Source organism: Isoptericola sp. NPDC058082 (genome assembly GCF_042885055.1).
In the GTDB taxonomy this organism is placed as follows: Bacteria; Actinomycetota; Actinomycetes; order Actinomycetales; family Cellulomonadaceae; genus Isoptericola.
Genome location: NZ_JBHVSQ010000020.1, coordinates 1 through 54,298 on the forward strand (window position 1 = coordinate 1; position 54,298 = coordinate 54,298).

Sequence of the window (54,298 nt, forward strand, 5' to 3'; positions counted from 1 at the left end):
GGGGGGGGGGGGGCTTGGGGCCGCGGGGGGGGGGCGGTTTCCGCGGGGCCTCCGGCTCCTCGCGTTCCGACCGGGATCGCGCCCGCACGCCCTCGATGTGCCGGCGCATGAGCTCCTGGGCCCGCTCGGGCACCCCCGACCGCATGGCGTCGAGGATCGCGCGGTGCTCCTCGACCGCCACCGCCTTGTCGGTGACGCCCTTGCCCGAGAACTGCCGGAACCGCTGCGCCAGGCCGCCGAGGGCGGCGAAGGCGGCCTGCAGGTAGGAGTTGTCCGCGGCCTGTGCGACCAGCGCGTGGAAGCGCTCGTCGGCCTCCCAGTAGTCGCGGAACTCCTGGTAGGTGGGGCCGTTGGACGAGTTCTCGAGCTCGTCGACGGCCTCCTCGAGCCCGGTCAGGAACGCCTCGTCCCCGCGCTCGCACGCGAAGTACGCGTTCGCCGGCTCGACGGCGAGCCGGGCGTCCATGAGGTCCATCAGCTCCTTGGTGGTCGGCGCCGGCGTGACGAAGTAGCCGCGCAGGGCCACCCGTCGCACCATGCCGGTCGCCTCGAGCCGGGCGAGCGCCTCGCGCACGGGCGTGGGCGAGACGTCGAGCTCGCGGGCGATGCCGTCGATGTTGAGGCTGCTGCCCGCCGTCAGGGTGCCGTCCATGAGCCACGAGAGCAGCTCGTCGAACACGTGGTCGGCGAGCGCCCGCCGCGGGACGGCGCGCGCGGTCGAGTTGCTGGTCCTGGGCACGAGCCGATTCTATCGGTGCGGGCCTCGCCGGACCTGCGGCGCCGCGGGTCGGACGAGCGTCTCGGTCGGGCTCGCGGGCACGGTCGGAAGACGTTTTCCGGGCGCCGATAGGCTGTGCACCGGCGAGCACGTCCGGAGTGCCCGCGCGTCGGGCGGGTACCGACCGCCCCGGAGATGGAGGTGTGCTCGTGGCCCGAGCAAGGCTGCAGGACGTCGCCGACCGTGCAGGGGTCTCCCTCGCCACGGCGTCGCGGGTGCTCAACGGGTCGGCGCGGCAGCCGGGGGCCGAGCTGGTCGCGCGGGTCAAGGCCGCGGCAGCGGACCTGGGCTACGTCGTGAACGCGCAGGCGCAGGCCCTGGCGCGCGCCCGGTCGGGGCTGCTCGGGCTCGTCGTGCAGGACATCTCCGACCCGTACTTCTCGTCGATCGCCGCCGGCGCGCAGGCCGCGGCCCGGGCCAGCGGGCGACTCGTGCTGCTCGCGTCGACCGGCCGGGACCCCGTGGCCGAGCGCGAGGCCGTGGCCGCGTTCGCCGCCCAGCGCGTGGACGCCGTCGTCGTCGCCGGCACCCGGTGGACTCCTGACGACGACGCCGCCCTCGCCGCCGAGCTCGACGCGTTCGTCGCCGCGGGGGGCCGGTCCGTCATCGTCGGCCAGCCGGTGGGCGACGGCTCCGTGGTGCGGCCGCCGAACGCGACCGGCGCCCGCGCCCTCGCCGAGGCGCTGCTGGCGCAGGGGCAGCGGCGGTTCGTCGTGCTCGGCGGCCCGGCCCGCGTCGTGACGTCCCGGGAGCGGACCGACTCGTTCACCGCCGCCGTGCGCGCCGCGGGAGGCGAGGTCACGGAGGTGCTGGTCACCGAGTTCTCCCGCGACGGCGGCTACGCGGCCGGCGACGACGTCGCCGAGCTGGTGCGCGAGCGTGCGGCCGAGGAGCCGCTGACGGTCTTCGCCGTCACCGACGTCATGGCGATCGGACTCATCGCCCGCCTGCGCGAGCTGGGGGTCGAGGTGCCGCGCGACGTGCGCGTCGCCGGGTTCGACGACGTCCCCACGCTGCGCGACCACGCGCCCGCCCTGTCCACCGTGCGCATCCCGCTCGAGGAGATGGGCAGCCTCGCCGTGCAGGCCGCCGTCGGCGACGCCGTGCCCGGTGCCGTCACCGAGGTCGGCTACGAGGTGCAGCTGCGCGACTCGACCCGCTGACGGGCCGGCTCAGGCGCGCGCGAGCGTCAGCCCCAGCCCGCGGTGCGCGCGCTCGATCGTGGCCCCGTAGGCGGACAGCATCCGCACGTGGCTGAACCGTGGCCGCGCCGCGACGAGCGCCCCGGTGAGGGCGTCCCGGCGCGCGGCGGCCTCGCGCCACGCCGCGGCGATCTCCGCCGGGTCGAAGCCCGTGACGAGCCCGATGCCGTCCACCAGCCGTGCGCTGTCGCCCACGGGCGTCGTCACCGGCACCGCGCCGCACATGGCGCCCTCGATGAGGCACAGCGGCGCGGCCTCGCCGAACGCCGACGTCAGCGCGACGACGTCCGAGGCCGCGAGCACCTGCTCCATGTCGTGGCGCACGCCGAGCAGGTGGACGCGACCCAGGAGGTCGGGCCGGTCGGCGAAGGCGTCGCGCAGGTCGGCCGCGAGGTCCGGGTTGGCGGGGCTCATGCCCGAGCCGCACATCACGACGTGCGCGTCGGCGTCGCTCGCCAGCAGCTCGCGGGCCGCGGCGAGGAACAGCCGGGGGTTCTTCATCGCGTCGTAGCGGGCGGCGTACGTGACGACCGTCCCGTCGGCCGGGAGCCGGTGCGCCCCGCGGACCGCGAGGCGTCGTGCGGGGCGGGCAGGGCGGAAGCGCGTGAGGTCGACGCCGTTGGGGATCACGCGGAGCAGGTGCGCGGGCACTCCGGCGGCCTCGTAGGCGTCCCGGGTGGACTCGGCGCAGCAGACCACGGCGGCGAGCCGGCCGTCGTCGGCGGCGCGCAGCAGGTGCCCCAGCCCCGACCCCTGGTGCTCCGGGTCGGACCGGTGCAGGCAGGCGACGACCGGCCGGTCGGGAAGCAGGTCGGGCCGGGCGAGGAGGCGCAGCGGCTGCTCCTTGAGCGACAGCACCACGTCGGCATCGCGCAGCGCGCGGGCCAGGACCTCGGCCTCGGCGTCCGTGAGGACCTCCGGGTCGTGCGGTACCTCCGACGACCGGCCCAGCGACGTCACGCGGACGCCCGCGGCCGTCAGCTGCCGGTACCGGCGGTCGTCGACCATCCGCTGCAGGGCGGCGTCGCGCCGCACCTCGTCGTGGACGCTCAGCGCCGTGTGCCGCTGGCGGCCCTGCGCGTGCAGGCCCGCGACGACCGACGAGTGCAGCACCCGTGCACCGCCGCTGAAGAAGCCCTCGTAGAGGGAGAGCACGCGGACCGCTCCGTGCTCGACGTACCTCTCGATCGTGCGCTCGACGTGCTGCTGGGCCATGGGGACCACCTCCTGCCCCCAGCGTGAGTGGTGATGGTGTGAGGCTGATGACCGGCGTGTGACATTCTCATGACACGTCGTGGGCCGCCCATGGACAGCACTTGGCGTCCTGCGGTACGGACCGGGGCGTCGAGGTCCGGGGCGCGTGCCATCGTGGGCTCATGGTCACGGATCCGCGGCTGCCGACGTCGGTCGCCCTGCTGCGTGGCATCAACGTCGGCGGACGGCACGCCGTCCCGATGGCGGAGCTCGCCGCGTGCCTGCGCGACGCCGGGCACGGCGCGGTGCGGACGTTCCTGCAGAGCGGCAACGTGCTGCTGGCGGCGCGGCCGGCGAGCGGCGCGGGGCTGGAGGGCGCGCTGGAGGAAGCCCTCGCGGAGCGGTTCGGGTTCGCGGTCCCGACGCTGGTCCGGTCGCGCGCGGAGCTGGCCGCCACCGTCGCGGCGGCGCCGCCCGACCACGGCTCGGACGCATTGCGCAGCGACGTCCTCTTCCTCAAGGCGCCCCTCACGGCGGGGGAGGTGCTCGACCAGCTGCCCGAGCTGCGCGAGGGCGTCGACGCCGTCGCGGCCGGACCGGGCGTCGTCTACTTCTCGCGGGTCGCGGCCGAGGCGCGGCGCACGCGGATCACCCGGCTCATGGCGATGCCGGTCTTCGGACGGATGACCGTGCGGACCTGGCGGACCACCACCCGCCTGCTCGCCCTGCTCGACGAGCCGCTGCCCGCCTAGCGCCGGCGGATCAGTCGATGCAGAACTCGTTGCCCTCGACGTCCTGCATGGTGATGCAGGACTCCTCCTCGCCGTCGGCGTACTGCGTGTACAGGTAGACGGCGCCCAGCGGCTCGAGCCGTTCCTGCTCGGCGCGCAGCGCGGCCAGCCGCTCGTCCCCCACCAGCCCGGTGCCGACGCGGACGTCGAGGTGCACGCGGTTCTTCACGACCTTGCCCTCGGGGACGCGCTGGAAGTACAGCCGCGGGCCCTCGCCCGTGGGGTCCTGCGCGACGCAGTCCACGCCCTCGGGCACGACGTACCCCAGCACCTCGCACCAGAACCGGGCGACCCGCTCCGGGTCCGCGCAGTCGAAGGTCACCTGGAACTTCCGCACCGTCGCCATGCGCCCACCGTAGGCGCCGCGCCGGCGTGCCCGAAGCGAATTCGAGGCGGTCAGGGTGCGAGCAGCGCGCGGATGTCCCGCTCGGCCTGCGCGGGCGTGACGAGGCGGCAGCCGAGGTCCGTCCACCGGCGCACCAGCGCGGGTTCGGCGCGCAGCAGCCCCCAGCCACGGCGGACCAGCGTGGGCAACGGCTTGCGCGACTCGGCGACGTCGCGCAGGAACCGGAACCAGAAGTTCACGACGCGCGGCTGGCTGAGGCAGATCGCGTCCGCGAGGATCCCGTCCGCCCGGCATGCCGCCACGAGCTCCGCGGCGAAGATCCCCTCGGCGACGACGACGGGCGCGTCGCCCGCCTCGAGCACCGCGCCTCCGGTGCGCCGCGACGTGGGGATGTCGTACACGGGCACCTCCACGCGGCCGGTGCGGACCACCGCGCGCAGCGCGTCGAGGGCGGCGGCGGAGTCCCAGCTGCGGGGGTCGTCCCAGTCGACGATGCCGTACCGCATCGGCATCCCGGGGAAGTCGATGTCGTGGTAGAAGTCGTCGAGGTTCATCACCGGCAGGCCCAGGCGCCGCGTGAGCGCCGTCTTGCCCGACCCCGACGGGCCCGTGAGGAGCACGATCCTGCGCGCCGGGCGCCGGGCGCCCGGCGGCACCTCGAAGAGTGCGTCCGACACCTGTTCCCGGCCGCCGTCGGGCGCGCTTCCGCTGTCACTCACGGGGACCCATTGTGGGGCCCGCCGCGCCCGGGCGTGAACTTTTCCGGGGACGAGGGGAGATACCAGGGGACAGTGACGGTGCACGGCGGCGAGGAGGCAGGGATGGCCCAGCGGTGCGACACGAGACCTGGCGCGACATGACGGCGGTCGCCAGCAGCGAGCCGGTCGCCGGCGACGCCGCGATCATCTCGGCGTCGATCGACGAGCCCGAGCACTTCGCGGCGCTCTACGGGCGGTACGCGAACCAGCTCTACCGCTACGCCTACCGGCGGGTGGGGCCCGAGCACGCCGAGGACGTCGTGGCGGACACGTTCGTCGCGGCGTTCCGGCGTCGCGACTCCTACGACACGGCCCGGACCGACGCCCGGCCGTGGCTCTTCGGGATCGCCACGAAGGAGATCGCCCGCTGGCACCGGGCGGAGGCCGCACGGTACCGGGCGTTCGCGAGGTCGGGGGCGGCGCCGGCCGACGACGGCATGGCGGACGCCGTCGCCGACGCCGTCAGCGCGCGGGCCGCCGGCCCGGCGCTGACCGAGGCGCTGGCGTCCCTGGCCCCCGGCGACCGGGACGTGCTCCTGCTCGCCGCCTGGGGCGAGCTCACCTACGAGCAGATCGCCGGCACGCTCGAGATCAAGGTCGGCACGGTGCGATCGCGCCTGCACCGGGCACGCCGGATCCTGCGCGCGCGGCTGCGGTCGCAGGGATGGACGGAGCAGGGACGGACGGAGGAGAGCTGATGGACGAGATGACGATGCTCCGGCAGGCGGGGACCTTGCTCGACCCGCCGACGGAGGGGCCCCCGGTCGCGCTGCGCCGCCGGGTCCTGGAGGAGCTGGAGGCCGCGACCCCGGCCCACCCGGTGCCGACGCTCCAGCTGGTCGGCTCCGGCGGTGACGCCCACCCGTCCGAGGGGCGTGGGACGGGTCGGGGACGCCGGCCGGGCCGCGACCGGTCGGACCGGCACCGGTTCGGCAGCAAGGTGGCGATCGCGGCGGGGATCGCCGCCGTCACGGCGGGGGCGCTCGCGATCGTGCCGACGCTCGGCGACGAGCCGGCGGCGAGCGCCGAGGCGGTGGAGATCCTCGAGGCAGCGGCCGCGAAGGCCGCCCAGGAGACGCCCTGGGACCCGGGCCCGGACCAGTTCGTCTACTCCCGCGGCGTCCAGCGGGCCAGCAGCGAGGGAGCGGGGCCCGACGGCGAGTACGTCACCGCCATGGTGACCCAGACCTTGGAGTCGTGGAAGTCCGTCGACGCCCGGCACCCGGGCCTCGTCCGCGGCGTGACGGAGCCGGATCAGGACCCGTGGGACCCCGAGGGAGGTCCGTGGGAGTCGGCGCTGGAGCCCTGCGACGGGACCTGGAAGGCCTGCGGCGACATCCCCGCGTTCCCTCCGGGCATGCCGACCGACGGCGACGCGGGGGCCATGCTCGCGTTCCTGCGGGACACCGTCGAGCCGTACGAGGAGACGGAGGGCCTCCCTGCGGACCGTCCTGACCAGGCGGTGTTCGACGAGATCGTCCGGCTGCTCGAGAACGGCGGGATGCCGCCCGAGATCGAGGCGGGCCTGCTCGGCGCCGTCGCGAAGATCCCCGGGGTCACCGGTGCGGGCGAGCTCACGGACGTCGCCGGCCGCACCGGCGTGGGGGTGGGTCTGACCAGCGCCAGGGGCGCGCGGACGGACCTCATCATCGACCCGCGGACGAACGAGGTCCTCGGGACGCGCTCCGACCACCCCGGCGCCGCCGAGCCTTCCGGGTGGGCGCTCCTCGGGTCAGGGGTTGTCGATGTCGTGGGCGACACGCCCTGACGACATCCCGGACGCGACCAGGAGCACGTGGAGGGTGCGCGGGCCGTGCACGCCCTCCACGCGGTCCAGCTCGATGTCCGACGTCGCGCTGGGGCCGGAGATCCAGGTCAGGGGGCGGTCCGGGTGCTCGCCGAGCAGCCGGACGGCCTCCGGCACCGTCTGCACGGCCTGGTCGGCGCGCACGACGCACAGGTGCACGTCGGGCACCAGCGAGATCGCGCGCCGGCCCTGGTCGGGCTCGCCGTCGAGCACGATGGTGCCCGTCTCGGAGATCGCGACCCGCGCGGCGGTGACGACGGCGGCCACGGCGTCGAGCTCCGTCGCGGCGAGCGGGTGCTCGCGCGAGTCGCGCACGACGTCGACGCCCTCGGGCAGCGCGGCCAGCCACGCGTCGTCGAGCCCGGCGGGGACCACCACCCGCACCCCGCGCGAGCCGTCAGGGCCAGGTCCGTCAGAACCTGCGTGTGGTCCTGACAGCTCGGCGACGAGGGAGGCGACGGTGGCGGGGAGGGCGTCGGCGGCGACCTCGTGCACGTGGGCCTTGTAGTCCACCAGCCGGTCGACGAGCTGCTCCAGCACCTCGGGCGAACCGACGGCGTGCTCGCCGGCCGCGCGGTAGTCGCGCGGCACGGGCTCCGGGTGCGGCGCGGTGCCGACCTTGCCCGACGGCGTCGTGCCGGAGCCGGTCTGCCCCAGCGCCGCGCGCACCCGTGCCAGGACCTCGGTGCGTGCCGTGCTCATTCGTCCTCCTCGGTCGTGACGGACGTGGTCCCGGCGGGTCGGTCGTCCTCACGGTTCTTCCACCACTGCCGGAACGTCTGCCGGGGCGGGGCGGGCAGGTCGCGCGACCTCGTCCAGGCCGACGCGGGCGGCGGCGCGACCGAGACGGCGTGGTCCCGCCCGCCGAGCCCGCTGCCCAGCGTGGCGGCGCGACCGGCGAGGGCGAACCGGTCGCCGTCCGCCATGACCCACGAGGCGGCCTTCATGGCCGTCTTCCACGGGTCGACGGCGCGCGACGACCGGTCGGCGTCCACCTCGCGGGCGCGCAGGTCCACGAGGATCGACGGGATGTCGATCTTCACGGGGCAGACCTCGTAGCAGGCGCCGCACAGCGTGGAGGCGTACGGCAGGGACGCGTTGGGGTCGTGGTGCCCGGACACGCCGCCCGTCGCCGCCGTGAGCTGCGGGGTGAGGATGGCGCCGATCGGCCCGGGGTACACGGAGCCGTAGGCGTGGCCGCCCACCCGCTCGTACACCGGGCACACGTTGAGGCACGCGGAGCAGCGGATGCAGTGCAGCGCCGACCGCCCGACCTCGTCGGCGAGCACGTCGGTGCGGCCGTTGTCGAGCAGCACCAGGTGGAACTCCTGCGGCCCGTCGCCCGGCGTCACGCCCGTCCACAGGGACGTGTACGGGTTCATCCGCTCGCCGGTGGAGGAGCGGGGGAGCAGCTGCAGGAACACCTCGAGGTCGTCGAACGTGGGCACGAGCTTCTCGATGCCCATCACCGTCACGAGCGTCTCGGGCAGCGTGAGGCACATGCGCCCGTTGCCCTCGGACTCGACGACGGCGAGCGTGCCCGTGTCCGCGACGGCGAAGTTGGCGCCGCTCACCGCGACCTTGGCCGACAGGAACTTGCGGCGCAGGTGCGCGCGGGCGGCCATGGCCAGCTCGCGCGGCACGTCGGACAGGTCGGGCGGGGCATCGCCCATGCGGGCGAGGAAGATGTCGCGGATCTCCGACCGGTTGCGGTGGATCGCGGGGACCAGGATGTGCGACGGCATGTCGTCGGCGAGCTGCACGATGAGCTCGGCGAGGTCGGTCTCGATCGCGGCGATGCCCTCGTCGGCCAGCGCCTCGTTGAGCCCGATCTCCTGGGTGGCCATCGACTTGACCTTGACCACCTCGTCGGCGCCCTTGGCCTTCGCGATGTCGGCGACGATCCGGTTCGCCTCCGCCGCGTCGCGCGCCCAGTGCACCACGCCGCCGCGCGCCGTGACGTTCTCCTCGAGCTGTTGCAGCAGGTCCGGCAGGTGCGCCATCACCTGCTGCTTGACGGCGGACCCGGCGTCGCGCAGCGCCTCCCAGTCGGGCACCTCGCCGACGACGGCGGCCCGCTTGGTGCGGATGACCTGCGTGGCGTGGCCGAGGTTGCGGCGCAGCTGGTCGTTCTTGAGGGTCTGCTTCGCGGCGGCGGGGAAGTCGTCGCCCCAGCGCAGGGGCTCCTGCGGGTGAGGGACCGGGCCGAACGGCTCGCCCGCGGGGTCCGCGGCGCGGCGGCGGGTGGGCAGGCCGAGGAAGGTCTGGCTCATCGGGCGGCCTCCGTCCGTGCCGGGCGCTCGCGCTCGGGGCGGGTGAACGTCGTCTCGGGCAGGGGCGTGGGCTCCTCCCGGGTGGAGGCGAGCACCTCCGCCAGGTGCAGGGCGTGGATCCCGGTGCCCTGGCGGGACAGCCCGCCGCCGATGTGCATCAGGCACGACATGTCGCCCGCGGTCAGCACCTCGGCGCCGGTGCCGCGCACGTTCGCCGTCTTGTCCTCGAGCATCGCCGCCGACGTGTCCGCGTTCTTCAGCGCGAACGTGCCGCCGAAGCCGCAGCACGAGTCCGCGGCGGGCAGCTCGACCAGGTCGATGGCGTCGACGGCGCGCAGCAGCCGCAGCGGCTTGTCGCCGACGTGCAGCATGCGCAGGGAGTGGCAGGTGGGGTGGTAGGTGACGCGGTGCGGGAACCAGGCGCCGACGTCGGTGAGGCCGAGCACGTCGACGAGCAGCTCGGACAGCTCGTACGTCCTGGCGGACACGGCCTCCGCCGTGGCGGCGAGGTCCTCGAGGCCCGCGCGGCGGCAGACCATCGCCTGCTGGTGGCGCACCGACCCCGTGCACGACCCCGACGGCATGACGACGGCGTCCCACTCGCCGTCCGCCACGGGCGCGAACGTCTCCACGTGGTTGCGGATGACGGGCACCGCCTCGCGGAAGTAGCCCGTGTTGACGTGCATCTGCCCGCAGCACGCCTGGTCGGCGGGGAAGACGACCTCGTGGCCGAGGCGTTCCAGCAGCCGGACCGTCGCGCGCGGCGCCCCGGGGAACAGGGTGTCGGCGAGACAGGTGGCGGCGAGGGCGATGCGCATACGACTCCTCTGTGCTTCGTGCGGTCGTGCTCTTGCGGTGCCGGCACCGGGCCGCTGCGGTGCGGCTGTGGTCAGCCACCGGTCGGCTCGGTCCAGCATGACCCGGGCGGGTCGGGGGCGCCACGGCGGCGGCGCCGAGCGGCCACTGTAGCGGATGTGGTCTGACCACTGTGCCGCAGGGTCGTTACGCTGAGCCCGTGCGCACCCACGAACGAGTCCTCGCCCACCTCGAGGAGGGCATCGCCGCCGGCCGCTGGGGCCTCGGCGAGCGGCTGCCCGGCGAGCGGGCGCTCGCGGAGGACCTCGGCGTGTCCCGGCCCTCCGTCCGCGAGGCGATCCGGGTGCTCGACGCGCTCGGCATCGTCCGCCCGGGCGTCGGCTCCGGCCCGACCGCGGGCGCCGTCGTCATCGATCGTCCCGCCGCCGGCCTGGGCGCCGCGGTGCGCCTGCACGTGGCCACCGGCACGCTGCCGGTGCGGGACGTCGTCGCGACCCGGGTGCTGCTCGAGTCGTGGGCCGTGGCCCAGGCGGCCGAGCGGGTGGTCGACCACGCCCCCGGCACCGCCGCGCACCTCGAGGAGGCGCGCCGGCTCCTGGGGCGGATGGAGGACGACGACGTCCCGGCGGCGGAGTTCCTCGAGCTCGACCAGGCGTTCCACCTGGAGTTCGTGCGGATGGCGGGCAACGTGCTCGTCGAGGCCGTGATGACCGGGCTGCGGGGCGCCATCGGCGGGTACGTCGCCGTCGGGATCGAGCGGCTGCCGTCGTGGCCGCGCACCGCCACCCGGCTGCGCGTCGAGCACCGTGCCGTGCTCGACGCCGTCGCCGCCGGGGACGCCGCGGCCGCCTCCGCCGCGGTCAAGGCGCACATCGAGGGCTTCTCCCGGGAGGCCGGCGTCTGACGCCCGTCCGGCGGGCTGCACGGGGCCTGTGGACGGCCGGCGCGGAGGTGTCCGCGGGGGCGGCTAGCGTCCTGCCGGTGGTCGCGGTTCGGCGGCCGGACGCGACGGGCCCGACGGGCGGGGGTGAGGCATGGAGCGGGAGGACGCCGCCCGGCTCGCGCGCGGCCTGATGGCCGAGCACGGGCTGTCGGGGTGGACGTTCCGGTTCGACCGGGCGCGACGGCGTGCGGGCCTGTGCCGGTACGACCGCCGCGAGATCAGCCTGTCGGGGCCGCTGACCGCGCTGTACGACGAGGCGGACGTGCGCGAGGTGGTGCTGCACGAGATCGCCCACGCGCTGGCCGGCGCGCGGCACGGGCACGACGCCGTCTGGCGCGCGACGGCGCGGGCCATCGGTTCCACGGGCCGCCGGGTGGTGCGCGAGGGGAGCCCGGAGGTGGAGGGCGACTGGGTCGGGGAGTGCCCGGCGGGGCACCGAGTGACGCGCTTCCGCCGCCCCCAGCGCCCGCAGGCGTGCGCACGTTGCTCGCCGGACTTCGACCGGCGCTTCCTCCTGTCGTGGACGTACCGCGGACGACCGGTCCCCGAGCTCGGTGCGGCGGACGGTGGGGGGCCGGCGGACCCGATCACGGCCGGGCCGCGGGTGGACCCGGCCGCCGTCCGGCCGGGGGAGCGGCTGCGGGTGGTCGCCCCGGGGCGGTACGACGGCGTCGTCGGCACGCTCGTGAAGCGGGGGCGCACACGGTTCCACCTGCGGGTCGGCAGGTCGGTGCTCACGGTGCCGTTCGGCCTCGTCGAGCGCCCGTGACAGGCGCCGGGACGGCGGGACACGCCGAGGACCGGCCACGGAGCCGCCCGCCCCGCGAGCACGGGTGAGAGCAGGGCGGGTGCGGTGGGATGATCGCTCCCATGAGTGAGTCCACCGCACCCGCCCTGACGCTGCCGGCGGGTGCCGCCGGGTCCAGGATCGTCGGCATCGGGCACCATCAGCCCGAGAAGGTCATGACCAACGACGACATCGCGAAGCTCGTCGAGACCAACGACGAGTGGATCCGCTCCCGGACCGGCATCGTCACGCGCCACGTCGCTGCGGACCACGTCACCGTCGCGGACATGGCGACGGAGGCCGCCCGGCACGCGCTCGGCGACGCCGGGGTCGCGGCCGCCGACGTCGACCTCGTGGTCGTCGCGACCACCACGGCGTTCGACCGGTCGCCCAACACGGCGGGCCGCGTCGCCTACGCCCTGCGCACCGGTGTCCAGCCCGGGGCGAGCACCCCCGAGGGCGAGGAGGTGCCCGACCTGCGCAACGTCGTCGGGCCCGCCGTCATCGACCTCAACACGGCGTGCTCCGGCTTCGCGTACGCCGTGGGCGTCGCCGACCAGGCGATCCGCGCCGGGTCCGCGCGCACCGCCGTCGTGGTCGGCTCGGAGAAGCTCACCGCCGTGACCGACTGGTCCGACCGCAGCAGCTGCATCCTCACCGCCGACGGCGCGGGCGCGGTCGTGCTCCAGGCCGCCGACACCCCGGCCGTCGGGCCCGTCGTGTGGGGCTCCGAGCCCGAGCTGACCCCGGCCGTCGTGATCGAGGCGCCGCAGGAGAAGTTCGCGCAGGACGGCCGCGCCGTCTTCAAGTGGGCCATCACCCGCGCCGCGGACCGCGCCCGGCGCGTGGTCGCGGCGTCCGGGCTCTCGCTCGACGACATCGGCGTGCTGGTGGCCCACCAGGCCAACCTGCGGATCATCGAGCCGCTCGCCAAGGGCCTCGGCCTCGAGGACCGCATCGTCGTCACCGACATCACCGAGTCCGGCAACACCTCGGCCGCGTCGATCCCGATGGGGCTGTCCAAGTGGTGGCACTCCGGCAAGATCCCGGCGGGCACGCCGGCGCTGCTCTTCGGCTTCGGCGGCGGCTTCACCTGGGCCGGCCAGGTCGTCATCACCCCGTCGAGGTAGTTCCAGCCGTGCCGAGGTAGCTCGAGATTCGAGCTACCTCGGCAGGGGTGGGGTTGACCGCGCGGCTCGGGTAGGCTGTCGGAAACCGCTTACCCGACGTCGCCGTCGCGGCGACACCCAAGGAGATCGACGATGCCCTCCGTCCCCGCCTCCCGGACCGGCAGCCACCCCGACGCCGAGCGCCGCCGCTACGCCGTCGCGGGCGCCGGCCACCGCGCCGGCATGTACGTGAACGCGCTGATCGGGGACCACGCCGCCGACGGCGAGATCGTCGCGTGGGTGGAGCCCAACCCCGTGCGCGCGGGCGTGCACGAGGCGAAGGTGGCCGCTGCCGTGGGCGGGGAGCGCCCCGTCTACCACCCCGACCACCTGGAGAAGGCCCTCGACGAGCAGCGGGTCGACCGCCTCATCGTGACGTCGGTCGACAACACCCACGCGGACCTCGTCTCCCGCGCGCTGCGCGCGGGCGTCGACGTCGTCGTCGAGAAGCCGATCGCGGCCACGGAGGACGAGGCGCGGCAGATCGCGGACGCCGTCGCCGAGACGGGCCGCGACCTCACGATGACGTTCAACTACCGGTACTCGCCGCGGAACTCGGCGCTGCGCGAGGTCATCGCGTCCGGCGAGATCGGGCAGGTGCTGAGCGTCCACTTCGACTGGGCCCTCGACACCGTGCACGGCGCGGACTACTTCCGCCGCTGGCACCGGGAGAAGGTCAACAACGGCGGCCTGCTGGTGCACAAGTCCAGCCACCACTTCGACCTCGTCAACTGGTGGATCGACGCCGTCCCGCAGCGGGTCTTCGCCAGCGGCGGCCGCCGGTTCTACGGCGACGACGCCGCGCACGAGGTCGGCTACGAGCCGACGGCGGGGGAGCGGGCGCTGAACGAGCAGGGCGTGGACCCGTGGCGCATCGACGTCGACGCGGACCCGTACCTCTCCGAGCTGTACGGCCCCGAGGCGCAGGCCGTGGACGGCTACCGCCGCGACCGCAGCGTCTTCGACGCCGGCATCACCACCGAGGACACCCTCGGGCTCGTCGTCGAGTACGCCGGCGGGCCGGTGCTCACCTACTCGCTCACGGCCAGCGCGCCGTGGGAGGGGTACCGGGTCGTCGTCAACGGCTCGCGCGGCCGCGCCGAGCTCGAGGTGGTCGAGCGCGGGTCCGTCGTCTTCGGCGCCGACGGCAAGGCGACCGTCGACCCGAGCTTCACCGCGACGTTCGGCGAGGACACGGTGCGCCCGGAGGGCGAGCGGCTCGTCGTGCAGAAGCACTGGGAGCGCGCGGAGGAGCGGCCGATCGTCGCCGTCGGGCACGGTGGCCACGGCGGCGGCGACGCCCTGCTCCTCGCCGACGTCTTCCGCGGCCGCACCGAGGCCGACCCGCTCGGCCGCGCTGCCGGCTTCCGCGACGGCCTGCGCGCGTCCGGCATCGGCTACGCCGGCAACCGTTCGCTGGCCACCGGCGACCCGGTGCGCCTCGACGACCTGGGTCTCGGCATCGACCTCTGACCCTGCGCCGTAGGAGTACGCCTCTGCCGAGGTAGTTCCTGCCCCGGGCCAGGAACTACCTCGGCGCGAGGTGAGCTACCTCGGCAGGGGTGGCACTACCTCGGCGACGTGGAGCGCAGCACGCTCGCACCCGCGCCGGCGTCCACGACGGCGGGCACGGCCCGGGTGGGCAGCAGCCGGTAGCGGTAGTGGTCGGACGGCGTCCACCGCGCCTCGTCGGCGAGCGGCGCGTCGGCCGCGGCGTTGAACGCGCCGACGACGTCGACGGGCCGTCCGTTCACCAGCGTGCCGGTCTCGCGCAGCATCGTGCCGCCGTAGGCACCCACGGCCCGCGCCGGGTCGACGCCCCGGGCGAGGCGCAGCGCGTTGTTCTCCACGACCAGGCTCGACTCCTTGCCGGCGCCCCAGAAGTACTGGAACGACGACGCCGTCGACTGCGCGTAGGAGTTGTCGTAGACGTGCACGTCGCCGAAGCGCACGCGCGGTGCGCGCTGGCCGATGTCCTGGAAGTGGTTGTGGTGGATCGTCACGCGGTGCTGGCCGCGGTCCTGCAGCCGTGAGTCGGACGAGCCGATGATCATCGTCTTGTCGTGGGACTCGAAGCGGTTCCACGACACGGTCACCAGGTCGCCGCCGTGCGTGACGTCGAGCAGGCCGTCGTGGATCTCGAACGGCCGGCCGAACACCTGCGGCAGCGACGACGCCGGGTGGTCCCCGTCGTCGAAGGTGTTGTGGTCCACCCACACGCCGGTGGAGGTCCAGACGGACAGGTTGTCGTAGGCGGAGTTCCAGTTCCCGAGGTCGCCGTCGGTGGGGTCCCACTGCGGGAAGCAGTCGCGGCCGTCCGAGAGGGTCAGGTTGCGCACGATGACGTTGTGCGAGTCGCGGATCCGCAGGTTCGCCCCGACGATCCGCGCGTCGTCGCCCACGCCGACGATCGTGACGTTCGAGCCGACGTGCACCTGCGTCTGCGCGGCCTGGACCTTGGCGGCCGCGACGCGCGCGTCCTCCAGCGGGCCCGCGGGCTCCTCGGCGCCCCAGACGGCGGGGTCGTAGGCCGCGACGTAGTCGTCCATGGAGAACGCGTCCCCGGTGCCTGCCACGGGCACCCGGTCGGCGAGGTCCTGGCAGTCCAGGGCCGCGCCGTCGGCGCCCGCGAACGCGTCGATCGTGCCGCGCACGTAGACGATCCGTGGCACCTCGAGCCCGCGTCCGTCGTCGAGGTCGGCGCCGGCACGGCCGCCCAGGGCGTCGCGGAGCTCGGCCCACGTGTCGACGACGTACACCTCGGACGCCGCGGCCGCGGCGCCCCCGGTGACCGGCGCGGAGTCGCGTGCGACGCCCTCGGGCGCGGTCGTCGTGGCGACCGACGCCCACCCGTCCGCGCCCGGGGTCACGACCTGGCGGCCGAGGTCGGTGCGCGCGGGATGGCCGGGGCCGGGGTGCCCGCCGTGGGCCGAGGCGGCGCCGGCGCCGGCCGTGACGAGCAGCGCGGTGGCGGCGAGGGCGGCGGCCGCGCGGGGACGGCGTCGGCCCGGGAGGGCAGGGGAGGGCTGGGACGGTGGGGGCATGGTGCGAAACTCCTTCGTTCCGGCGGTACCCGTCCGACGACGGTGTCGGCCGGGGAGGTGCGGCGCGTCAGCCGGCCCAGGGCGCCCCGAGCTCGGCGAACGTGCGCTGCGTGCGCGCGACCTCGGCGCACCAGTGCTCGACGTCGCTCACCACGGGGCGCCGCTCGTCGCCGTCGCCGTGCCACTCGACGTGCTCGGGCGCGATCGGCGTCGGGTCGGCGCTGGTGCGCACGGCCTCCAGCACCCGCATGAACGCGCCCGTGTCGCGAACGTCGCACAGCAGGGGGCGGCGGTCGTCGGCGCGCGCGGCCAGCAGGTCGTCCAGCAGGGAGGCGCGCCCGTACGTCTTGTCCATCTGCACGGAGTCCGTGCGCAGCAGCAGGCGGTCGTGCTCGTACTCGAGCACCAGCTCGCCGCGGGTGCCGGTCACGACCACCCGCGCGGGGGTGCGCTCGGCCGCGCACAGCGTGAGACCGAAGCCGTACCGGCGGCCGGCGGCGTCCTTGACACGCACCGCGGAGGTGTCGTCGGCCTCGATCGGGTTGGCGCGGTACAGGTCGGTGTCCACCCAGGCGACGTCCTGCGCGGTGGTCGCCCCGCCCAGCCGCAGGGTGGTCGCGACGGCGTGCGCCAGCGGGTTGGTCACCACCCCGTCGACGACGTCGCGGCCGTCGAGCCGACGTCGGCCGGCCCAGGCGGCGCGCCTCCAGTACGACGCCGTGCGCACCCAGGTGCCGACGGCGCCGAGCCCCTGCACCTCGCCGATCTCGCCCCTGGCCAGGAGGTCCGCGGCCGCGGGCAGGGCGTGCGACCCGAAGGTCTGGAAGCCCACCTGGCAGCGGCGGCCCGTCCGCTCGGCCACCGCGACGAGCTCGGCGTGCTCGGCGAGCGACGCCGTCGTCGGCTTCTCCAGCAGCACGTCGATGCCCGCCTCCATGGCGGCGCGCGCGAGCGGCAGGTGCGTGGGGATGGGCGTGCTCAGTACGACGACGTCGACGCGCGCCTGCGGGGTGGACAGCAGGTCGCCGAGCGTCGGGAACCAGGGGGCCCCGGCGTCGTGCGCGTCGTGGCCGGGGCCCGGCTCGCGCGGGTCGACGACGGCCGCGAGCCGGGCCCGTCCGGCGCGCTGCAGCTCGAGCACCCGGCGCACGTGGGAGGCGCCGTGGCCGTGCAGGCCCACGACCGCGATCTGCGGGGCGAGTCCGTCGGAGGTCGGGTCGGTCATCGTCGTCCTGTCCGTGTCGTGGCGGCGTGCCGGGAGGGGGTCAGCGCAGCCTGGCGGCGAGGGCCGCGGCCTCGTCGTGGTCGAGCGCGCGGTCCACGAGCGCGGCCACGACGCCCGTCTCGACGGTGCCGCCCGCTGGCACGACGAGTGGCGTGTCCCAGGCGAGCGCGGGCCCCGCGCCGGGGTACTCCGCGGCGCGCAGGAACCAGGGGCGCGGCGGCGAGGTCTGCGCGAGGAGCAGCGTCGTCGGGCGGTCCTCGGCGTAGGGGTCGTGGTGCTGCTGGACGTACGCGACCCAGGGCGACGTGCTGCCGTGGGCCAGCGCCTCGCCCTCGCCGTCGGCCGACAGCACGACCGTGCTCTGCGACATCGGCGCGCGCCAGAAGACGCCGCCGTACCCGGCGCCCGGGCGCCCGTTGGTGGCCGGCGAGCGGATCTCCAGCGGCTGGTACGACGCGTGCAGCGTGGTGCGCCAGTCGAGCACCCACGTGCCGTCGTCGAGGAGGCGGGCGCCGAGCCGGCGCTGCTCGTCCAGCAGGGGGTTGCCGTGCTCGTCGTCCCAGCGCACCGCGTCGTGCAGCACGTGGGGCGCGAGCGGGTCGACCTCCGCGCGCGTGCTCACCTGGCGGCCGTGGTTGGGCAGCAGCGTGGGGCCGACGTCGGCCACGAACGTGCGGCCGCCCCAGAAGCTCGTGCCGTTGACGTCGGGCACCGCCACGCTCACGCCGTAGTGGTGCCGGTGGTCCACCGGCTCGGACTCGGTGAGGGCCACGCCCGCCAGCGAGTGCACCGGGTGCAGGTACGGGCGCGGGGAATGGATGGCCGGCAGCCGCTCGCCGTCGACGTACCGCGCCAGGGGCACCCGGTCGCGCGTGTGCCGCAGCACGATCTCGCGCGGCTCCACGGACCACGTCGGGCCCGGGTCGACGACGTCGGCCTCGGGCGCCGCGGCGGGCTCGGGCTCCGCGACGACGGCCCGGGCGATGCCGCGCGGCGCCGGGCCGGTGCTGGAACGGGCCTCGAGGCGGGCGGTGAACCGGGTGGTGGTGGCCGCGTGCGCGTCGTCGTCGATGACGGCGTGCAGCTCGCGCCACGCCTGGCGGCCCAGCTCGGCCTGGGGCACGGACACGGTGGTCAGGCCGGGCGTCGCGTACCGGGCGAGGTCGATGTCGTCGTAGCCGGCCACCGAGATGTCGCCGGGCACGGCGACGCCCGCCTCGTTGAGCGCGGCCAGGAGGCCGAACGCCACCAGGTCGTTGTAGGCGACGACGGCGGTGGCGCGGCTCGCGAGCACCTCGCCCGCGGCGGCGTGGCCGGACGCCAGGTCGGCACCTACGGGGAGCTCGACGATCTCGAGGTCCGGGTGGCGGTCGCGGGCGGTGGCGAGCCCGGCGCGCCGGGCGACGTCGGTCGCGGCGGCCCGCGGGCCGGCGAGATAGGCGAGGCGGCGGTGCCCGAGGCCGACGAGGTGCTCGACGACCTGAACGGTGGCGTCCTCGTAGTCGATGACCAGGCTGGGGGTGGCGGGGTGCTCGACCGCGCGGTTGATCACCGCCGCCGGCGTCACGAGGGGGAGCAGCGCGTCGAGCGCGGTGCCGGGCATGCGCGGCGCGACCAGGATGAGCGCGTCGCAGCGCATGCGCGCCTCGCGGGCGATGGCCGCCTCCTCCGAGGGGTCCTCGGCGGCGTCGGCGACGAGCACGCGGTAGCCGTCCTCCGCGGCGGCGGAGGTCACGCCGCGCAGGATCTGCTGGAACACCGGGTTGCCCAGGTCGGGCACGACGAGGGCGACGGTCTCCGTGCGCCCGAGGGACAGGCTGCGCGCCACGTTGCTGGGGCGGTAGTTGAGGTCGATCGCCGCCTCCTGCACGCGCGCGGCGATGGCGGGGTCGACGGTGCTGCGACCGTTCATCACGCGGGAGACCGTGGCGCGCGAGACGCCTGCGGCGGCGGCGACGTCCGCGATGGTGACGGACGGGCGCCGGACGTTCAGCTCAGGCATCGATGCCTCCTCGTGCTCACGAGCCGACGGTACACCATTGGAAACCGGTTCCTCTCGTGGTACGTTCCCGAGAAGCAACCGGTTTCCAGGAGGAGCGGGTTCCTGGACACCTCGGATCGACGAAGATCAGGAGGCCGGCGATGACGCCCACCAGCACGCCGATCGGCAGCGTGATCGGCAGCGGGACCGGCGGGGTGCCGCGATGGCGGTGATCCAGGAGGTCGCGCGCGCCCGAGGTGCCGCCCGGGAGCGGCGCAAGGGGGACGGCAAGGCCGCGGCGCTCTTCCTCGCCCCGTGGTTCGTCGGGCTGGTCCTCGTCACGGCGTTCCCGCTCGTCGCGTCCCTGTACCTCTCCTTCACGGACTACAGCCTGCTCGAGGCCCCGGGCTGGATCGGGCTCGAGAACTACACGGCGATGTTCTCCGACCCGCGGTTCTTCCAGGCGCTCAAGGTCACGTTCACCTACGTGCTCGTCTCGGTGCCGCTGCAGCTCGCCGCCGCGCTCGCCCTCGCCATGGTGCTCGACAAGGGGCTGCGCGGCCTCGCGTTCTACCGGTCCGTGTACTACCTGCCGTCGCTGCTCGGCGGCAGCGTCGCCATCGCCATCCTGTGGCGCCAGGTGTTCGGGGCCGACGGCCTCGTGAACCAGGTCCTCGGGTTCTTCGGGATCGAGGGGGTCGGCTGGGTGTCGCACCCCGACTACGCGCTCGGCACCCTCATGATCCTCAACGTCTGGACGTTCGGCGCGCCGATGATCATCTTCCTGGCGGGGCTGCGGCAGATCCCGGCGATGTACTACGAGGCCGCGTCGATCGACGGCGCCGGCCGCTGGCGCCGGTTCCGCAGCATCACGGTGCCGCTGCTCACGCCGATCATCTTCTTCAACCTGGTGCTGCAGCTCATCGGGGCGTTCCAGTCGTTCACGCAGGCGTTCATCGTCAGCGGGGGCACGGGCGGGCCGGTCGACTCCACGCTCTTCTACACGCTGTACCTCTACGAGAAGGGCTTCAGCTCCTACCAGATGGGGTACGCGTCCGCGATGGCGTGGTTCCTGCTGCTCGTCGTGGCGGGGATGACCGCCGTGAACTTCTTCGCCTCCAAGTTCTGGGTCTTCTACGATGACTGACGCTCCCGCGCGGACCGAGCCGCGCCCCGGGTCGCACCCCACGGGTCCCCGTCCCACGCTCTCCGAGGTGGCGGCGACCTACCCCGAGCGGCGTCCGCCCCGCGGCCGCGCCTGGGCCGCCGTCCGCCGCGTGCTGCGGCACGTCGCGCTGATCGCCTTCGGGCTGGTCATGCTCTACCCGCTGCTGTGGATGCTGGCGAGCTCGTTCAAGCCGACCGAGCTCATCTTCCGCGAGCCCGGGCTGATCCCCACCGAGTGGGACCTCGGCAACTACACCGACGGCTGGAACGCCCTGCTGGACCCGTTCAGCCACTACCTGCTGAACTCGGCGATCGTCGTGCTCGGCTCGGTGCTGGGCAACCTGGTCTCGTGCTCGATGGCGGCCTACGCGTTCGCCCGGCTGAAGTTCCGGGGCCGCAACCTGTGGTTCGCGATCATGCTCATGTCGATCATGCTGCCGATCCACGTGATCATCGTGCCGCAGTACATCCTGTTCTCGTCGCTGTCGTGGATCAACACGTTCCTGCCGCTGATCGTGCCGAAGCTGCTGGCCACGGACGCGTTCTTCGTGTTCCTCATGGTGCAGTTCTTCCGCGGCATCCCGAAGGACCTCGACGAGGCGGCCCGCCTCGACGGCTGCGGGCACGTGCGCATCTACCTGCGGATCATGCTGCCGCTGTCGCTCCCGGCGCTCGCCACCACCGCGATCTTCACGTTCATCTGGACGTGGAACGACTTCTTCAGCCAGCTCATCTTCCTGACGAAGCCGGACATGTACACCGTGCCCATCGCGCTGCGGACCTTCGTGGACGCCACGAGCAACAGCTCGTGGGGGCCCTTGTTCGCGATGTCGATCGTCTCCCTGATCCCCGTGTTCCTCGTCTTCCTGTTCGGCCAGAAGTACCTCGTCAAGGGCATCGCCACCACCGGCATCAAGTAGTTCGCACCCGTCGTTCGAAGGAGAACCTCATGCGAGTCACAGCCACCCGGGCCCCGCGGCGCCGCGGCGTCGCGCTCGTCGCGCTCACCGCGGCGGGGGCTCTCGCCCTCACCGCCTGCTCCGGCGACTCCGGCGCCCTGCCGTCCGACGAGAACGGCGGCGGCGACGGGAACGTCGAGATCCGCTTCGCGTGGTGGGGGTCGGACGACCGGCACAAGACCACGCAGCAGATCATCGACCTGTTCGAGGAGAAGAACCCCGGCATCACCGTCGTGCCCGACTACACCGACTGGGACGGCTACTGGGACAAGCTCGCCACGGCCACGGCCGGCGGCGACACCCCGGATGTCATCACCCAGGAGGAGCGGTACCTGTCCGACTACGCGTCGCGCGGCGTCATCGGCGAGCTGAGCGGCGTCGACACGTCCGAGATCCCCGAGGACATCCTCAGCACGGGGGAGGTCGACGGCAAGCTCGTCGGGATCCCGACGGGCGTCAACGCGTACGCGATGGTCGCCGACCCGCAGATCTTCGCCGACGCCGGCGTCGAGATGCCCGACGACACGACCTGGACCTGGGACGAGTACGTCGACATCGCCGGGCAGGTCGCGAAGGGCGCGGGCGACGGCGTCTGGGGCGCGCAGGACTACGGCTTCAACGAGGCCGGGCTCAACGTGCTGGCACGGCAGAAGGGCGAGACCCTCTACAACGTGGACGGCACGCTGGGCGTCTCGAAGGAGACGGTCGCGGAGTTCTTCCAGACGTCGCTGGACCTCATGGCGAACGGCGGCCAGCCCGACGCGTCGAGGTCGGTGGAGTACCAGAACGCCGGGCCGGAGGGCTCGCTGCTCGGCACCAACGCCGGCGCGATGGGCGTGTGGTGGTCCAACCAGCTCGGCGCGCTCTCCGACGCGTCCGGCCACGAGCTGGAGCTGCTCCGCCTGCCCGGCGAGTCGGAGTTCGAGCGCACCGGCATGTACTTCAAGCCGGCCATGTACTACTCGGTCTCCGCGAAGACGGAGCACCCCGAGGAGTCGGCGAAGCTCGTGGACTTCCTGCTCAACGACCCGGAGGTCGCCGAGCTGCAGCTCACCGACCGCGGCCTGCCGGCCAACCTGACGGTGCGCGAGGGGATCCTGCCCGAGCTGACGGCCGCGGACCAGAAGGTCGCGGACTTCATGGCGGCCCTGGAGCCCGAGATCGTCGACAACCCGGCCGTGCCGCCGAGCGGCGCGAACGAGATCCAGGACATCATGATCCGGATCAACACCGAGGTGCTGTTCGAGCGCATGACGCCCGACGAGGCGGCCGACGCCTTCCTCCAGGACGTGGGCGCGGCGATCGGCGGCTGACGGCTCTCGCGCCGAGCGTGCTGACCTGATTCCTCCACAGTTCGCTCGGGGATCGGGTCAGCACGCTCGATCGCGTCCACCGGAGGGTCAGGAGGGGTCGACGACGCGCGCGACGACGGCGCAGCGGTCGTCGCCCGGCGCGGCGCCGGTGGCGGCGCGCACGAGCAGGTGGCGCAGGGCCGTGCGCTCGGTGTCGTCCAGCCCGGCGAGCAGCTCGTCCTCGGCGGTCCGCACGCGGGCGTCGAGGTCGGCGAGGACGGCACGGCCGTGGTCGGTCACGACGATCCGGCGCGCGCGGCGGTCGGCCGGGTCGGGCTGCCTCTCGACCAGCCCGCAGCCGGCCAGCTCGTCGAGGAGGTACGTCATCACGGTGCGGTCGATGCCGAGCCGGGCGGCGAGCGCCGCCTGGGTGGGCGGGGCGTCGTGGGTGACGGCGGCGAGGACCTCGTAGCCGCGGCCCCCGTGCGGGACGTCGGCGCAGGCGGCCGCGACGCGGGCGCTCCACTCGCGCAGCAGCGCGGCGAGGGACCAGCCCAGCGGGGACGGGGCGTCCGCGCTGGTGGCGGTCTCCGCGGTGCTGCGGGTCGTGTCGGCGGTGGTGCTCACCGTGCCATGGTAAGCGGAATGTGCGGCGCGGCAGAAGAGTTGCCGCTGATATCGTCTGTACGACAGACGATCTCCCGGACGACGGGAGCGGTCCTCCCGCGAAAGGTCCCGCATGACGGACTACGGCCACGACCTGGTCTTCGGCACGTTCCTCACCCCCACGAACCGCGACCCGCAGCAGCCGGTGCGGCTCGCGCAGGCCACGGAGGCGGCCGGGCTCGACCTGGTGACGTTCCAGGACCACCCGTACCAGCCGGGCTTCCTCGACACGTGGACCCTGCTGTCCTGGGTGGCCGCGCAGACCGAGCGGGTGACCGTCGCGGGCAACGTGCTCAACCTGCCGCTGCGGCCGCCCGCCGTGCTCGCGCGCGCCGTCGCGTCGCTCGACCTGCTGTCCGGGGGCCGCGCCGCGCTCGGCCTCGGCGCCGGCGGGTTCTGGGACCCGATCGTCGCGATGGGCGGCACGCGCCTCACCCCCGGCGAGTCCGTCGACGCCCTCGACGAGGCGCTCGACATCATCCGCGGGATCTGGGACGGGCGGGAGCGCCGCTCGTTGCGGGTCGACGGCACCCACCACCGCGTCGCCGGCGCCAAGCGCGGTCCCGAGCCGGCCCACGACGTCCCGATCTGGCTCGGCGCGCTCAAGCCCCGCATGCTGCGGCTGATCGCCCGCAAGGCCGACGGCTGGCTGCCCTCGCTCGCGTACCTCAAGGACGGCGACCTGCAGCGCGGGCACGCGATCATCGACGAGGCCGCCGCGGAGGCGGGGCGCCACCCGGCCGAGATCCGGCGCCTGCTCAACGTGCAGGGCGCCGTCACCGCGCAGCCGCAGGGCTTCCTCCAGGGCCCGGTGGAGCAGTGGGTCGACGAGCTGGCGACGCTCGCGCTCGAGGACGGCATCGGCACCGTGATCCTCGCGGCCGACGACCCCACCCTCATCCAGGTGTACGGCCAGGAGGTCGCGCCGGCGGTGCGCGAGCTGGTGGCGCGCGAGCGTGCGTCGTCGGGCACGACGCCCGCCGCCACGCAGCGCGGCGCGCGGGCGATCGCGCTGCGCCGGCCCGGCATCGACTACGCGGCGGTGCCCGCGGCGCTCGCGGCCTCCGCCGTCGAGCCCGGCGACCGTGCGTACGACGGCGTGCGGCACAACTACCTGCGCTCCGGGGCGCCCGGCCTCGTCCTGCGTCCCCGCGACACCGCGCAGGTGGCCGAGGCCGTGCGGTTCGCGCGGTCGCAGGACGTGCCGCTGGGCGTGCGGTCCGGCGGGCACGGCATCAGCGGCCGGTCGACCAACGACGGCGGGATCGTCGTCGACCTGGGCGCGCTGGACCAGGTCGAGGTGGTCGACGAGGCCGCCCGGCGCGTGCGGGTCGGCGTCGGCGCGACGTGGGGTCGTGTCGCCGAGGTGCTCGCGCCCCGAGGCTGGGCGATCAGCTCCGGCGACTCGGGTGGCGTGGGCGTCGGCGGGCTGGCCACCGCGGGCGGCGTCGGCTTCCTCGGACGCCTGTACGGGCTGACGATCGACCACGTCGTCGCGGCGGAGGTCGTCACGGCCGACGGGCGCGTGGTGCGGGCGTCGGCCGACGAGCACCCCGACCTGTTCTGGGGGCTGCGCGGCGCGGGCGGCAACCTGGGCGTCGTCACGTGGGTGGAGATCGAGGCGATGGCGCTGGGGGACCAGGGCGCCGTCGTGTTCTCGCAGATGACGCTCGACGCGACCGACGTCGCGGGCACCCTCGAGCGGTGGGGCGCCGTCGTCGAGTCCGCGCCGCGCGAGCTGACGAGCTTCCTCATCCTCTCGCCCGGCCGTCGGGGGCGGCTCGCCGACGGCAGCGACGACCAGGGCCCGGTCGCCCAGCTCATGACCGTCTGGGCGGGCGACGACACGGACGCCGCCGTCGAGCAGCTCGAGCGGCTCGCCGGCGCCGGGCCGCTGCTGGGCCACCAGGCGTACCTGCTGCCCTACGCGGGCGTCGTGCAGGCGGGGGAGAAGCACCACCAGGGCGGCGGCGACCCCGCCGTGCGCTCCGGGCTGGTGGCGCACCTGGACACCGCGACCGCCCGCGCGTTCGAGAAGCTCGCGCTGTCGGGGGAGGCGTACTTCCTGCAGGTCCGCGCCACGGGCGGCGCGGCGAACGACGTCGAGGAGGGCGCGACGGCGTACGCGCACCGGCACCAGAACTTCCTGCTGTCGGCGATGTCGTCGTCGCAGGCCGGGCTCGACGCCGTGTGGGACGACGTGATGGCGCCGTACACCGACGGGCTGTACCTGTCGTTCGACACGGACACCCGGCCCGAGCGGATCACGGACGCCTTCCCGGAGCCCACGCTGACCCGCCTGCGCGAGGTGAAGCGCGACTGGGACCCGGACAACGTGTTCCGTGCGAACTTCCCGGTGCCGCCCGCCGAGTGATCGCACCGCGCGACGCGTCGGCCGGGTGCGCGAGGATGGGGCCATGCCTCTCGCACCTCGGTACCTGGCCGACGACGCCCGCTACGAGTCGATGACCTACCGCCGCACCGGCCGCTCCGGCCTCGACCTGCCCGCCCTGTCGCTGGGCCTGTGGCACAACTTCGGCGACGTGAACCCCTTCGACAACCAGCGCGCCATCCTGCGCCGCGCGTTCGACCTGGGCATCACGCACTTCGACCTCGCGAACAACTACGGCCCGCCCTACGGCTCGGCCGAGGAGAACTTCGGCCGTCACCTGGCCAAGGACCTCGCTCCCTACCGCGACGAGCTCGTCATCTCCACGAAGGCCGGCTACGACATGTGGCCCGGCCCGTACGGCGACCACGGCTCCCGCAAGTACCTGCTCTCGTCGCTCGACCAGTCGCTGACGCGCATGGGCCTGGACCACGTGGACGTCTTCTACCACCACCGCCCGGACCCCTCGACGCCGCTCACCGAGACCATGGGCGCCCTCGCGTCCGCCGTCCAGCAGGGCAAGGCGACGTACGTCGGCGTCTCGAACTACTCGCCGTCGCGCACGCGCGAGGCGGCGCAGGTGCTCGCCGACCTCGGCGTGCCGCTGCTCATCCACCAGCCCAGCTACTCGATGTTCAACCGGCACGTGGAGATCGCCGACCGCGACGACGCCTACGACGGCCACCAGAGCGAGTCGCTGCTCGACGTCGTCGAGGACCTGGGCGTCGGCACGATCGTCTTCTCCCCGCTGGCGCAGGGCCTGCTCACCGGGCGGTACCTGGGCGGTTCGGCGCCGGAGGGCTCGCGCGCCGCCCGCAGCGACTCGCCGTTCCTGTCGTCGTCGAACCTCACGGACACGTACCTCGACCGCGCGCGGGCCCTCGCCGCGATCGCCGAGGGTCGCGGCCAGACGCTCGCGCAGCTCGCCCTCTCGTGGGTGCTGCGCGACGCGCGCGTGACGTCGGCGCTCATCGGCGCCTCGTCGGTGGCGCAGCTCGAGGACAACGTGGCCGCGCTGTCCGCGCCGGCGCTCACCGACGACGAGATCGCCGCCATCGAGCCGCACGCCGTGGACGGCACCGGCCGCTGAGCCGTCGTCGCCACCGACCGGGAGGAGGAGCGCCGATGGTGGTCTGCTGGTTCGTCGGGCTGACGACGCTCGACGTCGTGCACCGGGCGTCGGGACGCCCGGGCGCGAACGAGAAGGTCACCGCGACGCGGCAGGACGTCGCGGCCGGCGGCCCGGCGGCCAACGCCGCCGTGACGGCGGCCGCGCTCGAGGCGCACGCGATCCTGGTCAGCGCGCTCGGCGCCGGGCCGATCGCCCAGGCGGTGCGCGCGGACCTCGACGACCGCGAGGTGCAGGTGCACGACGTCGCGGGCCCGGACGAGGAGTTCCCCGTCGCGGTCTCGGCGGTGCTCGTCGACGACGCGACGGGGGAGCGCTCCGTGGTCTCGCCCGACGCGGCGCTGGTCGCGGTGCGCGCGCCGCGGCCCGACGCCCTCGCGGGGCTGCCCCGACCGGACGTCGTGCTCCTCGACGGCCACCACCCCGCGATCGCCCGGGCCGTGCTCGCGCACGTCGACGAGCTGCGCCCCCGGCCGCTGATCGTGGTGGACGGCGGCCGGTGGCGGCCCGTGTTCGCCGACCTGCTGCCGGCGGCGGACGTCGCCGCCCTCAGCGCGGACTTCACCGTGCCGGCGGACGTCGCGCCCGGCGCGGCCGACGCCGCGCACGGCGCGCTGCTGCTGGGGGCGCGGTCCGTGGTGGTCACCCACGGCGGTGACCCGGTGACCTGGGCGCTGCCGCGCCGGCGCGACGACGGCGCCGTCGTGGTCGGCGAGCACGGCACCGTGCCCGTGCCCCGGGTCGACGTGCAGGACACCCTGGGCGCGGGCGACGCGTTCCACGGCGCGCTGGCCGTGGCGCTCGCCCGCGGGGCCGGGCTGCAGGACGCCTGCGCCGCCGCCGTGCGCGTCGCGAGCGTCCGGGTGCGGAAGGTCGGGCCGCGTGCCTGGCTCGCGCACCTCCCCGAGCTGTCAGAGCCACGTGCAGGTTCTGCTGCTCCTGGCCCTGACAGCTCGCGGGACGAGGGGTGACGACGGTCGGGGCGACGACGGCGGAGCTCGTCGCGCGCGCCCGGCGGCTGGCGGTGCCCGGCGAGCGGCGCGTCCTCGGGATCGTCGGCCCGCCGGGGGCGGGGAAGTCGACGCTCGCGCGGGCGATCGTCGAGGCGCTCGGCCCGGCGCTGGCCGTCGAGGTCGGGATGGACGGCTACCACCTGTCGAACGCCGTCCTGGCCGACCTCGGCCGCGGCGACCGCAAGGGCGCGGTCGACACGTTGGACGACGCCGGGTACGCGGCGCTCGTGGCCCGCCTCGCGGCCGCCAGGCCGGGCGACCCGCCCGTCTACGCCCCGGTCTTCCGCCGCGAGATCGAGGAGCCCGTGGCGGCGGGGGTCGCCGTGCCGGCCGACGTGCCGCTGGTCGTGACGGAGGGCAACTACCTGCTCGCGCCCACCGGCGCGTGGCCCGCCGCCCGGGCCCGCATGACCGAGGTCTGGTACCTCGACGTGCCCGACGTCGTCCGCCTCGCGCGCCTCGAGGACCGGCACCACGCCTTCGGCAAGAGCCGCGACGACGCCCGCCGCTGGGCGAACGGCTCCGACCAGCGCAACGCCGAGCTGATCGAGGCCACGCGCGACGGCGCCGACGTCGTCGTGCGGTGGGCCGGGTGACGACGTCAGCCCGGTCCCGCGCGGCCCGGAGAACGTCGCGCCGACGAGGCTCCGGTCGGCAGTCCGCGGCTCGGGAGGCACGGGTGAGAGGGCGTGCCTGGGCGGGCGTCGTGGCGGTGGCCGGAGGGCTGGCGGTGTCCGGCTGCTCGGCCGACGTGGCCGGTGCCTGGTGGGGCTACGAGGAGCAGTGCGCGGCGGAACAGCACGAGTACGGCGACCGCCTGGTCGAGGAGGCCGCGGCCCTCGTCGATGCGCTCGGGGGGAGCACCGAGGGCGAGTTCTGGTGCGACGACTCCGCGGGCCCGCCCGGCTCGGTCGACGTCGAGCTGGAGGTCGTCGGGGACCTCGCCGACCTCGAGGATCGCGTGGAGTCCGCCGGGTGGACCCTGACCTCGCGCGTCGCGGGATCCGCGGAGAACGGACTGGGCGCCGGCACCCAGGAGCTGGAGTTCACCCAGGACGTCGACCCGGGCATCCGTCTGGGCCTCGTCTGGGCGGCGCCGGGCGTGCGTCCCGAGGGCTGGATCAGCCGCACCGGCTGATCGCGAGCAGGCGCAGGCCCGGCTCAGAGGGCGCGCCGCGCGGCCTCGATGAGCGGGCGGATGCGGTAGGGGATCAGCTCGCCCATGGACAGCGACGTCTCGGTGCGCTCCACGCCGTCGATGGCGAGGATGGCGGCGTCGATGCGGAACAGGTGGTCGGTGTCCCGGCACACGACGTGCACGCGCAGGTCGGCGGCGCCGCTGTGCCCGTACGCCTGCACGACCTCGGGGATCTCGGCCAGCCGGTCGACGATGGCGGGCAGCTCGCGCTGGCGCACGGTGACCTCGAGGAAGGCCGTCAGCGGGTGTCCCAGCGCGGCGGGGTTGATGCGGCGGTCGAAGTCGAGGAAGGCGCCCGACTCCTCGAGCCGGGTCAGCCGTGCGTGCACGGTGTTCCGGGACAGGCGCAGGCGCTCCGCGAGGGCGGCGATGGTGGCCCGCGGGTCGTCGGCGAGCGCCGTCAGCAGGCTCAGGTCCACGGCGTCGTAGCTGCGCACATCGACCAGCCTAACGGGGTCGGCCTGAGCACTCTGCTCAACGTGTCGCGGGGTGCTGGTCGCACTCTGTGAGCGGCGTTACGTTCGCGGTATCCGGCGCTCGACGCGGAGCGGCCGGCGACACACGAGGTGAGGCGACGATGCCCAGCACCATGGGTTCGACGTCCCGCGACGACCTGTCACGAGCGGGTGGAGCGCGGACGGAGACGGCGTCCGGTACGACGGACGAGGCATATGCAGACGGCACGGTCCGGCTGCTCGACGAGAAGGGCGTGCGACACCCGGACCCGGCGCTCGACCGCTGGCTGACGGACGTCGACGCGGGCACGGACGAGGCCCGGTCGGCGCTGCTGGCGCTGTACGAGGACATGGTCGTGGCGCGGCGCATCGACGCCGAGGCGACAGCGCTGCAGCGGCAGGGCGAACTCGCGCTGTGGCCGCCGCTGCAGGGTCAGGAGGCGGCCCAGGTGGGCTCCGCCACGGCGCTGCGCGGCGACGACTTCGTGTTCTCCAGCTACCGGGAGCACGCGGTGGCCCGCAAGCGCGGCGTCGCGCCGGTCGACCTGCTGCGCGTGTGGCGCGGGATCACGGCGTCGGGCTGGGACCCGTACGCGGTGAACATGGCGACGCCGCAGGTCATCATCGGTGCGCAGGCCCTGCACGGTGTGGGCTACGCGCTGGGGATCCAGGCGGACGTCGAGCGCGGCGCCGTGGAGGTGGGCGGCGACGGCACGGCCGCCGTCGTGGCGTACGTCGGCGACGGCGCGATGAGCCAGGGCGACGTCAACGAGGCGTTCGTCTTCGCGGCGACCTGGCAGGTGCCGCTGGTCCTGTTCTGCCAGAACAACCAGTGGGCGATCTCCGAGCCGGTGTCGCTGCAGTCGGGCGTGCCGCTCGTCCGCCGGGCCGACGGCTTCGGCGTCCCGGGCGTACGCGTGGACGGCAACGACGTGCTCGCCGTCCTCGCCGTGACGCGCGAGGCGCTGCACCGCGCCCGCACCGGCGGCGGCCCCACGTTCGTCGAGGCCGTCACCTACCGGATGGGACCGCACACCACCGCCGACGACCCCACCCGCTACCGCGACCCGGCCGAGCTGGACGTCTGGGCCGAGCGCGACCCCGTCGCCCGGCTCGCCGCGTACCTGCGGGCGGGCGGCCTGCTCGACGACGGCGACGAGGCGCGGGTCCGCGCGGCGGCCGACGCCGTCGCCGCCGAGCTGCGGGCCGGCGTCGTCGCCCTGGCGGACCCGCCGCCGCTGAGCGTCTTCGACCACGTGTACGCCGAGCCCCACCCGACGGTGGCGGCCGAGCGCGCCGAGCACGCGGCGTACCTGGCGGGCTTCGCCGACACGACCACCGGCACGATCACCGGGACGACGAGCGGCGAGGGGGCCGACCGATGACCGCCCAGACGCTCACCCTCGCCAAGGCGCTCGGCGCCGGGCTGCGCCGCGCGATGACCGACGACCCGACCGTCATGGTGCTCGGCGAGGACATCGGCCGCCTCGGCGGTGTGTACCGCGTGACCGACGGCCTGCAGGCGGAGTTCGGGCCGCGGCGCGTGGTGGACACGCCGCTGGCGGAGTCCGGCATCCTCGGCACCGCCGTCGGGCTGGCGTACCGCGGCTACCGGCCGGTCGTGGAGATCCAGTTCGACGGGTTCGTCTACGTGGCGTTCGACCAGATCGTCAGCCAGCTCGCCAAGATGCACGCCCGCACCAACGGCAAGGTCACGCTCCCGGTGACGATCCGCATCCCGGTGGCGGGCGGCATCGGCGCGGCCGAGCACCACTCGGAGTCGCCGGAGGCGTACTTCGTGCACACGGCCGGGCTTCGCGTCGTGTCGGTGTCGAACCCGCAGGACGCGTCGACCGTGCTGCGCCAGGCCGTCGCCTGCGACGACCCGGTCGTCTTCTTCGAGCCCAAGCGGCTCTACCACGTCAAGGGCGAGGTGGACGCGGACCTGCCGCTCGACGACGCACCCCCGATGGGCGCCGCGCGGGTGGTCCGGCCGGGCGACGACGTCACGCTCGTGACGTTCGGCTCGCACGTCGCGACCGCGCTCGACGCCGCGACCGCGGCGTCCGACGAAGGCGTCTCGGTCGAGGTGATCGACCTGCGCTCGCTGTCCCCGGTCGACCACGAGACGATCGCGGCGTCCGTGCGGCGCACCGGTCGGCTCGTCGTGCTGCACGAGGGCCCGCGGCAGGCGGGCGTCGGCGCGGAGATCGCGACGTCGGTCACCGAGCGGTGCTTCGACTTCCTCGAGGCGCCGCCCGTGCGCGTCACCGGGTACGACATCCCGTACCCGCCCGCGAAGCTCGAGGCCAACCAGGTGCCGGACCTCGACCGCGTGCTCGTGGGGATCGACCGCGCGCTCGGCCGGGTGCCGGCGTCGGGTGCCGGCGTGGAGGTGGGAGCGTGATGGCGACCCGCGAGTTCAAGCTGCCCGACCTGGGCGAGGGGCTGACGGAGTCCGAGGTCGTCGAGTGGCGCGTGGCCGTGGGCGACGCCGTCGAGCTCAACCAGGTGATCGCGGAGGTGGAGACCGCCAAGGCGCTGGTCGAGCTGCCCTCGCCGTGCGCCGGCGTCGTGCGGGTGCTGCACGCCGAGGAGGGCCAGACCGTCGAGGTCGGCGAGCCGCTGGTCACCTTCGACCTGTCCGGACCAGGTGCACCAGAACCCGCGCCTGGCCCTGACAGCTCCGTGGGTCCGGCGGGGGAGGACGGGCCCGAGCCGAACCTCGTCGGGTACGGCGCGCGGCCCGCGCGCACGGGACGCCCGGCGCGACGCCGGCGGAGGGACGTGCCGGCGGCACCCGCCCTCGCCACGAACGGCGTCTCGTCCGTCTCGTCGCCGGACGGGCACATGGAGCGGCCGCGCTCGACGCCCGTCGTGCGGGCGCTGGCGCGGCAGCGCGGGATCGACCTCGCCACGATCACGGGTACCGGCCCGCACGGGCGCATCACGCGCGACGACGTCGAGTCGGCGTCGTCGGGCGCGGCGGAGGTCGAGGCACCGGCGGCGACGGCGCGCGCGGCGGGCGGCGAGTCCCGCACCCCCGTGCGCGGCGTGCGAAGGCGCACGGCGGCGGCGATGGTCGCGAGCGCGGCGGCGCCGCAGGCGTCGGTGTTCCTCACCGTGGACGTCACGGCGAGCATGGAGCTGCTGGCCCGCCTCAAGTCGCACCCGATGGCCGGCGGGCAGCGGATCACGGTGCTCGCGCTGGTGGCGCGCGCCGTCCTGGCGCTGCTGCCGAACCACCCGGCGCTCACCAGCCGGTGGGCGGACCTGCCGGGCGGCGAGGCGGAGATCGTGCGGCCCGCGCACGTGAACCTCGGCATCGCGGTCGCGACCGACCGCGGGCTGGTCGTGCCGCACGTCCCTGCCGCGGACACGCTGTCCCTCACCGGGCTGGCCGCCGCGCTCACCGACCTCACGACGACGGCGCGGGCGGGCCGCACCACGCCCGAGCGGCTCGTGAGCGGCACGCTGACGATCACCAACGTCGGCGTCTTCGGCGTCGACGCGGGCACGCCGATCCTCAACCCGGGCGAGCCCGCCATCCTCGCCCTCGGCCAGGTGGCCCGCCGCCCGTGGGAGCACGACGGCGAGGTGGCGCTGCGCCAGGTGACCACGCTCAGCCTCACGTTCGACCACCGCGTGGTCGACGGCGAGCAGGGCGCCCGCTTCCTCGCCGAGCTCGGGGCGGTGCTCGCCGACCCGGCGCTCGTCCTCCTGCTCGGCGGCGAGCCCGCGACCGGGACGACCGACGAGAGCGAGGCCCCGTGACCGTCCTCGACTCCGCCGTCGACCCCCGCGCCGACGCCGCCCGCGCCAACGACGAAGCCCAGCGGGCGCTCGCGGACCGCCTCCGCGAGCGCACCGCCGTCGCCGCCGAGGGCGGCACCCGGCGGGCCCGCGACCAGCACACGTCGCGCGGCAAGCTGCTGCCCCGCGACCGCGTGGCCCGGCTGCTCGACGAGGGCAGCCCGTTCCTCGAGGTGGCGCCCCTGGCGGCCTTCGGGGTCGACGCCGGCCCGGGCGAGGCCGGTGAGTGGCCCGGGGCGGGCGTCATCGCCGGCATCGGGCTGGTGAGCGGGCGGCAGGTGATGGTGGTCTGCAACGACGCGACCGTCAAGGGCGGCACCTACCACCCGCTCACCGTGAAGAAGCACCTGCGGGCCCAGGAGATCGCCCTGGAGAACCGGCTGCCCTGCGTGTACCTCGTGGACTCGGGGGGCGCGTTCCTGCCGCGGCAGGACGAGGTGTTCCCCGACCGCGACCACTTCGGCCGGATCTTCTTCCACCAGGCGAAGCTGTCGGCGGCACGGATCCCGCAGATCTCCGCGGTCCTCGGCTCCTGCACGGCGGGCGGTGCGTACGTGCCCGCGATGAGCGACGAGACCGTCATCGTGCGGAACCAGGGCACGATCTTCCTCGGCGGGCCGCCGCTGGTGAAGGCCGCGATCGGCGAGGACGTCAGCGCCGAGGAGCTGGGCGGCGGGGAGCTGCACGCGCGGCGCTCCGGCGTCGTCGACCATCTCGCCGAGGACGACGAGCACGCGCTCGACCTGGTCCGCGACATCGTCGGCACGCTGCCGCCGGACCCGGAGCCCGCGTGGGACGTCGCGCCCTCCCGCGAGCCCGTCGTCGACCCCCAGGGCTTGTACGCCGCGGTCCCCGTGGACGTGCAGCAGCCCTACGACCCGCGCGAGGTGATCGCCCGGATCGTCGACGGCAGCGAGCTGCACGAGTTCAAGCCGGAGTACGGCACGACGCTCGTCACGGGGTTCGCGCGCATCCACGGCCACCCGGTCGGGGTGCTGGCCAACGCGGGCGTGCTGTTCCGCGAGTCGGCGCTCAAGGGGGCGCACTTCGTCGAGCTGTGCGACCAGCGCGGCATCCCGCTGCTGTTCCTGCAGAACATCTCGGGCTTCATGGTGGGCCGCGACGCCGAGGCGGGCGGCATCGCGAAGGACGGCGCCAAGATGGTGACGGCCGTCGCGACGACCCGCGTGCCGAAGCTCACCGTCATCGTCGGGGGCTCGTTCGGCGCGGGGAACTACGCCATGTGCGGGCGGGCGTACTCGCCCCGGTTCCTGTGGTCGTGGCCCGGGTCCCGGATCTCCGTCATGGGCGGGGCGCAGGCGTCGTCGGTGCTCGCCACCGTGAAGCGCGACCAGCTCGCGCGCCGCGGCGAGGAGTGGGACGCGGGCGAGGAGGAGTCCTTCCGCGCCCAGATCCGCGACGGCTACGAGGTGGCCGGCGACCCGTACCACGCCACGTCGCGCCTGTGGGACGACGGCATCGTGGACCCGCCCGACACCCGTCGTGTGCTCGGCCTGGCGCTGGGCGTCTGCGCCCGCACGCCGCTGCCCGCACCCGACCCGACCGAGCCCCGCTTCGGGCTCTTCCGGATGTGAGCGGGATGGGTACCCGGGAGCTTCGCACCGTGCTCGTCGCGAACCGCGGCGAGATCGCGTGCCGCGTCATCGGCACGCTGCGCCGGCTGGGGATCCGTTCCGTGGCCGTGTACTCCGACGCCGACGCGGACGCCCGGCACGTGCGGGAGGCCGACCTGGCCGTCCGCCTCGGCCCGGCGCCCGCCCCGCAGAGCTACCTCGACGTCGAGGCGGTCGTGGCGGCGGCAGTCGCGACCGGCGCCGACGCGATCCACCCCGGCTACGGCTTCCTGTCCGAGAACCCCGCCCTGGCGCGGGCGTGCGAGCGCGCCGGCATCGTCTTCGTCGGGCCGTCGGTCGAGGCGCTGGAGACCATGGCGGACAAGGCCGCGGCCAAGCGGCTCGTCGCGTCCCACGACGTCCCCGTGCTGCCCGGCACGCTCGACGACGGTCTGGACGACGCGGCCCTGGTCGCCGCGTCCGGCGACGTCGGCTTCCCGCTGCTGGTCAAGCCGGTCGCGGGCGGCGGCGGCAAGGGCATGGAGGTCGTGCGCGCGGGGGACGAGCTGCCCGGCGCGCTGGCCTCGGCCCGTCGCGTGGCCGCCGCGTCGTTCGGCGACGACGGGCTGCTCCTGGAACGGCTCGTCGAGCGGCCGCGGCACATCGAGGTGCAGGTGCTGGCCGACACGCACGGCGCCGTCGTGCACCTGGGCGAGCGCGAGTGCACCCTGCAGCGCCGCCACCAGAAGGTGGTGGAGGAGGCGCCGTCGCCCGTCGTCGACGACGCGACCCGGGCCCGGCTCGGGGAGGCCGCGTGCGCGGTGGCGCGGTCGGTGGGCTACGTGGGCGCGGGGACCGTGGAGTTCCTGGCGCCCGGCGACGACCCCGGCACGTTCTGGTTCATCGAGATGAACACCCGCCTGCAGGTGGAGCACCCCGTGACCGAGATGGTCACCGGCCTGGACCTCGTGGAGCAGCAGCTGCGCGTCGCGGCCGGGGAGCTGCTCGGCCTCCGGCAGGAGGACGTCCGGCTGGACGGGCACGCCGTCGAGGCACGCCTGTACGCGGAGCAGCCCGCGCGCGGGTTCCTCCCCGCCGCCGGGCACGTGCTCCGGTACGACGACGCCGGCGTGCCCGCCGGCCCCGGGGCGACGCCGCTGCGTCTCGACAGCGGGCTGGTGCCGGGCGCCGAGGTGACCGGCGACTACGACCCGATGCTCGCCAAGGCCGTGGCCTGGGCGCCCACGCGGGCCGAGGCGATCACGCGGCTCGACGGCCTGCTGGCCGACGTCGTCGTGCTGGGCGTCGAGACCAACGCCGGCTTCCTGCGCGACCTGCTCGCCGACGACGACGTGCGCGCCGGCCGGCTCGACACCGGCCTCATCGACCGACTCGTCCGCGCGATGCCGGACTCGAAGCCCGCCGGGGCGGACCGGGCGTCCGACGGCGCGCTGGTCGCGGCGGCGCTGCTCGCCGTGGCCCCGAGCACGGCGGGCGCGTCCGGGCCCTGGGCCGCCGTCGACGGCTGGCGGCTCAACGGCTCGCCGGCGCCGCGCCGCGCGGTGCTCGTCGACGCGGCGGGCGCGGAGCACGCCGTCGCCCTCACCGGGAGGCCCGAGGACGCCGTCGTCACCCTCGACGAGGGCGAGCCGGTGCGTGCGTGCCTGCGCCCGCTCGCCGACGGCCGCCACCTGCTCACCGTGGACGGCTCCACCAGGAGCCAGGTCGGCGCCGTGAGCGGACGAACGGCCCACGACACGCCGGCCGACGGCGCCACGACCCCGCTCACCGCGGCGCCCGCGGTGGTGTGGGTGCACGGGGACGGGCGGACGGCGTCGTTCACCGTGCTCGACCGCGCCGCGCTGGCCGCACGGCGACGCGAGGAGCGCGCGCTCGGCGACGACGGTGCGGCGGACGGCCCCACCCGTGCCGTGGTGCGCGTGGCGATGCCCGGCACGGTGTCCGCCGTGCCGGTCGCGGACGGCGACGTCGTCGCCGCCGGCCAGCCCGTCGTCGTGGTCGAGGCGATGAAGATGGAGCACCCGCTGCTCGCGCCCGTCGCCGGCGTCGTCCGCCTCGACGTGCGCGCCGGCGACCAGGTGCGCCTGGACCAGGTGGTCGCCATCGTCGACACCCCCGTCGGCCCACCCGTCGACACCCCCGAAGACCACGCTCCCGCGCCGGCAGACCCCGCCGTGGCGGCAGCACACACGCCGGCAGACCCAGCCACCCGAGGAGCGTCATGATCAGCGAGACCCAGTCCACCGTGCTCACCGACGAGCAGCGGAAGCTCAGCGCCGTGGTGCGCGAGTTCGCGGACCAGGTGGTGGCCCCCGCCGCCTACACGTACGACACCGAGCGGCGCCTGCCGGTCGAGATCATCGAGCAGATGGGCGAGCTGGGGCTGTTCGGGCTGCCGTTCCCGGTGGACGTCGGCGGGCAGGGCAAGGACTACGTGTCGCTGTGCCTCGCGGTCGAGGCGCTGGCGCGGGTGGACCAGTCGATCGCCGTGACGCTCGAGGCGGGCGTCGGGCTGGGGATCATGCCGATCTTCCGGCACGGCACCGACGAGCAGAAGCAGCGCTGGCTGCCCGACCTGGTGAGCGGTCGCGCGCTCGCGGCCTTCGGCCTCACGGAGGCGGGGGCCGGGTCGGACGCCGGCGCCACGCGCACCACCGCGCGCCGGGACGAGAGCACCGGCGAGTGGGTGATCGACGGCTCCAAGCAGTTCATCACCAACTCCGGCACGTCGATCACCAGCGTCATCACGGTCACCGCGGTGACCGGCACGCGCACCGGCGCGGACGGCGCGACCCATCCCGAGCTCTCGTCGTTCCTCGTCCCCGCGGGCACGGCGGGCCTCACCGTGGGACCGAGCTACGACAAGGTCGGCTGGCACACGTCGGACACCCACCCGCTGACGCTCGACGGCGTCCGCGTCCCGGCCGGCCACCTGCTGGGCGAGCAGGGCCGCGGGTACGCGAACTTCTTGCGCGCGCTCGACGAGGGCCGGATCGCCTTCGCCGCCCTCGCGACGGGCGCCGCGCAGGGCTGTCTCGAGGAGGCGCTGCGCTACGCCAAGGAGCGGGAGGTCTTCGGCCACGCCATCGGCGGCAACCAGCACATCGCGTTCACGCTGGCGCGCATGCAGGCGCGCGTGCACTCGGCGCGGCTGTGCTGGCTGGACGCCGCGCTCAAGCAGGTGCACGGCAAGCCGTTCAAGGCGGAGGCCTCGGTGGCGAAGCTGGTGGGCGGCGAGGCCGCGATGGCCAACGCCCGCGACGCCGCGCAGATCTTCGGCGGCTACGGCTTCCTCAACGAGAACCCGGTGGCCCGGCACTACCGGGACTCCAAGGTGCTCGAGGTGGGCGAGGGCACCACGGAGGTGCAGCTCATGATCATCGCCCGCGACCTGGGGCTGGCGTCGTGAGCAGGTCCGGCGTCGAACAGGTGGTTCCGCACGTTCTGACGGCTCAGAAGGTGCAGAACCGCCTGGTCGGCAGGGAGGAAGGAGCACGTCATGCGTGACGAGGTGCAGCGCGGGCTGTACTACGACGAGCTGGAGCCGGACGTGCGGTACGTGCACCGGCCGGGTCGCACGATGACGGAGGCGGACGACGTGCTGTTCACGTCCGTCACGATGAACCCGCAGGGTCTGCACCTGGACGCGGCGTGGGCGGCGACCCAGCCGTTCGGCCGTCCGCTGGTGAACTCGATGCTCACGCTGGCCACGCTGGTGGGCCTGTCGGTGGCGCACCTGACGCGCGGGACGCTCGTGGCGAACCTCGGCTTCACGGAGGTGGCGTTCCCGCACCCGATGTTCCACGGCGACACGCTGTACGGGGAGACGACGGTCGTCGACCGGCGGCTGTCGCGCTCGCGCCCCGGCACGGGCGTCGTGACCGTGCAGCACGTGGGCCGCAACCAGGACGGCGAGGTCGTGGCCCAGGCGGGGCGGACCATGCTGATGTGGACGCGCGAGGGCCACGAGGAGCACGAGCACAAGAACGCGAGCGAGCACGGCGGGGGCGTGCTGTGAACCCCGTCCCGTTCGCGCTCGGCCCGGCGCTGCTGTTCTGCCCGGCCGACCGGCCCGACCGGTTCGCCAAGGCCCTGGACCGCGCCGACGCGGCGATCCTCGACCTGGAGGACGCCGTCGCGCCCGGGCGCAAGGACGCGGCCCGCGCCGCGCTCGTCGACACGGTGCTCGACCCGGAACGCGTGATCGTGCGGGTCAACGCGGTCGGCACCCCGGAGCACGACGCCGACCTCGCCGCGCTCGCGCGCACGCCGTACCGCACGGTGATGCTGCCGAAGGCGGACGGCCGGTTCGTCGGGCCCCTGCTCGCGCCGGACGGTGGCCCGTACGCCGTCGTCGCGCTGTGCGAGACGGCCGCGGGCGTGCTCGCCGCGCCCGCGCTGGCCGCCCGGCCGGATGTCGTCGCGCTCGCGTGGGGCGCCGAGGACCTGGTGGCGTCGCTGCACGGCACGTCCAGCCGGTTCGACGACGGCCGCTACCGCGAGGTCGCGCGGCACGCCCGGTCGGCGGTGCTGCTCGCGGCCGGCGCGGCGGGCAAGGCGGCGATCGACGCCGTGCACCTGGAGCTCGACGACCTCGCCGGTCTGCGTGCTGAGGCGCTCGACGCCGCGGCCAGCGGTTTCGTCGCGTCGCTGTGCGTGCACCCGAGCCACGTCGCCGTCGTGCGCGCCGCGTTCGCGCCGTCCGAGGCCGAGGTGGAGCGGGCGCGCGAGGTCCTCGCCGCGGCGTCCGGCCGGGCGGAAGCGCTCGCGGACCTGCCCGCCGGCCGCTCGGCGGACGCCGGCGTGCTCACCGTGGGCGGCCAGATGGTCGACGCGCCGCTGCTGCGGCACGCCGAGGCGGTGCTGCGCCGGTCCGAGCGGGCGGAGCAGGGCGTGGAAGACACTCCCGACGGCCCCGCCGTCGGACGTACGGTCGAGGAGAACGGGGGACGACGATGACCAGGACCGTGTCGAGGACGGTGGACCGGCGGCAGCCCAGCGCCGTGGCCGCGCTGGACGGCCTGCTGCGCGACGGCATGACGATCGCCGTCGGCGGGTTCGGCCTGAGCGGCAACCCGACCGACCTCATCGAGGCGGTGCGCGACTCCGGGGTCAAGGACCTGACGGTCGTGTCCAACAACATGGGCGTGGACGGCAAGGGGCTCGGCATCCTGCTGGAGAACGACCAGGTGCGGCGCGTGCTGTCGTCGTACGTGGGGGAGAACAAGCTGTTCGCGCAGCAGTACCTGGACGGCGCGCTCGAGGTCGAGTTCGTGCCGCAGGGCACGCTCGCCGAGCGGCTGCGGGCGGGCGGTGCCGGCATCCCCGCCTTCTACACGCCCACCGGGGTCGGCACGCCCGTCGCCGAGGGCAAGCCCGTGGACGAGATCGACGGCCGCCGGTACGTGCTGGAGCGGGCGATCGTGGCCGACCTGTCGCTGGTGCACGCGCGGCGCGCGGACCGGTTCGGCAACCTCGTCTACCGGTACACGGCGCGCAACTTCAACCCGGTGATCGCGACGGCCGGGCGCGTGACGGTGGTCGAGGCGGAGGAGATCACCGACGAGCCGATCGACCCGGACGTCGTCGTGACGCCGGGCATCTACACGCACCGCCTCGTGCTGGCGCGCGAGCGGGTCAAGGACATCGAGCAGCGCACGGTGCGCCCGCGGGGCGAGGCCGCCGACCCCGTCGAGCCTGTCGAGCCCGTCGAGCAGGGAGGTGCGGCATGACCTGGACGCGCGACGAGATGGCCGCCGTCGCGGCGGCGGAGCTGCGCGACGGTGACTACGTCAACCTCGGCATCGGCATCCCGACGCTCGTGGCGAACCACCTGCCGCCGGGGGTCGGCATCACGCTGCAGAGCGAGAACGGCCTCCTCGGCATCGGCCCGTTCCCCGTCGAGGGCACCGAGGACGCCGACCTGATCAACGCGGGCAAGCAGACGGTCACCGCCGTGCCGGGCGCGAGCTTCTTCGACGCGGCCGACTCGTTCGCGATGATCCGCGGCGGCCACATCGACATCGCCATCCTGGGTGCGCTGCAGGTGTCCGCGACGGGCGACCTGGCGAGCTGGACCGTGCCGGGCAAGCTCGTCAAGGGCATGGGCGGCGCGATGGACCTCGTGGTCGGGGCGCGGCGCATCGTCGCGCTCATGGACCACGTCGCCCGCGACGGTTCGCCCAAGCTGCGCCGCCGGTGCACCCTGCCGCTGACCGGGGAGGGCGTCGTCGACCGGATCGTCACCGACCGCGCCGTGCTCGACGTCGCCGACCACGGCCTGGAGGCCGCGTTCGTGCTGCGCCGGCTGGCGCCGGGCGTCACGGTCGACGAGGTGCGCGAGGCGACGGAGGCGGAGCTGGTCGTGGAGCTGGAGGACGAGGCCGGGACGGGCGACGGCTCGCCGGCCGTGGCGGAGGAGGGACGACGATGACCGTGATCGCGGGGTACCGGCGGACGCCGTTCGTGCGCGCGAACGGGGCGTTCGCGGCCGTGCCGGCGACGACGCTGGGCGCGCACGCGCTGGCGGCGGCGCTCGCGGCGGCCGGCGTGGGGCCGGGGGAGGTGGACGTCGTCGTCGGCGGGCAGGTGCTGCAGGGCGGCGCCGGGCAGAACCCGGCCCGCCAGGCGGCCGTCGGCGCGGGGGTGCCGATGACGGTGCCGGCAGTGACGCTCAACGCGGTCTGCCTGTCCGGGGCGGAGGCGGTGGTGCAGGCGCACCGCCTCATCTCGGGCGGGGAGGCGCGGATCGTCGCGGTGGTCGGGATGGAGTCGATGACGCTCGCGCCGCACGCCTGGGTGGGCTCGCGCGCGGGGCAGAAGTTCGGCCCCGTGGAGCTGATCGACACGATGGCGCACGACGGGCTGACCGACGCGTTCGAGCACGACTCGATGGGGCTGAGCACCGAGCGGCACGGCGAGGCGATGGCCGCCGCGGCCTGGAACACGCGCGAGGCGCAGGACGCGCTGGCCGTCGCGTCGCACACGCGGGCCGCCAAGGCGGCGGAGCTGCTCGCCGAGGAGATCGCGCCCTACGACGTGCCCGGCCGGCGCGGCACGGTCCGCGTCGAGGCCGACGACGGCGTGCGCCCGGACTCGACGCTCGACGGCCTCGCGCGGCTGCGGCCGGCGTTCCGCGAGGACGGCACGATCACGGCGGGCAACGCGTCGCAGATCTCCGACGGCGCGGCGGCCCTGGTGCTCGTGGCGGACGACGTCGCGGAGGCCCGGGGACTGACCGGGGTGCGCGTGCGCTCCCACGCGCTGGTCGCGGGGCCGGACGTCGGCCTGCACGCGCAGCCGGCGAACGCGATCACGGCCGCCTGCGAGCGGGCGGGCGTCGCGCCGCGCGACCTCGGCGCCGTCGAGATCAACGAGGCGTTCGCCGCGGTCGTGCTCGCGTCGGTCGACCTGCTGGGGCTGGACCCGGAGCTGGTGAACGCGCACGGCGGCGCGATCGCACTGGGGCACCCCATCGGGGCGTCCGGGGCCCGCGTCGTCGGGCACCTCGCGCGGCGGCTGGAGCTGCTCGGGCCGGGGTCCGTGGGCGCCGCCGCGCTGTGCGGCGGCGGCGGCCAGGGGTCGGCGGTGCTCCTGGAGGCCTGACCGCCCGGACCGCACCATGAATCGAGCGTGCCGGAGCCGTGGCAGCTCAGCGGACGGCGGCCGCGGTCACGAGGACGAACGCTGCGACGATGACGGCGACGCGCACGAGGTGGAGGCGGTTCCACCGGTCCGTCTGCTCGCGCCAGTCCGCGGGGAGCGTGTCGGGCGTCCACGTCTTCGAGCGGTTGTTGATCGGTACGAGCAGCGCGACGGACATCACGACGCTGACGAGCATCAGGGCCACCGAGGTCGAGGCGAGCGCCGCGGCCTGGGGGACGACCACCACGGTGCCGGCGATGAGCAGCGTCGCGCCGATGTACCAGAACGGCATGAGGCGCCCGAGCATCCGGCCGCCGTGCGCGCGGTCGAGGACCGCGGCGTCGTCGGGCAGGCCGTCGAAGATCGGGTTCATGACGAACACGACGGACGCCTCCACGCCGACCAGCAGCCCGGTGACGACGACGGCGACGATCGGCAACCACTCCATGACCCACGCTCCCTTTGGTGACTAGCGCTGCTAGATCTAGCAGCGCTAGAGAACATATCAGCGAACTTCTAGCAGTGCTAGAGTCGCCGGCATGACGACGCCTGCCGCAGCACGCCGAGCCCGCGAGGTGGCCGACCGCCGGGAGCGCATCGTGACTGCCGCCCGGGCGCTCGCGGAAGAGCAGGGGTGGGAGGCCGTGACGACCCGCCGGCTCGCAGGCGCGATCGAGTACAGCCAGCCCGTGCTCTACGGGCACTTCCCGCAGGGGCGCACGGAGATCGTCACCGCCGTCGCGATGGCGGGTTTCGAGGAGCTGGCAAGCGTGCTCTCGTCCGCGACGTCCGGGCAGGCCGGCGCGGACGCCGAGAGGGTGCGCGCGCTGGTGACGGCATACCTGGACTTCGCCGCGCAGCACCCCGCGACCTACGACGCGATGTTCCTGCTGCCGGTGGTGATCCCGTTCGCCTCGGACGACACGCCGGAGACCGTCCGCGCGGGCTTCGTGGCGATCGAGGGCGCGCTGACGGGGCTCGAAGCGCCGCCCCCCGACACGGCGACCGCGGCCGAGGTTCTGTGGGGCGCTGTGCACGGCCTCGTCGCGCTGCACCGGGCGGGGCGTCTGTCGGCCGGGAACGACGACCTTCGGGTCGAGGCGCTCGTGCGGCTCGTCGTCGGCTGAGTCGTCCGCGGGATCGCGCGACCGGGCGATCGTTCCTGTGCGGTCGGTGGCCGCGGACCTGCGCGGCCGGGCAGGATGGGGCGTCGTGACGACGACGCGCGACTCCCGACCGCCCCGCATCCTCATCCTCGCCGGCCGCGGCCGCCACGAGGACCCCTGGCACGACCACGCGGCCACCTCGCACCGGTTGGCACTGGTGCTCGCGGGCCTGGACCTCGCCGCGGGTGCCCCTGACGTCGTCGTGCGCTCGACGTTCCCCGACAGCCTCGACGACCTGGACGACGTCGACCTGCTCGTGGTCAACGCGGGCACGCCGTGGCCGGGGCTGCGGGAGGCCGGCATCGGCCCTGACGACGCGGCGTGGGCCCCGTTCCACGCCCGCCTCGACGTCTGGGCGCGCGCCGGTGGCCGGATCCTCGCCGTGCACCAGGCGGCGAACGCGTTCGGCGACCATCCGGAGTGGGAGGAGGTGCTCGGCGGCCGATGGGTGCCGGGTGAGTCGATGCACCCGCCGCTGGGCCCGACGACGGTGCCGCTGGCGGTCGGCGCGCACCCGATCACGGAGGGGCTGGGCGCCGTCGACGTGGTCGACGAGCGGTACTGCCACCTGCGCGTGGCGCCGTCGTCGCAGGTGCTGGGGTGGGTGAGCGACGACGACGGCGAGCGGCACCCCGCCGTCTGGGTCGCCGACGCGCACGGCGGCCGCACCGTGTACTCCGGGCTGGGGCACGACGTGCGCGCCTACGACTCGTCGTCGCACGCCGAGCTGCTGCGGCGCGCGGCGACCTGGCTGCTGGAGGGGTGAGGTGGTGCGTGTCTTCCTCATCGGCGCGCTGTTCGTGACCCTTGCGGGCGCGTCGGTCTACGTGATCGAGGCGCTCGCGCCCGACCTCTCTCCGTTCGGCCGGTTCCTGGTCAGCGTGCCGATCTTCGTGGGCGGCGGATGGGCCGTCCGGGCCGCCGCGGAGCGCCGTCGTCGGGAGCGGCGGAGCGACGAGGTATCTTGACGTCAAGATACTTCGACGGCGAGGGGGACCGATGCGGCTGCATCACGTGCAGGTGGCGTGCCCGCCCGGCGGCGAGGACGCGGCCCGCGCGTTCTACGCCACGGGTCTGGGGCTGACGGAGGTGGCCAAGCCGCCGGAGCTGGCGGGCCGCGGCGGCTGCTGGTTCCGCGGCGTCGACCACGGCGGTGCGGTCGTCGCCGAGATCCACGTCGGCGTGGAGGACCCGTTCGCGCCGGCGCGCAAGGCGCACCCGGCCCTGGTGGTGGACGACGTCGCCGCGCTCGACGAGACCGCGGACCGGCTGGAGGCCGCGGGCTTCGCCGTCGACCGCTCCGAGCGCGAGAGCTTCGCCGGCTACCTGAGGTTCCACACGCGCGACGGCGCGGGCAACCGCGTCGAGGTGCTCGCACCCGCCTGACGCCGGTGAACGGCCAGGACGCCCTACTCCGGCTCCGCGAGAGGCAGGTCCTCCAGGCGGTGCCGGTCGATGACGTCGGCGGTCAAGTCCACCGGGAGCGGATCCTCCGTCCAGAGGCTGAGCGCGGGGAGCACGGCGCGGACGTGCGCTGGGCCGGGCTTCGCACGCGCCCACTCGGAGCCACCGATCGACACCGGGAGGCGTGCGTAGTCGCCGGGTCCCAACGGGACGGCGACCCCCTGGCTCCCGAAGAAGGCGAAGTCGAAGGACGCCCGTTCCTCCCCGGGAGACAGCAGCAGGCCTCCCGCGACGATGAGCTCCTCCTCCCGCGGGGCCCAGACCTCGGTGCTCTCGTTGACGAGGTCGACGGCGAGGAGCTCCATGTCGGGCCGCGTCGTCGTCGGACCGGCCCAGCGCAGGACCAGTCCGCGGGAACGCTCGGGGTCGCTCGGCAGCGCACGGTCGCGAGGCGTCATGGGCCGAGCATCCCAGGAGCCCCCGGATGTGCAAACGGCCGCGGCGCCGCCGTAGGCCTCGTCAGCCCTGGTTCGGCAGCGGGTGGCCCTCGGAGGCCTGCACGACGACGATCCCCTGGCCGGTGAGCCCGAGCTGGTACGCCTCGCCCGAGCCGCGGCCGATGGCCGCGCCGAGCTTCGCCGTCTTGCGCACGGTGCTGGAGAGGGTCGTGGACCAGAGCACCACGCTCTGCATGTCGACGTAGGTGGGCTCGTCGACCTCGAGCACGACGGGGGTGCCGTACGCGGTGACGGCGAGCGCGCCCGAGCCGGTGAACGTGGTGTTGAACAGCCCGCCGCTGAGCATGGACGCGCCCTGCACGCGGTTGATGTCCCAGGTCAGCGTGCTCTCGAACGCGAGGATGTTGCTGCCGGAGACGGTGACGCTCTCGTTCTCCAGGTACAGCACGAACACCTCGTCGGCTTCCTGGGCGAGGAAGACGTCGCCGCTCCCCGAGACCTTCATCAGCGACATGCCCTCGCCGGTGAACGCCTTCTTGAAGAGCTTGGTCATGCCGCCCGCGCCCTCGTAGGCGAAGTCCACGTCGCCCTGGTAGGCGACCATCGACCCCTGCTTGGCGTAGAAGAACCCGCCGGAGCCGGCGAGGTCGACCTTGAGCATCCGCGGGTTGACGAGCTGGAAGCTACCGGGCTCGCCCTGCGGCTCGGTGTGGTGGAAGAGGCTGCTGCGCATGGTGGACATCTTGTCGTCAGCCCCGCAGTGCCCACCACTGGAGCAGCATGATGGTCTTGCCGTCGACGATGCGGCCGTCGCGGACCATGGCCAGGGCGTCGTCGCGGCGGAGCTCGACGGCTTCGATGTCCTCGCCCTCGTGGGCGACCCCGCCGCCCGGGCCGACGCGGTCGTGCGGCGTGTACGGCGCCGCGTAGAAGTGGACCTTCTCGGTGACCGAGCCGGGGCTCATGTACGCGGTGAAGACGTGCTCGACCGGCCCGACGGCGACACCGAGCTCCTCGGCGACCTCGCGCCGGATCGCGGTCTCGGGGTCGTCGTCGTCGAGCAGGCCCGCGGCCGTCTCGATCAGCATCCCGTCGGGGTGGTCGTTGACGTAGGCCGGGAATCGGAACTGACGCGTGAGCAGCACGGTGGACCGCGCGTCGTCGTACAGCAGGATCGTGGCGCCGTCCCCGCGGTCGTAGGTCTCGCGCTGCAGGGTGTGCCAGCTCCCGTCGCGCCTGCGGTGGTCGAAGGTCGTGCGGCGCAGCACGTGCCAGCCGTCGGAGGTGACCTCGACCTCGCGGACGACGACGTCCGGGTTGCGGTCCAGCGCCCGCCCCACCCGGTCGAGCCCCGTCCGGCCACGGTGGTCGGGGACGTCGACCCCGGGCCGCCCGGTCACCGGTCGGCGTCCGCGAGACGCGGCACGTCGGCGACGTCGTAGTAGACCGGGAGACCCCGGCTCTCGGCGATCGCGACGTCCTGGTCGGCCCCGGTCGACTCGCCGGGCAGCCGCAGCACGGCGTCGCAGTGCTGGAGCAGCCGCTGCGCCGTCGGGTAGAGCACGTCGTCCGCGAGCTCGTCGTCCAGCGTGGCGCCGGCCGAGCGCAGCACCGGCAGCGCCACCCACTCGCCGATCATGGGGACGTGTCCCGCGGCGAAGACGGGCCAGGCCGCCTCCTCGAGCCGGCGGAGGTTGGCCTCCATCGCGGCGGGGTCGCCGTCGGTGCCGGAGCGATAGGGGCCGGCGATCAGGATGAGCAGTGGTCGGGTCATCCCCGTAGACTAGACACAAACATGCAGAACTACGAAGAAACGAGAACGACGATGCTCGCTGCCGAGAGGCGTGACCACCTCCTCGAGACCCTTCGCCGCGACGGCAAGGTCGTGGCGAAGACGGCCGCGGCCGAGCTCGGCCTCTCGGAGGACAGCATCCGCCGGGACCTGCGCGAGCTGGCGGCCGAGGGGCTGTGCCAGCGGGTCTACGGCGGGGCGCTGCCGGTGTCCCCGGCGGTCGCCGACTACGCCGGCCGGCAGCGGGTCGAGGTGACGGGCAAACAGCGTGTCGCCGCGGCGGCGGTGCGGCTGATCGACCCGGGCAGCACGGTCATCCTCGACGGCGGGACGACGGCCCTCGCGGTCGCCCGGGCGCTGCCGCCCGGCCTGCGCTGCACCGTCGTCACGCACAGCCCGACGGTCGCGGCGGCGCTGGTCGAGCACCCGGTCGCCGAGGTGTTCGTGCTGGGTGGCCGGCTCTTCAAGCACTCCGCGGTGGCGAGCGGCGCGGCTACGGTCGAGGCCGCGCAGCGGGTCTCGGCGGACCTCTTCCTCCTCGGCGTCACCGGCATCCACCCCGACGCCGGACTGACCACCGGCGACCCGGACGAGGCCGCCATGAAGCGGGCGCTGGCCGGGCGTGCCGCCGAGACGTACGTGCTGGGCTCGTCCGAGAAGATCGGGGCCGCGTCGCCGTACGAGGTGATCGGGTTCGACGCCGTCGCGGGCCTCGTCACGGACGCCGCCCCGGGCTCCGAGGTCATGGGTCGGCTCGGCGAGCTCGTCCGTGTCGTGGGGGCCGGCGCATGACTCGGGCGGGCGAGAACGTGCACGATCGTGCGCCGCTGTCGTACCGGCACGTCGACGTCTTCGCCGCGCGGGCGTACACGGGAAACCCGCTGGCCGTCTTCCCGCACGCCCCGGGGCTCACCGCCACGCAGATGCTCGCGATCACCCAGGAGCTGCGCCACTTCGAGGCGATCTTCCTGCGGACGGACGACGGCGAGGAGGCCGTCGCCGCCCGGGTCTTCGACCTCTTCGGGGAGCTCGAGTTCGCCGGGCACCCGCTGCTGGGCGCGGCCGCCGTGCTGCACGAGCGCGACGGCTCCGCCGGTCCGCGGCGCTGGTCCCTCCGGCTGCCCACCAGGACGGTCGAGGTCTCCACCCGTCGCACCGCCACCGGGTTCCACGCGGAGCTCGACCAGGGGGCGCCCGAGTTCCTGAGGACCGTGCCCGACGAGGACCGGGCGGAGGTCGCGGCCGCTCTGAACCTGCCCGTGCGCGCGCTCGCCGACCTCCCGTTGCAGGTCGTCTCCACCGGCCTGCGCTACCTCGTGGTGCCGGTCGTGGCGGGGCTGGCCGAGGCGAGGATCGTCCGCCCCGACTTCGCCGAGCTGGTCGCGCGGTACGGCGCGCAGTACGCGTACGTGCTCGACGTCGACGCGCTCGAGGGCCGGCACTGGAACAACGACGGGGTGCTGGAGGACGTCGCGACGGGCAGCGCCGCGGGCTGCGTCGGCGCCTACCTGGCCCGCCACGGCGTCGTGCCCGTCGGGGAGGAGCTCGTCCTGCGGCAGGGCCGCTTCACCGGACGCCCGAGCCTGCTGTCGGTGCTCCCGCAGGGGAGCCCCGACGCGCTGCGCGACGTCCGCGTCGGCGGCTCCGTGAGCATGGTGGCCCGGGGGACCCTGGACGCGCTGCCGGGGTGAGGGGCGGCCCGTGCCGCGGCCGTCCCGGGATCAGACGGCGCCGGGGAAGCCCGCCTGCCGCCACGCCTCGTACACGACGATCGACGCGGCGTTCGTGAGGTTGAGCGACCGCCGTCCGGGCAGCATGGGGATCTTCACGCGGTCCGTGACGCGCGGGTGGTCCATCGCCTCGTCGGGCAGGCCGGTCGGCTCGGGCCCGAAGAGCAGGACGTCGCCGGGCCGGAACACGACGTCGGTGTAGGTGGTGTCGGCGTGCGCGGTGAACGCGAAGACGCGCGCCCCGGGCAGGGCGTCGAGCGCGGCGTCGAAAGTGGGGTGCACGTCCATGACGGCGAGGTCGTGGTAGTCCAGCCCGGCGCGCTTGAGCTTCGCCTCGGAGAGGTCGAAGCCCAGCGGTTCCACGAGGTGCAGGCGCGCGCCGGTCACGGCGGCGAGGCGGATGGCGGAGCCCGTGTTCCCCGGGATCCGCGGCTCGTAGTACACGACGTGGGCGAACGGGGACGGCTCGGGGGAGACCGGTGGCGTGGGCGGGAGCTGGTCGGGCACGGGCCCGATTCTCCCACCGGTCTCCCGGGGGCCGGGCGACGTGCGGCCGTCCCGATGACGCGACGGGCCTCCCGCCCCTAGGCTCACATGATGGGAGCGACACTGACGGCGGAGATCCCGGCGGTGATGGCAGCGGTCCAGCTCGTCGGCCACGGTGGCCTCGACCGGCTGGTGTACCGCGACGACGTGCCCACGCCCGTGCCCGCGGCGGGCGAGGTCCTGATCGACGTGCATGCCTGCGGCATGAACAACACGGACGTGTGGGTCCGCGAGGGCGCGTACGGCACGGAGACGGACCCGGGCTCCGTCTCGACGTGGAGACGCGGCAGATCCACCCTCACCTTTCCGCGGATCCAGGGCGCGGACACCGTCGGCGTGATCGCCGCCGTCGGCGACGGCGTGCCCGCCGACCGGGTCGGTGAGCGCGTGATGGTGGACTTCTCGCTCTACCACCGGCCCGAGGGCGACGACAGCCTCGCGGACATCGACTACATCGGGCACGGACGCGACGGCGGGTACGCCGAGTACATGACCGCCCCCGCGGAGAACGCGTACGAGATCACGGCAGACCTCGCGGACGCGGAGCTCGCGACGTTCTGCTGCGCCTACCTCACCGCGGAGCAGATGCTCGACCGGGCCCGGCTCGGCGCGGGGGAGCGGGTGCTCGTCACCGGGGCGTCCGGCGGGGTGGGCTCGGCGATCGTCCAGCTGGCGCGCGTGCGCGGCGCCGTCCCCTACGCCGTGACGAGCGCGGGCAAGGAGGCCGCGCTGCGGGAGATCGGCGCGCAGGACGTCGTCCTGCGCGACGTGCCCGACCTCGTGGCGGAGGTGGAGCGCGTCGTGGACGGCCCGGTCGACGTCGTGGCCGACCTGGTGGCCGGGCCGATGTTCAACGACCTGCTGCGCATCCTGCGGCCCGAGGGCCGGTACACGACGGCGGGGGCCATCGGCGGGCCGGTCGTGCAGCTCGACCTGCGCACCATGTACCTCAAGCAGCTCGAGCTGCACGGCTCGTCGCAGGGCACGCGCACCGCGTTCCGGCGCCTGGTGCGCTACATCTCCGACGGCGAGGTCCGGCCCCTCCTGGACCGCACGTTCCGGCTCTCCGCCCTGCACGACGCGCAGCGCGCGTTCCTGGCGAAGTCCTACGTCGGCAAGCTCGTCGTCGTGCCGGACCGGCACTGGGATGCCGTGGGGGCACCGTATGCGCAGCCGTGAGCGCACCATCGAGCTGATCGACGCGCAGTCGGGCGGCGACGTCAGCCGGGTCGTCATGTCCGGCGTCGAGCCGCTGCCCGGGCGGACGGTCCTGGAGAAGGCGCGCTACCTGGAGCGGCAGGGCGACGGGCTGCGTCGCCTGCTGCTCTCGGAGCCGTACGGCGACCCCGCGATGTCGGTGGACCTCGTCGTGGAGCCCGGCGACCCGAGGGCTCAGGCCGGCTACGTGATCATGGAGGCGATGGGGTACCCGCTGTACTCCGGCTCCAACACGATCTGCACGGCCACCGCGCTGCTGCAGAGCGGGGCCATCCCGCTGCGCGACGGCGACGGGCTGCAGGACGTGACGCTGGAGTCCCCGGCGGGCCTGGCCCGGGTCAGCGCCCGGGTGGTCGACGGGCGGGTCGTGTCCATCACCACCGAGGGCGAACCCGCGTACGTGGCCGACGAGGCGCTGAGCGTCGAGGTGCCGAACCACGGCGACGTGCTCTTCGACCTCGTCTGGAGCGGGGCGTACTACGCGCTGATCGACGCGTCCCGCTACGGGTTCGACATCGGACCGACGGAGCAGGTCGCGCTGACCGCGTTCGGGGACGCCTTCGTCCGCGCGGCGCGGCCCGGCCTGCGCCGGGAGCACCCCGACCTGGGCGACGTCGGACCGCTGCCGTTCGCGCACTTCATGGGTCCCCTGCGCCGGGCGGGCGACGGCCGCTGGGAGTCGCCGTCGGCCACCTACGTGCACCCCGGCGTGCTCTGCCGCAGCCCCACCGGCACCGGCACCTCGGCGCGGCTCGCCCTCATGGCGTCGCGCGGGGAGATCCGCGAGGGCGAGTCGCTGGAGACGGTCTCGCCGCGCGGCAGCCGGTTCGTCGGCACGGTGCTGGAGCGCACGCGCGTGGGCGACTACCCGGCGCTGCGCTCCGCCGTCACGGGCGCGGCGCGGGTGATGGCGCGCTCGCAGATCACGGTGGACCTCGACGACCCGCTGGTCGACGCCTCCGACCTGGAGCCGCTGCTCACGCCGCCCGCCTGAGCGGGCTCAGGCGTCGCCCGCCGCCGCCGCCACCTCGGAGCCGGGGGCCCCGCCGTTCGTGCCGACCACGGTGCCGTCGGTGGCGAAGACCACCGAGCCGTCGTAGTAGTCGTCGGAGACCGAGACGCGGACCCGCGGGTCGCTGGGCTTCTCGTCGGCCCAGACCTCGCGCGAGACCCACAGCATCGGGTCGTCGGTGTCGTCGATCCCCGTGAGGCGCTCGGCCTCGTCGAACAGCGGCGGCAGGTCCTCCCAGCCGATCTCCGAGGCGTCGAACAGCTCCCGGGGCACGTCCTCGGGCTCCGGCTGGATGAGGGACGCGCCCTCGTGGGTGGCCTCGCCGTCGCGGTAGTGCCACTCGTCGGTCGTGGTGGCGCCCGGCGACGTGGGGGCCGTGACCTGCACCCACTGGTCGAACACGTAGACCTCCGTGACCTCGTCGCCCGACAGCGCGAGGACGGCGTCGATCGCGGGCCGCAGGTTCCCCGGCGTGAACATCGACGTCTCGGCGGCCGCGGCGGCGTCGTGCTCGGCGCGGACGGTGTCGATCGACCGCGTCTCCACCAGGCGGCGGGCGTCGTCCCACACGGGGTAGAGCGCCGCGGCGAAGCCGACGACGGCCAGCACGGGGAAGACGACGAACGGGATGTGCCGGATACCGCCGGCCGAGCGGCCCTTCTGCGGCAGCGCCCAGACGTCGGCGTCGCGCAGCTCGCGGACCTGGCGGTCGGACCCGGCGCGTCGCACCCAGTCGGGGTCGGGGGCGTCGTCGAGCACGACCTCGGGGCGCTCCGGGTGGAGCTGCGTCACCACGAGCACCGCCCCCGGCTGCATCGACGGCAGCTGGGCGAGGTTCACCACCTGCCGGACGCTGGTGCGGTACGGCCCGTGCCCCTGGCGGGGGACGACCAGCAGCCCGATCTCGCACACCGGCTGGTCGTCGACCGCCGACCCGGTGGCCCTGATGCCCGTCACGCGGGCGAGCGTCGTGCGGCCCGCGGCCTTCGCCTCGGCCACCTTCTTCGGGTCCTTGAGCCCCGTCCCGCTCGTGACGCTGCCGATGATGGTCAGCGGCAGGCAGAGGCTCGCCACCACGATCGCGACGATGCGCAGGGTGACGTACAGGGGATCGCCCGTGAGGGCGTCGCCGAGGATCGACGCCGCGAGCACGCCGAGGGACAGAGCGAACAGGCAGCGGATCACGACCGTATTCTGCCTGGCCGTCCGGGGTCCTCGGCCAGGGCCGTCGCCGGCGTCGTGCCTCGTCCGACCGGGCGTATCCTGGCGCCATGACGACGCGCGCGTGCTGGTGGTGGCTGCCTCCGCAGCCCTGACCCGACGCGCCCACGTCCCCGTCCCGAGCTGCCCGTCGCAGCCGGGACGCCTCTGTGTCCGGACCGGACCGACGGGCGGCGATCCCCCAGAGGAGCCGACCCGATGACCGCACCGTCCGTCCTGACCACGCCCACACCCACCCCCACCGCCGCCGTCGCGCAGGCCCGGTCCGCCGAGATCGAGGCCGAGCTGGCGCGCGACCCCGGCCGCTTCCGCGTCCTCACCGGCGACCGGCCGACCGGCGCCCTGCACCTGGGCCACCTGCTCGCCACGCTCGACAACCGGGTGCGTCTGCAGGACGCCGGCGTCGAGGTCGTGCTCGTCGTCGCCGACTACCAGGTCATCACCGACCGCGACGACGCGGGCGACCTGCCCGCCGTCGTGCGCGAGGTGGTGCTCGACTACCTCGCCGCCGGCGTGGACCCGGCGCGCTCCACGGTGTTCACGCACTCGGCCGTGCCGGCGCTGAACCAGCTGCTGCTGCCGTTCCTGTCCCTGGTGAGCGTGGCGGAGCTGGAGCGCAACCCCACCGTGAAGGCGGAGGCCGCGGACGCCGAGAGGCGCCAGGGCCGAGGCATGTCCGGCCTGCTCTTCACGTACCCGGTGCACCAGGCGGCGGACATCCTGTTCTGCCACGGCAACCTCGTGCCCGTGGGGCTGGACCAGCTGCCGCACCTCGAGACGACGCGGACCGTGGCGCGCCGCTTCAACCAGCGCTACGCCGGCGCCCGCCCGTACTTCCCGGAGCCGGACGCCCTGCTCACGCCGTCGTTGACGGTGCTCGGGAACGACGGCGCCAAGATGAGCAAGTCGCGCGGCAACGCGCTGGAGCTGCGGGCCGGCGAGGACGAGACGGTGCGCTTCTTCCGGCGCGCCCGCACCGACTCCGAGCGGCACATCTCCTACGACCCGGAGGCGCGGCCCGAGGTGGCGAACCTGCTGCGCATCGGCGCGCACTTCGCGGGCACGACGCCGCAGGACCTGGCCGCGTCGGTCGGGGACGCCGGGGCGGGGCGGCTCAAGGCGGTCGTCACCGACGCCGTCGTCGAGGGCCTGCGCCCGCTGCGCGAGCGGCGTGCCGCGCTCGCGGCCGACGGTCCCGCCGTCGTGCGCGACGTCCTCGCTCGCGGCAACGCGCGGGCGAACGAGGTCGCCGAGCGCACCCTCGCCGACGTCCGCGACCTCATGGGCACGGTCTACGCCTGACCGCGGGCACCGCTC

Annotated in this window: 55 protein-coding genes; 36 read left to right on the top strand and 19 right to left on the bottom strand. The window is 74.6% G+C overall.

Annotated elements, in window-relative coordinates; all coding sequences use genetic code 11:
* Window positions 1-739, bottom strand: a 739-nt coding sequence (locus ACFVS0_RS19260) for a GntR family transcriptional regulator (RefSeq protein WP_430588866.1), incomplete at its 3' end; no start/stop codon positions are given.
* A gap of 188 nt (window positions 740-927) precedes the next feature.
* On the opposite strand from ACFVS0_RS19260, the gene ACFVS0_RS19265 reads away from it, so the two are divergent.
* Window positions 928-1,941 (top strand): LacI family DNA-binding transcriptional regulator, encoded by a 1,014-nt coding sequence (locus tag ACFVS0_RS19265; RefSeq protein ID WP_430588867.1) that lies wholly within the window; start codon window positions 928-930, stop codon window positions 1,939-1,941.
* A gap of 9 nt (window positions 1,942-1,950) precedes the next feature.
* Here ACFVS0_RS19265 and ACFVS0_RS19270 read toward each other — a convergent pair whose 3' ends face one another.
* Window positions 1,951-3,195 carry a glycosyltransferase gene (locus tag ACFVS0_RS19270; protein WP_430550694.1) on the bottom strand — a complete coding sequence of 415 codons (1,245 nt, stop codon included), beginning with the start codon at window positions 3,193-3,195 and terminating at the stop codon, window positions 1,951-1,953.
* 161 nt (window positions 3,196-3,356) lie between these two features.
* On the opposite strand from ACFVS0_RS19270, the gene ACFVS0_RS19275 reads away from it, so the two are divergent.
* Window positions 3,357-3,926: a DUF1697 domain-containing protein gene (locus ACFVS0_RS19275; protein ID WP_430550693.1), complete on the top strand. Its 570-nt coding sequence runs from the start codon at window positions 3,357-3,359 to the stop codon at window positions 3,924-3,926.
* A gap of 10 nt (window positions 3,927-3,936) precedes the next feature.
* Here the strand turns inward: ACFVS0_RS19275 and ACFVS0_RS19280 are convergent, their stop codons facing one another.
* Both ACFVS0_RS19280 and ACFVS0_RS19285 read right to left on the bottom strand, forming a co-directional pair.
* On the bottom strand, window positions 3,937-4,311 hold the full coding sequence (locus ACFVS0_RS19280; RefSeq protein WP_430550692.1) for a VOC family protein: 375 nt from the start codon (window positions 4,309-4,311) through the stop codon (window positions 3,937-3,939).
* Window positions 4,312-4,361: 50 nt separating this feature from the next.
* On the bottom strand, window positions 4,362-5,030 hold the full coding sequence (locus tag ACFVS0_RS19285) for a uridine kinase (RefSeq protein WP_430588868.1): 669 nt from the start codon (window positions 5,028-5,030) through the stop codon (window positions 4,362-4,364).
* Between the two features lie 113 nt (window positions 5,031-5,143).
* Here ACFVS0_RS19285 and ACFVS0_RS19290 point away from each other — a divergent pair, with 113 nt between their 5' ends.
* Both ACFVS0_RS19290 and ACFVS0_RS19295 read left to right on the top strand, forming a co-directional pair.
* Complete coding sequence (locus tag ACFVS0_RS19290; protein WP_430588869.1) at window positions 5,144-5,767, top strand: RNA polymerase sigma factor; 624 nt, start codon at window positions 5,144-5,146, stop codon at window positions 5,765-5,767.
* Window positions 5,767-6,837 carry a CU044_5270 family protein gene (locus tag ACFVS0_RS19295; RefSeq protein WP_430588870.1) on the top strand — a complete coding sequence of 357 codons (1,071 nt, stop codon included), beginning with the start codon at window positions 5,767-5,769 and terminating at the stop codon, window positions 6,835-6,837. The genes ACFVS0_RS19290 and ACFVS0_RS19295 overlap by 1 nt, the downstream gene beginning before the upstream one ends.
* Here ACFVS0_RS19295 and ACFVS0_RS19300 read toward each other — a convergent pair.
* The 3 genes from ACFVS0_RS19300 to ACFVS0_RS19310 are packed head-to-tail and all read right to left on the bottom strand — an operon-like array spanning window position 6,802 to window position 9,967.
* Window positions 6,802-7,578 carry a lactate utilization protein C gene (locus ACFVS0_RS19300; protein WP_430588871.1) on the bottom strand — a complete coding sequence of 259 codons (777 nt, stop codon included), beginning with the start codon at window positions 7,576-7,578 and terminating at the stop codon, window positions 6,802-6,804. The two genes, ACFVS0_RS19295 and ACFVS0_RS19300, sit on opposite strands and share 36 nt — an antisense overlap.
* The gene (locus tag ACFVS0_RS19305; protein ID WP_430588872.1) at window positions 7,575-9,149 is read right to left on the bottom strand and encodes a LutB/LldF family L-lactate oxidation iron-sulfur protein; all 1,575 of its coding nucleotides are present in this window, start codon (window positions 9,147-9,149) and stop codon (window positions 7,575-7,577) included. Before ACFVS0_RS19305 ends, ACFVS0_RS19300 begins: the two co-directional genes overlap by 4 nt.
* The gene (locus tag ACFVS0_RS19310; protein WP_430588873.1) at window positions 9,146-9,967 is read right to left on the bottom strand and encodes a (Fe-S)-binding protein; all 822 of its coding nucleotides are present in this window, start codon (window positions 9,965-9,967) and stop codon (window positions 9,146-9,148) included. The genes ACFVS0_RS19305 and ACFVS0_RS19310 overlap by 4 nt, the downstream gene beginning before the upstream one ends.
* 197 nt (window positions 9,968-10,164) lie before the next feature.
* Between ACFVS0_RS19310 and ACFVS0_RS19315 the strand changes: the two genes are divergently transcribed.
* The 4 genes from ACFVS0_RS19315 to ACFVS0_RS19330 all read left to right on the top strand — a co-directional run bounded on the left by ACFVS0_RS19315 (window position 10,165) and on the right by ACFVS0_RS19330 (window position 14,337).
* A complete protein-coding gene (locus tag ACFVS0_RS19315; RefSeq protein ID WP_430550685.1) occupies window positions 10,165-10,869 on the top strand; it encodes a FadR/GntR family transcriptional regulator in 705 nt (234 codons plus the stop codon).
* A gap of 130 nt (window positions 10,870-10,999) precedes the next feature.
* Complete coding sequence (locus ACFVS0_RS19320) at window positions 11,000-11,677, top strand: SprT-like domain-containing protein (RefSeq protein ID WP_430588874.1); 678 nt, start codon at window positions 11,000-11,002, stop codon at window positions 11,675-11,677.
* 101 nt (window positions 11,678-11,778) lie between these two features.
* Window positions 11,779-12,825, top strand: a complete 1,047-nt coding sequence (locus ACFVS0_RS19325; RefSeq protein WP_430588875.1) for a beta-ketoacyl-ACP synthase III — start codon at window positions 11,779-11,781, stop codon at window positions 12,823-12,825.
* A 132-nt stretch (window positions 12,826-12,957) separates the two neighbouring features.
* Complete coding sequence (locus tag ACFVS0_RS19330; RefSeq protein WP_430588876.1) at window positions 12,958-14,337, top strand: Gfo/Idh/MocA family protein; 1,380 nt, start codon at window positions 12,958-12,960, stop codon at window positions 14,335-14,337.
* A gap of 95 nt (window positions 14,338-14,432) precedes the next feature.
* Here the strand turns inward: ACFVS0_RS19330 and ACFVS0_RS19335 are convergent, their stop codons facing one another.
* The 3 genes from ACFVS0_RS19335 to ACFVS0_RS19345 form a co-directional block, all read right to left on the bottom strand.
* Window positions 14,433-15,908 carry a polysaccharide lyase family 1 protein gene (locus tag ACFVS0_RS19335; RefSeq protein WP_430588877.1) on the bottom strand — a complete coding sequence of 492 codons (1,476 nt, stop codon included), beginning with the start codon at window positions 15,906-15,908 and terminating at the stop codon, window positions 14,433-14,435.
* A 67-nt stretch (window positions 15,909-15,975) separates the two neighbouring features.
* The gene (locus ACFVS0_RS19340) at window positions 15,976-17,133 is read right to left on the bottom strand and encodes a Gfo/Idh/MocA family protein (protein WP_430588878.1); all 1,158 of its coding nucleotides are present in this window, start codon (window positions 17,131-17,133) and stop codon (window positions 15,976-15,978) included.
* Window positions 17,134-17,173: 40 nt separating this feature from the next.
* On the bottom strand, window positions 17,174-19,135 hold the full coding sequence (locus ACFVS0_RS19345) for a DUF6807 family protein (protein WP_430550679.1): 1,962 nt from the start codon (window positions 19,133-19,135) through the stop codon (window positions 17,174-17,176).
* A 202-nt stretch (window positions 19,136-19,337) separates the two neighbouring features.
* Here ACFVS0_RS19345 and ACFVS0_RS19350 point away from each other — a divergent pair, with 202 nt between their 5' ends.
* The 3 genes from ACFVS0_RS19350 to ACFVS0_RS19360 are packed head-to-tail and all read left to right on the top strand — an operon-like array spanning window position 19,338 to window position 22,553.
* The gene (locus tag ACFVS0_RS19350; protein WP_430588879.1) at window positions 19,338-20,261 is read left to right on the top strand and encodes a carbohydrate ABC transporter permease; all 924 of its coding nucleotides are present in this window, start codon (window positions 19,338-19,340) and stop codon (window positions 20,259-20,261) included.
* Window positions 20,254-21,201: a carbohydrate ABC transporter permease gene (locus ACFVS0_RS19355; RefSeq protein ID WP_430563198.1), complete on the top strand. Its 948-nt coding sequence runs from the start codon at window positions 20,254-20,256 to the stop codon at window positions 21,199-21,201. The genes ACFVS0_RS19350 and ACFVS0_RS19355 overlap by 8 nt, the downstream gene beginning before the upstream one ends.
* Window positions 21,202-21,230: 29 nt before the next feature.
* Entirely contained in the window at window positions 21,231-22,553 is a 1,323-nt protein-coding gene (locus ACFVS0_RS19360; protein WP_430588880.1) for an ABC transporter substrate-binding protein, read from the top strand.
* A gap of 87 nt (window positions 22,554-22,640) precedes the next feature.
* On the opposite strand, the gene ACFVS0_RS19365 is transcribed toward ACFVS0_RS19360, so the two are convergent.
* Window positions 22,641-23,159, bottom strand: coding sequence for a MarR family winged helix-turn-helix transcriptional regulator (locus ACFVS0_RS19365; protein ID WP_430585273.1), 519 nt, complete (start codon window positions 23,157-23,159; stop codon window positions 22,641-22,643).
* Window positions 23,160-23,271: 112 nt separating this feature from the next.
* On the opposite strand from ACFVS0_RS19365, the gene ACFVS0_RS19370 reads away from it, so the two are divergent.
* The 5 genes from ACFVS0_RS19370 to ACFVS0_RS19390 all read left to right on the top strand — a co-directional run bounded on the left by ACFVS0_RS19370 (window position 23,272) and on the right by ACFVS0_RS19390 (window position 28,867).
* Entirely contained in the window at window positions 23,272-25,572 is a 2,301-nt protein-coding gene (locus ACFVS0_RS19370; RefSeq protein WP_430563201.1) for an LLM class flavin-dependent oxidoreductase, read from the top strand.
* A gap of 43 nt (window positions 25,573-25,615) precedes the next feature.
* Window positions 25,616-26,677, top strand: coding sequence for an L-glyceraldehyde 3-phosphate reductase (gene mgrA, locus ACFVS0_RS19375; protein ID WP_430550673.1), 1,062 nt, complete (start codon window positions 25,616-25,618; stop codon window positions 26,675-26,677).
* Between the two features lie 35 nt (window positions 26,678-26,712).
* A complete protein-coding gene (locus ACFVS0_RS19380; protein ID WP_430563202.1) occupies window positions 26,713-27,687 on the top strand; it encodes a PfkB family carbohydrate kinase in 975 nt (324 codons plus the stop codon).
* Entirely contained in the window at window positions 27,684-28,325 is a 642-nt protein-coding gene (locus ACFVS0_RS19385) for a nucleoside/nucleotide kinase family protein (RefSeq protein WP_430588881.1), read from the top strand. Before ACFVS0_RS19380 ends, ACFVS0_RS19385 begins: the two co-directional genes overlap by 4 nt.
* An 83-nt stretch (window positions 28,326-28,408) precedes the next feature.
* Window positions 28,409-28,867: a hypothetical protein gene (locus ACFVS0_RS19390; protein ID WP_430588882.1), complete on the top strand. Its 459-nt coding sequence runs from the start codon at window positions 28,409-28,411 to the stop codon at window positions 28,865-28,867.
* Window positions 28,868-28,890: 23 nt separating this feature from the next.
* Here the strand turns inward: ACFVS0_RS19390 and ACFVS0_RS19395 are convergent, their stop codons facing one another.
* Window positions 28,891-29,364, bottom strand: coding sequence for an Lrp/AsnC family transcriptional regulator (locus ACFVS0_RS19395; protein WP_430550669.1), 474 nt, complete (start codon window positions 29,362-29,364; stop codon window positions 28,891-28,893).
* Between the two features lie 140 nt (window positions 29,365-29,504).
* On the opposite strand from ACFVS0_RS19395, the gene ACFVS0_RS19400 reads away from it, so the two are divergent.
* The 11 genes from ACFVS0_RS19400 to ACFVS0_RS19450 all read left to right on the top strand — a co-directional run bounded on the left by ACFVS0_RS19400 (window position 29,505) and on the right by ACFVS0_RS19450 (window position 42,395).
* Window positions 29,505-30,767 (top strand): thiamine pyrophosphate-dependent dehydrogenase E1 component subunit alpha, encoded by a 1,263-nt coding sequence (locus tag ACFVS0_RS19400; RefSeq protein ID WP_430550668.1) that lies wholly within the window; start codon window positions 29,505-29,507, stop codon window positions 30,765-30,767.
* The gene (locus ACFVS0_RS19405) at window positions 30,764-31,789 is read left to right on the top strand and encodes an alpha-ketoacid dehydrogenase subunit beta (RefSeq protein WP_430588883.1); all 1,026 of its coding nucleotides are present in this window, start codon (window positions 30,764-30,766) and stop codon (window positions 31,787-31,789) included. The genes ACFVS0_RS19400 and ACFVS0_RS19405 overlap by 4 nt, the downstream gene beginning before the upstream one ends.
* Window positions 31,789-33,156 carry a dihydrolipoamide acetyltransferase family protein gene (locus ACFVS0_RS19410; RefSeq protein ID WP_430588902.1) on the top strand — a complete coding sequence of 456 codons (1,368 nt, stop codon included), beginning with the start codon at window positions 31,789-31,791 and terminating at the stop codon, window positions 33,154-33,156. Before ACFVS0_RS19405 ends, ACFVS0_RS19410 begins: the two co-directional genes overlap by 1 nt.
* Window positions 33,153-34,790: a carboxyl transferase domain-containing protein gene (locus ACFVS0_RS19415; protein WP_430563208.1), complete on the top strand. Its 1,638-nt coding sequence runs from the start codon at window positions 33,153-33,155 to the stop codon at window positions 34,788-34,790. Before ACFVS0_RS19410 ends, ACFVS0_RS19415 begins: the two co-directional genes overlap by 4 nt.
* Window positions 34,791-34,795: 5 nt before the next feature.
* On the top strand, window positions 34,796-37,015 hold the full coding sequence (locus ACFVS0_RS19420; RefSeq protein ID WP_430588884.1) for an acetyl/propionyl/methylcrotonyl-CoA carboxylase subunit alpha: 2,220 nt from the start codon (window positions 34,796-34,798) through the stop codon (window positions 37,013-37,015).
* Window positions 37,012-38,199, top strand: a complete 1,188-nt coding sequence (locus ACFVS0_RS19425; protein ID WP_430588885.1) for an acyl-CoA dehydrogenase family protein — start codon at window positions 37,012-37,014, stop codon at window positions 38,197-38,199. Before ACFVS0_RS19420 ends, ACFVS0_RS19425 begins: the two co-directional genes overlap by 4 nt.
* A gap of 90 nt (window positions 38,200-38,289) precedes the next feature.
* On the top strand, window positions 38,290-38,808 hold the full coding sequence (locus ACFVS0_RS19430) for a MaoC family dehydratase (protein ID WP_430550662.1): 519 nt from the start codon (window positions 38,290-38,292) through the stop codon (window positions 38,806-38,808).
* Window positions 38,805-39,749: an HpcH/HpaI aldolase/citrate lyase family protein gene (locus tag ACFVS0_RS19435; RefSeq protein WP_430563210.1), complete on the top strand. Its 945-nt coding sequence runs from the start codon at window positions 38,805-38,807 to the stop codon at window positions 39,747-39,749. Before ACFVS0_RS19430 ends, ACFVS0_RS19435 begins: the two co-directional genes overlap by 4 nt.
* Window positions 39,746-40,522 carry a CoA transferase subunit A gene (locus ACFVS0_RS19440; protein ID WP_430588886.1) on the top strand — a complete coding sequence of 259 codons (777 nt, stop codon included), beginning with the start codon at window positions 39,746-39,748 and terminating at the stop codon, window positions 40,520-40,522. The genes ACFVS0_RS19435 and ACFVS0_RS19440 overlap by 4 nt, the downstream gene beginning before the upstream one ends.
* A complete protein-coding gene (locus ACFVS0_RS19445) occupies window positions 40,519-41,223 on the top strand; it encodes a 3-oxoacid CoA-transferase subunit B (protein WP_430550659.1) in 705 nt (234 codons plus the stop codon). Before ACFVS0_RS19440 ends, ACFVS0_RS19445 begins: the two co-directional genes overlap by 4 nt.
* Window positions 41,220-42,395, top strand: coding sequence for an acetyl-CoA C-acyltransferase (locus ACFVS0_RS19450; RefSeq protein WP_430550658.1), 1,176 nt, complete (start codon window positions 41,220-41,222; stop codon window positions 42,393-42,395). Before ACFVS0_RS19445 ends, ACFVS0_RS19450 begins: the two co-directional genes overlap by 4 nt.
* 46 nt (window positions 42,396-42,441) lie before the next feature.
* Here the strand turns inward: ACFVS0_RS19450 and ACFVS0_RS19455 are convergent, their stop codons facing one another.
* Window positions 42,442-42,882 (bottom strand): anthrone oxygenase family protein, encoded by a 441-nt coding sequence (locus tag ACFVS0_RS19455; protein ID WP_430588887.1) that lies wholly within the window; start codon window positions 42,880-42,882, stop codon window positions 42,442-42,444.
* A 91-nt stretch (window positions 42,883-42,973) separates the two neighbouring features.
* Here ACFVS0_RS19455 and ACFVS0_RS19460 point away from each other — a divergent pair, with 91 nt between their 5' ends.
* The 4 genes from ACFVS0_RS19460 (at window position 42,974) to ACFVS0_RS19475 (ending at window position 44,986) form a co-directional block, all read left to right on the top strand.
* Complete coding sequence (locus tag ACFVS0_RS19460; protein WP_430550656.1) at window positions 42,974-43,561, top strand: TetR/AcrR family transcriptional regulator; 588 nt, start codon at window positions 42,974-42,976, stop codon at window positions 43,559-43,561.
* Window positions 43,562-43,646: 85 nt separating this feature from the next.
* Complete coding sequence (locus ACFVS0_RS19465) at window positions 43,647-44,366, top strand: ThuA domain-containing protein (protein ID WP_430550655.1); 720 nt, start codon at window positions 43,647-43,649, stop codon at window positions 44,364-44,366.
* Window positions 44,367-44,370: 4 nt separating this feature from the next.
* A complete protein-coding gene (locus ACFVS0_RS19470; RefSeq protein ID WP_430563216.1) occupies window positions 44,371-44,568 on the top strand; it encodes a hypothetical protein in 198 nt (65 codons plus the stop codon).
* A gap of 31 nt (window positions 44,569-44,599) precedes the next feature.
* Window positions 44,600-44,986, top strand: coding sequence for a VOC family protein (locus tag ACFVS0_RS19475; RefSeq protein WP_430563217.1), 387 nt, complete (start codon window positions 44,600-44,602; stop codon window positions 44,984-44,986).
* 23 nt (window positions 44,987-45,009) lie between these two features.
* Here the strand turns inward: ACFVS0_RS19475 and ACFVS0_RS19480 are convergent, their stop codons facing one another.
* From ACFVS0_RS19480 to ACFVS0_RS19495, 4 genes are all read right to left on the bottom strand, one after another.
* Window positions 45,010-45,462, bottom strand: a complete 453-nt coding sequence (locus tag ACFVS0_RS19480) for a hypothetical protein (RefSeq protein ID WP_430585284.1) — start codon at window positions 45,460-45,462, stop codon at window positions 45,010-45,012.
* 61 nt (window positions 45,463-45,523) lie between these two features.
* The gene (locus ACFVS0_RS19485) at window positions 45,524-46,195 is read right to left on the bottom strand and encodes an AIM24 family protein (protein ID WP_430588888.1); all 672 of its coding nucleotides are present in this window, start codon (window positions 46,193-46,195) and stop codon (window positions 45,524-45,526) included.
* A 16-nt stretch (window positions 46,196-46,211) separates the two neighbouring features.
* Window positions 46,212-46,862, bottom strand: coding sequence for an NUDIX domain-containing protein (locus ACFVS0_RS19490; RefSeq protein WP_430585285.1), 651 nt, complete (start codon window positions 46,860-46,862; stop codon window positions 46,212-46,214).
* Entirely contained in the window at window positions 46,859-47,236 is a 378-nt protein-coding gene (locus ACFVS0_RS19495) for a DUF4406 domain-containing protein (RefSeq protein ID WP_430563221.1), read from the bottom strand. The genes ACFVS0_RS19490 and ACFVS0_RS19495 overlap by 4 nt, the downstream gene beginning before the upstream one ends.
* 51 nt (window positions 47,237-47,287) lie before the next feature.
* On the opposite strand from ACFVS0_RS19495, the gene ACFVS0_RS19500 reads away from it, so the two are divergent.
* Both ACFVS0_RS19500 and ACFVS0_RS19505 read left to right on the top strand, forming a co-directional pair.
* Entirely contained in the window at window positions 47,288-48,046 is a 759-nt protein-coding gene (locus tag ACFVS0_RS19500) for a DeoR/GlpR family DNA-binding transcription regulator (protein ID WP_430563222.1), read from the top strand.
* On the top strand, window positions 48,043-48,945 hold the full coding sequence (locus ACFVS0_RS19505; RefSeq protein ID WP_430588889.1) for a PhzF family phenazine biosynthesis protein: 903 nt from the start codon (window positions 48,043-48,045) through the stop codon (window positions 48,943-48,945). The genes ACFVS0_RS19500 and ACFVS0_RS19505 overlap by 4 nt, the downstream gene beginning before the upstream one ends.
* A gap of 30 nt (window positions 48,946-48,975) precedes the next feature.
* Here ACFVS0_RS19505 and ACFVS0_RS19510 read toward each other — a convergent pair whose 3' ends face one another.
* Entirely contained in the window at window positions 48,976-49,428 is a 453-nt protein-coding gene (locus ACFVS0_RS19510; protein WP_430550774.1) for a tRNA (cytidine(34)-2'-O)-methyltransferase, read from the bottom strand.
* Between the two features lie 153 nt (window positions 49,429-49,581).
* Here ACFVS0_RS19510 and ACFVS0_RS19515 point away from each other — a divergent pair, with 153 nt between their 5' ends.
* Together ACFVS0_RS19515 and ACFVS0_RS19520 are read left to right on the top strand one after the other, a co-directional pair.
* Window positions 49,582-50,709, top strand: coding sequence for an alcohol dehydrogenase family protein (locus ACFVS0_RS19515; protein WP_430588890.1), 1,128 nt, complete (start codon window positions 49,582-49,584; stop codon window positions 50,707-50,709).
* Window positions 50,696-51,742: a proline racemase family protein gene (locus ACFVS0_RS19520; protein WP_430588891.1), complete on the top strand. Its 1,047-nt coding sequence runs from the start codon at window positions 50,696-50,698 to the stop codon at window positions 51,740-51,742. The genes ACFVS0_RS19515 and ACFVS0_RS19520 overlap by 14 nt, the downstream gene beginning before the upstream one ends.
* Before the next feature lie 6 nt (window positions 51,743-51,748).
* Here ACFVS0_RS19520 and ACFVS0_RS19525 read toward each other — a convergent pair whose 3' ends face one another.
* Entirely contained in the window at window positions 51,749-52,945 is a 1,197-nt protein-coding gene (locus tag ACFVS0_RS19525) for a hypothetical protein (RefSeq protein ID WP_430588892.1), read from the bottom strand.
* Between the two features lie 234 nt (window positions 52,946-53,179).
* Between ACFVS0_RS19525 and trpS the strand changes: the two genes are divergently transcribed.
* Complete coding sequence (gene trpS / locus ACFVS0_RS19530) at window positions 53,180-54,283, top strand: tryptophan--tRNA ligase (RefSeq protein WP_430550643.1); 1,104 nt, start codon at window positions 53,180-53,182, stop codon at window positions 54,281-54,283.
* Window positions 54,284-54,298 lie beyond the last annotated feature (15 nt).

Bases quoted from the DNA above. Each gene is read 5' to 3' on its own strand.
- ACFVS0_RS19270 (WP_430550694.1), bottom strand. From the start codon at position 3,195: ATGGCCCAGCAGCACGTCGAGCGCACGATCGAGAGGTACGTCGAGCAC.
- ACFVS0_RS19275 (WP_430550693.1), top strand. From the start codon at position 3,357: ATGGTCACGGATCCGCGGCTGCCGACGTCGGTCGCCCTGCTGCGTGGC.
- ACFVS0_RS19280 (WP_430550692.1), bottom strand. From the start codon at position 4,311: ATGGCGACGGTGCGGAAGTTCCAGGTGACCTTCGACTGCGCGGACCCG.
- ACFVS0_RS19295 (WP_430588870.1), top strand. From the start codon at position 5,767: ATGGACGAGATGACGATGCTCCGGCAGGCGGGGACCTTGCTCGACCCG.
- ACFVS0_RS19300 (WP_430588871.1), bottom strand. From the start codon at position 7,578: ATGAGCACGGCACGCACCGAGGTCCTGGCACGGGTGCGCGCGGCGCTG.
- ACFVS0_RS19305 (WP_430588872.1), bottom strand. From the start codon at position 9,149: ATGAGCCAGACCTTCCTCGGCCTGCCCACCCGCCGCCGCGCCGCGGAC.
- ACFVS0_RS19310 (WP_430588873.1), bottom strand. From the start codon at position 9,967: ATGCGCATCGCCCTCGCCGCCACCTGTCTCGCCGACACCCTGTTCCCC.
- ACFVS0_RS19320 (WP_430588874.1), top strand. From the start codon at position 11,000: ATGGAGCGGGAGGACGCCGCCCGGCTCGCGCGCGGCCTGATGGCCGAG.
- ACFVS0_RS19325 (WP_430588875.1), top strand. From the start codon at position 11,779: ATGAGTGAGTCCACCGCACCCGCCCTGACGCTGCCGGCGGGTGCCGCC.
- ACFVS0_RS19330 (WP_430588876.1), top strand. From the start codon at position 12,958: ATGCCCTCCGTCCCCGCCTCCCGGACCGGCAGCCACCCCGACGCCGAG.
- ACFVS0_RS19335 (WP_430588877.1), bottom strand. From the start codon at position 15,908: ATGCCCCCACCGTCCCAGCCCTCCCCTGCCCTCCCGGGCCGACGCCGT.
- ACFVS0_RS19340 (WP_430588878.1), bottom strand. From the start codon at position 17,133: ATGACCGACCCGACCTCCGACGGACTCGCCCCGCAGATCGCGGTCGTG.
- ACFVS0_RS19345 (WP_430550679.1), bottom strand. From the start codon at position 19,135: ATGCCTGAGCTGAACGTCCGGCGCCCGTCCGTCACCATCGCGGACGTC.
- ACFVS0_RS19350 (WP_430588879.1), top strand. From the start codon at position 19,338: ATGGCGGTGATCCAGGAGGTCGCGCGCGCCCGAGGTGCCGCCCGGGAG.
- ACFVS0_RS19355 (WP_430563198.1), top strand. From the start codon at position 20,254: ATGACTGACGCTCCCGCGCGGACCGAGCCGCGCCCCGGGTCGCACCCC.
- ACFVS0_RS19360 (WP_430588880.1), top strand. From the start codon at position 21,231: ATGCGAGTCACAGCCACCCGGGCCCCGCGGCGCCGCGGCGTCGCGCTC.
- ACFVS0_RS19370 (WP_430563201.1), top strand. From the start codon at position 23,272: ATGACGGACTACGGCCACGACCTGGTCTTCGGCACGTTCCTCACCCCC.
- mgrA (WP_430550673.1), top strand. From the start codon at position 25,616: ATGCCTCTCGCACCTCGGTACCTGGCCGACGACGCCCGCTACGAGTCG.
- ACFVS0_RS19380 (WP_430563202.1), top strand. From the start codon at position 26,713: ATGGTGGTCTGCTGGTTCGTCGGGCTGACGACGCTCGACGTCGTGCAC.
- ACFVS0_RS19400 (WP_430550668.1), top strand. From the start codon at position 29,505: ATGCCCAGCACCATGGGTTCGACGTCCCGCGACGACCTGTCACGAGCG.
- ACFVS0_RS19405 (WP_430588883.1), top strand. From the start codon at position 30,764: ATGACCGCCCAGACGCTCACCCTCGCCAAGGCGCTCGGCGCCGGGCTG.
- ACFVS0_RS19410 (WP_430588902.1), top strand. From the start codon at position 31,789: ATGGCGACCCGCGAGTTCAAGCTGCCCGACCTGGGCGAGGGGCTGACG.
- ACFVS0_RS19420 (WP_430588884.1), top strand. From the start codon at position 34,796: ATGGGTACCCGGGAGCTTCGCACCGTGCTCGTCGCGAACCGCGGCGAG.
- ACFVS0_RS19425 (WP_430588885.1), top strand. From the start codon at position 37,012: ATGATCAGCGAGACCCAGTCCACCGTGCTCACCGACGAGCAGCGGAAG.
- ACFVS0_RS19430 (WP_430550662.1), top strand. From the start codon at position 38,290: ATGCGTGACGAGGTGCAGCGCGGGCTGTACTACGACGAGCTGGAGCCG.
- ACFVS0_RS19440 (WP_430588886.1), top strand. From the start codon at position 39,746: ATGACCAGGACCGTGTCGAGGACGGTGGACCGGCGGCAGCCCAGCGCC.
- ACFVS0_RS19445 (WP_430550659.1), top strand. From the start codon at position 40,519: ATGACCTGGACGCGCGACGAGATGGCCGCCGTCGCGGCGGCGGAGCTG.
- ACFVS0_RS19450 (WP_430550658.1), top strand. From the start codon at position 41,220: ATGACCGTGATCGCGGGGTACCGGCGGACGCCGTTCGTGCGCGCGAAC.
- ACFVS0_RS19455 (WP_430588887.1), bottom strand. From the start codon at position 42,882: ATGGAGTGGTTGCCGATCGTCGCCGTCGTCGTCACCGGGCTGCTGGTC.
- ACFVS0_RS19460 (WP_430550656.1), top strand. From the start codon at position 42,974: ATGACGACGCCTGCCGCAGCACGCCGAGCCCGCGAGGTGGCCGACCGC.
- ACFVS0_RS19475 (WP_430563217.1), top strand. From the start codon at position 44,600: ATGCGGCTGCATCACGTGCAGGTGGCGTGCCCGCCCGGCGGCGAGGAC.
- ACFVS0_RS19480 (WP_430585284.1), bottom strand. From the start codon at position 45,462: ATGACGCCTCGCGACCGTGCGCTGCCGAGCGACCCCGAGCGTTCCCGC.
- ACFVS0_RS19485 (WP_430588888.1), bottom strand. From the start codon at position 46,195: ATGCGCAGCAGCCTCTTCCACCACACCGAGCCGCAGGGCGAGCCCGGT.
- ACFVS0_RS19495 (WP_430563221.1), bottom strand. From the start codon at position 47,236: ATGACCCGACCACTGCTCATCCTGATCGCCGGCCCCTATCGCTCCGGC.
- ACFVS0_RS19500 (WP_430563222.1), top strand. From the start codon at position 47,288: ATGCTCGCTGCCGAGAGGCGTGACCACCTCCTCGAGACCCTTCGCCGC.
- ACFVS0_RS19505 (WP_430588889.1), top strand. From the start codon at position 48,043: ATGACTCGGGCGGGCGAGAACGTGCACGATCGTGCGCCGCTGTCGTAC.
- ACFVS0_RS19515 (WP_430588890.1), top strand. From the start codon at position 49,582: ATGGGAGCGACACTGACGGCGGAGATCCCGGCGGTGATGGCAGCGGTC.
- ACFVS0_RS19520 (WP_430588891.1), top strand. From the start codon at position 50,696: ATGCGCAGCCGTGAGCGCACCATCGAGCTGATCGACGCGCAGTCGGGC.
- trpS (WP_430550643.1), top strand. From the start codon at position 53,180: ATGACCGCACCGTCCGTCCTGACCACGCCCACACCCACCCCCACCGCC.